This window comes from Streptosporangium sp. NPDC002607 (genome assembly GCF_053592655.1).
This window is the reverse complement of the sequence record NZ_JBSFWD010000065.1, coordinates 1-44680: the sequence shown is the minus strand read 5'-3', so window position 1 is coordinate 44680 and position 44680 is coordinate 1. Positions and strand designations below refer to the sequence as shown.

Sequence of the window (44680 nt, the reverse complement as noted above, 5' to 3'; positions counted from 1 at the left end):
GGCATGCTGCCCATGATGTTCGCTCTGATCGTCCTGCTGTCCATGATCGCCCGCCGTCTCACCGGCTCCCGCCCCGCCGCACTCCTGGCCATCGCAGGCTCGATCTCGGTCGGAGCGGCGAGTCTCTACCTGGGCAGCAGCGACCTGTTCACCTGGGGAGGCATTCCAGACGCTTCATGGACGAGCCCCACCCAGGCATTCGGAGCCCTCCTGTTCGCTCCGGTCGTCCTGCTGCTCATCGACCTTCTCGATCATGGGCGCCGCGGTGCGGGCAGGTGGCCGCTGCTGACGGTCTTCCTCGTCGCGGTCATGGGGGCCAAGGCCGTCTACCTGCCCCTGCTCGCGGTGGGCCTGCTGGCGGTGGTCGCGGTCGAGGTGATCGGACGGCGCCGGATGCCGTGGCCCGCGCTCACCGCGCTCGGGATGACCGCGGCCTGCTTCCTCTTCGCGCAGGCGACGCTGTTCGGTCAGGTGCGACAGGGGCTGATCGTCGACCCCCTCTCGTTCGCACGAACCGCGTGGGGCGAGTTGACCGGTCTGGGCGAGCAGGTGAGCCCCCCGTTGGCCTCGGTGCTGGCCGTCGCGTCGCTCTACCTGTTGTGCTGGGCCGTCGCGTGGTGCGGGATCCTCGGGCTGCTGTGCAGGCCGAGGCTGCTCCTGCGACCGGCGGTGGTCCTCCTGCTCGGCATGGGCGCGGCGGGCATGGGCGCGGCGCTCCTGCTCGGGCACCCTGGCCGGAGCCAGCTCTTCTTCCTCTGGGGCGCCTATCCCTACCTGGTGATCGTCGCGGTCTACGGGATCCTTGTCCTCCTGCGGCACGCACAGGTGTCGCTCGGAGAGGCGATGTGCTCGGCCGGTGCCGGGGCGGTCGCCGCCTATGCGATTCCCGTCCTGTGCGGCGTCAGAATCCCCCTCGGTCCCGGCGAGGGGGACGCCGTCCTCTACCGGCCGTACATCGTGCTGGCGGTGGCCGTCGTCCTGGTGGCCGCCGTCCTGGTCGTCAGGTGCGGCGGCCTTCGCGGATGGGCGCTCGTGACCATCATGCTCGCGGCCATCGGCCTGCCCGCCTACGGGAACGCGCGTGGCCTTTCCGTCATGGACCGCCTCATCGGAAAGGGTTCTCATGCGGTCAGGCCGGTGGCCTCGCCCGTCCCTCTGGGCGCCCTGGAGGCCGGCCGGTGGTTGCGCGCCCACTCGGATCCGGACGACCTGGTGGCCACGGACGCGCACTGCCGCTGGGGATACGAGGATCCGTGCGACACCCGCCAGTCCTGGGTGGCCGCCCTGTCCGAGCGGCGGGTGCTGACCGAGGGCTGGACCTACACCGCCGCGAACATGAGCCACTGGCGCCCCGGTTCCCCGCCCGAACACCTGCCGTTCTGGGACGGTGAGCGGCTCGCCCTCAACGACGCCGCCTTCCGGGCGCCCTCGGCGACCGCGATCCGGCGGCTGCGCGAGCGCTACGGGGTGCGCTGGCTCTTCGTCGACGAGCGCCACACCGGCCAGACCTCCAGGATCGGGGACTTCGCGGAACTCCGGTTCCGCTCCGGCGACTGCGCCGTCTACCGGATCCCGGAGCACGAGGTCTCCTCAAGTGCCGCCGGCGGCCCGCCAGGCGACGACGCGTCGGCCCGGTCGAGCCAGACCGGAAGGACATCGAGCCCATCAGGAAGGTTGACATGAGGATTCTCCACATCGGATACCGGCTTCCACCCGAGCCCGGGGGAAAGGAACGCTATATCGAGCGCCTCAGCCACGAGCAGATGCTGCGTGGACACGAGGTGGTCGTCGCCCACCGGCGGGGCGACATCCCCGGTGGCGCGAAGGCGCTTCCGCTGGCACGGACCGCTGCCAGCCGCGCCGTCTCCAGAAGGTCGGATGTGATCGCCTTCGCCATGGAGTGCGCGCGGACACTCCGCCGGGCACACCGGATCGACATCGTGCACGCGCACGGCGACCACCGCGAGGCGCTCGGCCTCGGCTCCGCCGCACGGCGAGCGGGGATTCCCCTCCTGCTCCATGTCCACGGCGCCCTCACCGTGCGTCACCGGCGGATCATGCCGTGGGCCTTCCGCCACACCGACGGATTCATCGTGGCCGGAGAACGGCCGCGGGAGGACCTGCTGGCGGCCGGCGTACCGGAGCGGCGGATGCGGATCATACCCGGCGGCCTGAACCTCGATCACCTCGCCGGGTTCCGGGAGAGACATCCGGTCGAACCAGGATTGATCGTCAGTGTGGGCTCGCTGGTGGAGGTGAAGAACCACGCGCTGACCGTTCAGGCCTTCCACCGGCTACGGACCGACCACCCCGGCGCGCGCCTCGTCATCGCGGGTGACGGCCCGGAACGCGCCCGGCTTGAGCGGCTCGCCGGGACGGGCCCGGGAATCGAGTTCACCGGGCACATCCCCGCCGACGACGTGTACTCGCTGGTAAGCCGGGCCCAGGTGGTCGTGCATGCCTCCCAGCGGCTTCCCGCCATCGGGGAGGGCATTCCCTTCGCCCTCCTGGAGGCTCTCGCGCTGGGCACCGCCGTCATCGTCTCGTCCGACGCCTCGCTCGGCACGGCCGTAGCGGACGGCTCCGCCTACCGCGTCTTCCAGTCGGGATCCGTGCAGGACCTGGTGACGCACCTGCGATCGGTCCTCGACGACCAGGCGCTGTGCCTCCAGCTGATCGAACGCGGGGTGCGGGCCGTGTCGAACCTCGACTGGCGGATGGTGGGCGACCGCATCGGGGAATGGTACGAGACGCTCATCGCCGACCGGATCCCTGCCCCGGTGAGCGCGTCATGAGCGGCCTGCACGTCTGTGAAGTGATCAAGACGCTGGACGTGGGCGGCGCGGAGGTCCTGCTCGTCGAGAGGCTGCTCGCCGCTCCCCCGACGGACAAGCGCTACACCGTCGTATACCTGTGGGCCTCCACCAACGAGCTGAGCGAACGGCTGCGATCGGCGGGCATCGGAGTCGTCGACCTCACCGAGTGCCCGCGCTGGCTCCGCCTGGCCCGCCTCGCGCTCGTGGTGCGGAGGTTGAGGCCCGACGTCCTCAACATCCACTCCCCCCTTCCCGCGTCACTCCTGCGGCCCGTGTCCCGGTTGCTGAGTCCTCGCCCTGCCCTGGTCTCGACGGTGCACAACGTGCGCTACCGGCTGCCGACGATGTTGCTCGACCGGGCGACGGGCTGGCTGGACACCCGGACGGTGGCGGTCTCTCCGCAGGTCGCCCGTGCTCGTACCAGCAGGTACTCGCGTGGCCTGTCCGTTCGCGTGCACGGCGTCCAGCTCGCGGAACAGCGCCGTTGGGCGGCTCGATCGGCACAGACGAGGCAGGAGTGGGGCGTACCCCCGGACGCCTTCCTGATCGTGCACGTCGCCAACTTCCGCGCGCAGAAGAACCATGAGCTGCTCGTCGAAGCCGCGGCGAGGGTCGCAGAGCGAGACCCCCGCCCGGTGTTCCTTCTCGCCGGATCAGGTCCCCTGCACGAGCGGGTGGCCCGCCAGGTCGAAGGGCTCGGCCTGGGCAACGTGCGCCTGCTCGGTCACGTGCCCGACGCCGGTCGGCTCATCGCCTCCTGTGACCTGCTCGTGCTCAGTTCCTCCTACGAAGGGCTGCCCGTGGTCGTCATGGAGGCTCTCGCCGCGGGCGTGCCGGTCGTGTCCACCGCGGTGGGCGGAGTACCCGATCTGATCGAGGACCGCAGGAACGGCCTCCTGGTCAGGCCCGGGGACCCCGCCGCCCTCGCCGAGGGCATCCTGCGGGCGACGCGCCCGGAGATCCACGCGCGCCTTCGCGAGGGAGCGCGGGAGAGCAGGGAGCTGGTGGACATCAGCCGGGCGGCCGACTGGTTCGACAGGCTGTACGACGAGGTCTGCTCGTAGGACATGGCCAGCACTCTCGGACGCGCCGTCCACCGGATACGCCCGCCTGGCAGGCGCCAGCTGCGAACCTTCGCATCGCTGACCGCCGCCGGCCTGGGCGAGGCGGTTCTTCCCACTCTCAGCCTGATCGCTCTGGTACGCCTGACGGGTAGCGAGACATCCGGTCAGGTGGTCTTCGCCCAGTCCGTCGCGGCCGTCTGGTTCCTGCTGTGCGACCCCTGTCTGGAGAACGCCGCCCAGCGATTCGTCCCCATCGAACAGCAGCGGAGCGGGCGGGGGTCCTCGCTGTTCATGCGCCTGATCCACTGGGACGTGGCGATCGGCGTGGCCGCGACCGCTGCCGGCCTCCTGGCGCTACCGGCCGCGCGCCTGCTCGGCTCCGTCTCCGACGAGTTCGCGCTCATGCTCGCTCTGGCCATCGTCGCCCGTGGGGCCATGGCGTCGTACGGTACGGCGGGCGCGGCCTTCGCGCTGACGGACAGGCTGCGTGCTCTGGGCGTGCTCAGGACGCGGTGCGCCGTCCTGTCGTTCGGACTGTCCCTCGGCGGACTGTTCCTCGGCGGCCCCCTGCTCTACCTGGCGGGCCAGGCCGCGGGCGCGCTGGTGATGGCGGTGGTGTTCTACCTGCTGGCCACCCGGGTGCTCGTCGCGGAGCTGGGACCGGCCGTCGCGCGGGTCCGGCTTCCGCCGGGCATGGTCGCCTTCACCGTGAAGACGTCAGTGGGAACCAGCGTGGCCGGGATCTCCGACTCGGGCATCCTCACCCTGGCGGGCCTGCTGGGCGGCCCGACCCTGGTGACCATCCTCAAGATCGCATCGGCCCCCGGCCGCTTCTACGCCAACCTGGCGATCCCGGTGGCCGCGATGCTCTATCCGCGGATCATCCGGACCGCCACGGCGGGAGCGGGAAGGGCACCCATCATCCGGGACGTCATGCGCACCACCCTGCTGCTCGCCGCGGCCGGGGCGGCGACCATCACCGTCGCGCTCCCGGTGACCGACGCCGTCATCGGCATGGCCTACGGCCCCGGGTACGCCCACATCGGCGTGGTCGCCCTGGTGCTCCTGGGCGCCGCCTGCGTGAAGGGAACGGTCTGCTGGTCCAACGTGCTTCCCCTCGCCCTCGGCAGGCCCGGCTGGCGGCTCGCGTACCTCCTGGCGGAGGGGGTCATGCTCCTGGGCGTACTTCTCGTCGCCGGCCGGACCGCCTCAAGCCCGTTCCAGGCATCGCTCTGTTTCGGGTGGGGAACGCTGGCCGTCGCCGTACTCGGGACGGGTTTCTGGATCGCGTCGTTGCGGCCTATCGCGGACCTCGGCTGTCCGGACTCCAGATGATCTTCCTGTGGCGGAGCACCGGTATCCAGATAAGCGGCAAAAGGATTATTTCTCCATGCTCCCATCACGGCCACCAACGAAGTCGTCAGTCCTGATAGGGATCAAAGGGTGGACTGCGAACACTTGGGGCGTCCCAACTAGATCATGCCTAGGTAGGGAATGGGGAAAACATCGCGCCCACACCGTGATGGCGTCGGCAAACGGCTCGGGAGGAGAACTAGTTTCTCCGACGTGAGCCAGGCCCGTCATCAAGGAGCCGCTATGAAGCCGGATGGTCGGATTCGTGTCATGGAGATCATCGCCCGGATGAACGTCGGCGGCCCCGCCACCCAGATGTCGGGGCTGTCGGAAGGACTGGACTCGGGAGAGTTCGACCACCGCCTCTACACCGGTCACGTCGACGAGCACGAAGGCGACCACCTCCAGCTGCGCAACACGAGGGTACGGGTGCACCGGGTGCCAGGCCTCGGCCGGTCGGTAAAGGCCGGAGACGACTACCAGGCGCTCTTCTGGCTGATCCGCGCGATGCGGGCGTTCCGCCCGCACATCGTGCACACCCACACGGCCAAGGCGGGCGCTCTGGGCCGGACGGCGTCCCGCCTGTCCGGTGTCGGCTCGGCCCGGGCGCACGTCTTCCACGGGCACCTCCTGCACGGCTACTTCTCCCCGCTCAAGCGCGGGCTCTACGTGCGCTCGGAACGGATCCTGGCCTCCATGTCGGACCGGCTGGTGACGGTGGGAGCCCAGGTCAGGGACGATCTGCTCCGGGCCGGGATCGGACGCCCCGCCCAGTACGTGGTGATCCCTCCCGGCGTGCGGCTGGGACCGGTCCCCGACCGCAGGACGGCCCGCGCCGCGCTCGGACTCCCACCGGACGCACCCGTCGTGGCGTACGTGGGCCGCCTCACCCAGGTGAAGCGGCCCGACCGCTTCCTCGCCGTGGCCGACATCGTGTCCAGGCAGATCCCCGGCTGCCGCTTCGTCATATGCGGGGGCGGCGACCTGGAGCGGCAGGTCGCGCGGGACGTCGAGCCCGTCCGCGACTCCTTCCACCTGCTCGGCTGGAGGAAGGACGTGGAGGCCGTCTACGCCGCCGCCGACGTGATCGTGCTGACCTCCGACAACGAGGGCACCCCGCTCTCGCTCATCGAGGCGGGCATGGCGGGCACGCCGGTGGTCTCCACCCGGGTGGGAAGCGTCGCCGAGATCGTCAGGGACGGGCACACCGGACTGCTGTCCTCGACCGACCCGGCCGAACTGGCGGCGCACACGGTCCGCCTGCTCTGCGATCCGGACCTGGCCCGCCGGATGGGTGAGTCGGCCCACGACTGGACGAGGCACGCGTTCGACGTGACGCGCCTCGTCTCCGACACCGAGCACCTCTACCGGTCGCTGTGCGGGAAGGCCGGCCGGCGGCTCCTGGCGGAAGAGAACGCGCGATGAGGGTGCTGGTGACGGGCGGTGCCGGCTTCATCGGCGCGCACCTGTGCCGGGCGCTGGCGGAGCGGCCCGAGGTCGGACACATCACGGTGCTGGACGACCTGAGCAGCGGGGACCTCAGCAACCTCGACGGCGTCGAGGCGGCGGTGGTGACGGGCAGCATCCTGGACCGGGACCTGCTGACGGACCTGGTGGCCGGTGTCACGCACGTGATCCACCTCGCCGCCCGGCCCTCGGTCCCCCGCTCCCTGGCCGATCCGCTGGCCTCGCACGCCGTCAACGCGACCGGCACCCTGCACGTGCTGGAGGCGTGCCGCGCGAGCAGGCCGCACGTGATCCTCGCCTCCTCGTCCTCGGTGTACGGCGACTGTCCCGAACCCCGCAAGCACGAGGACCTGCCCACCAGGCCGCTCAGCCCGTACGGGGCCGGCAAGCTCGCCGGCGAGGCCTACGCGATGGCCTACGCGCACAGCTACGGCCTGCCGGTCATGCCGTTCCGCTTCTTCAACGTCTACGGCCCGCTGCAGACCGCCGGACACGCCTACGCGGCCGTGATCCCGGCGTTCGTCTCCGCGGCGCTGCGGGGCGAGCCGGTGCCGCTCCACGGCGACGGCCTCCAGACGCGGGACTTCACCTACGTGAGGTCGGTGACCCAGGTCCTCGTCGACGCGGCCGCGCGCCGGATGACCAGCACGAAGCCGGTGAACCTGGCGTTCGGCACCACGGTCTCCCTCCGGCACCTGACAGACGTCCTCGCCGAGATCCTCGGCCGCCCGGTCGAGTCGACTCACCTGCCGCCGCGGGCGGGCGACATCCGGCAATCCCAGGCCTCTCCCCAGCTGCTCCGCGAACTGTTCCCCGGTGTGTGTCCCGTCCCGCTTGAGGACGGGCTCCGCGCAACGGTGCGCTGGTTCGAGAGAACCCAGGTTCCAGGCATCGAGTCGACACTCGGCACGTACGCGTGAACCACCGCTTCCTCCCGCTAACAGAGATCTCTCCAAGCACGTGATGAGGAGAACCCGTGAGCACGGCACCAAGAACCAACTATCTGATAACGGGTGGCAGTGGATTCATCGGATCGCACCTGGCCGACGCGCTGCTCGCGCGCGGTGACTCCGTCGTCGTCCTGGACAACCTCTCGACGGGCCGGCTGGAGAACCTGCGGCCCCATCCGGAGCTGCGTTTCGTACACGGTTCGGTCCTGGACGAACTCATGGTCGACGAGCTGGTGCACCGCTGCGACGTCGTCGTCCACATGGCGGCCGCGGTCGGCGTCAAGCTGATCGTCGAGCAACCCCTGCGGTCGCTGACGACCAACATCCGGGGCTCGGAGATCGTCATCGAGGCCGCGCACCGGTACCGGAAGAAGATCCTGATCACCAGCACGAGCGAGATCTACGGCAAGAACTCCTCCGACGCGCTGCGCGAGGACGCCGACCGAATCCTCGGCAGCCCCGCGGTGGTCCGCTGGGCCTACAGCACCGCCAAGGCCGTCGACGAGATCCTCGCCAACGCCTATCACAAGGAACGCGGCCTGCCGACGATCGTCGTCCGGCTGTTCAACACGGTGGGCCCGCGGCAGAGTCCGACCTACGGCATGGTGATCCCGAGCCTCGTCCGGCAGGCCCTGTCGGCCACGCCGCTGACGGTCTTCGGCGACGGGACCCAGACCCGCTGCTTCGCGCACGTCGCGGACGTGGTCGACGCGCTGCTCCGGCTGCTCGACGAGGACGCGGCCATCGGTGAGACCTTCAACATCGGCTCCACCGACGAGGTGAGCATCATGGAACTGGCGAAACTCATCATCGAGTTCACCGGTTCCACCTCCGGAATCGACCTCGTCCCCTACTCCGAGGCCTACGAGCGGGGATTCGAGGACATGACCCGCAGGGTTCCGGACACCGCGAAGCTCCGCGCGCTCACCGGCTGGGCTCCCCGGCGCTCTCTCGACAGGATCCTCACCGAGATCATCAGAGAGTCCGTCGGCGATCCGGCGGCGTGCCCCCGGTGAACGGAACGATCGCCCTCGCCGCGGGCACGGCCTGCCTTCTCAGCGTGGCGACCGCCGTGCCGCTGAGGCGCCTGGCGCTGCGCTGGGATCTCGTCGACCGCCCCGGCGGGCACCGGGCCCACGCTCGCCCGACCCCCTACCTCGGCGGCATCGCGATCGCGGCGGGCACGGTCGTGCCCACCGCGATCGCGCTCGGCTTCGCCGATCTGCAGATCACCGCGATCCTCCTCGCCGCCACCGCGGTGTGCGTCCTCGGCCTGATCGACGACATCGCCCCCCTGCCCGCGGCCACCAGGTTGACCGTGGAGACCGTGGTGGCGATCGGGGTGGTGCTCTCCGGCGTCCAGGCGACCGTGACCGGGACATGGCTGGACGGCGCCCTCACCGTGGTGTGGGTCGTCGTGATGACGAACTCCTTCAACCTGCTGGACAACATGGACGGCGCGCTGGGGACCGTCACCTCCGTGACCGCCGCTCTCCTCGCGGCCACGGCCCTGGTCCAGGGCCATATCGCGCTCGCGGTGCTGCTGGCCGCGCTCACCTGCGCGTGCCTGGGCTTCCTGCCGCACAACTGGGCACCCGCGAGAATGTTCATGGGAGACTCCGGATCGCTGTTCCTCGGATTCACGCTGGCCTGCTCGGCGGCCGTCCTGGTCACGGGACGACCGCCGGAGGCGACGATCGCCGGCCTGCTCCTGCCGACCTTCATCGCGACCGTCGACACCTGCGTGGTCTTCCTCTCCCGGATGCTGGCGAACCGCTCACCGTTGCAGGGCGGCACCGATCACCTGTCTCACCGGCTACGTCACATCGGACTGGGGACCCGAACGGTCTCCGTGACGCTGGGCGCGATCACGGCGATCACCGGCGCCCTCTGCCTGGCCATGGTTCTGGGCCGGCTGTCACCGCTCATCGCACTGGCCGTCGCGGGCATGATCGCCGCCGTTCTCATCGGTCTGCTGCGTGGCGTGAGCGTCCACACACCGGTCCAGCACCCCAGGCCTCCTCAGAAAATCCGTGAAAGGCGGCGTTGACCCCGTGGATCTGCTCTACTACGTACGGCTGGCACGCAGGAGTTGGCTGCTCATCCTCCTCTCGGTGATCCTGGCGGTGGGCGCGGCACTCGCCATCACCGCGAACACACCGCCGAAATACGTCGCGACGATCTCCATGCTGGTGTCGGGCCACGACAAGGAGGGCAGCCTCTCCACCGCCTACCAGGCGGGCATGCTGTCGGCTCAGCGAGTGCACTCCTACGCCAGCCTGCTGTCCAGCCGCCGGGTGGTCGGCCAGATCGTCAAGGGTGAGGACATCGCGCGCCTCCAGGAGAACATCACCACCGAGGCCGTCCCCGGCACCGTGTTCCTGCGTGCCACGGTCACCGACACCGATCCCGCACGGGCCGCCCGGCTGGCCAACGCCCTGGGGGACCGGTTCGCCGAACTGGTCGACCAGATCGAGCGACCCACTCCTCGCAGCCGCCCCGCCGTCAAGATCACGATAGTGGATCAGGCCGACGTCCCCCTGGAGCCCGTCAGTCCCAAGCCACTGGCCAACCTGGTGGTCGCCGTGCTGGTCGCGCTGCTCTGCGCCATGGCCGTGATCGTTCTCCGCGACCGTCTGGACACGACCCTCAAGTCCTCCCAGGCGCTGCAGGAGGCGTCGGGCAGCTCGACCCTCGGGGTCATCGGCTACGAGCGGGACGCCAAGAACCACCCCCTGATCCTGCGCAGCCGCGGCCGTTCCTCCAGATCCGAGGCGTTCCGCGCGCTCCGCACCAATCTGCAGTTCATCGGCGTCGACCGGCAGCCGAAGTCACTCGTGGTCACCAGCTGCCTGCCGGGCGAGGGGAAGTCCTCGACCTCCACCAACCTCGCGATCACGCTGGCCCAGGCCGGCTGGCGGGTCGTCCTGGTGGACGGCGACCTGCGCCGTCCCAGCATTCCCCACTACCTCGGCATCGAGGGGGCGATCGGCCTGACGGACGTGCTGATCGACAGGGCACGTCTGAACGAGGTCATCCAGGTCTGGGGCGAGGCCGGCCTGTCCGTCCTGCCGAGCGGCCAGATCCCGCCCAACCCGAGCGAGCTGCTCGGCTCGGGCGGGATGCGTGAGGTGCTCGCACAGCTCACCGGGGCGTACGACATGGTGATCATCGACGCGCCGCCGCTGCTGCCCATCACCGACGCGGCGGCGATCGCCGCGCTCTGCGACGGCGCGCTACTCGTCGCCCGGTACGGCAGGACCCGCCGGGAGCACATGGCCCGCGCCTCGGAGCTGCTGGCGTCGATCAACGCCCGCGTGGTGGGAACCGTCCTGAACTTCGTCCCCTCAGGTAACGGTGCCTACCAAAGCTACGGATACGGCTATGGCTACGAGCCGGAGGGCAGGAAGCCGGTCAACGCGTGAGCAACCCGAGCGGAACGGCGAGCGACCTCGCGATGCTCCGGCCCACCATCTGGTAGACCAGCCGGGATCGCCGGTACGGGTCCGCGATGTCGGGCTGGTCCACCCGGACCAGCCCGCGCAGCGCCCGCACCTCGTCGGCCAGCACGCGGGCCCGCCGTGCGGGATCCCGGTGCCGGATGATCTCCTCGGGCGACACGGCCCGCACCAGCGTGCCGAACTCGGCGATGGTGAAGGCCCGCGTGGCCGCCGCGAAGTGCATGGCCACCGACTCCGCGCGGTGCCCGCAGGTGGCCGTCAGCACGAGGTCCGCGGCGGCCACCAGCTCGGGGACGAGCGGGCGGGAGCCGAAGCCGGTGGGATCGCCGCCGAGCCGTATCAGGACCCGCCGGGCATGCTCCGTCATCTCCCGTCCCGATTCCGCGTGCGTGCCCGCGCTGATCACCTGGACCGCCGGGCACGGCCCGAGGGCCGCGCGGGTCAGCCGCTCGGCCAGCGGGGAACGGCAGACGTTACCGGTGCACACGTAGAGAATGCGGAAGCGGATACCGTCCCGCGGCCCCCGCTCCTGCCCGACCTCCCGCCAGCAGCGCTGCCCGCAACCCTCGTGTCCGGCCGGGACGCCCTCGCCGTCGCCCGTTGCTCCGGCGCCTTCCACGGTCACGGGGTGCTGTGCGATCCCGCCGGTCCCCGGTGAAGCCTTCATGGCGCGAGGGTAGGCCGCCCGCGATGCGCCACCGCCCGCGGCACGCGCCTCTTTGCTCTTTTCTGCCGATACGGCACGCCGGCACCGCGCGAGGGCAGGTGCCGGGCGGGCCCACCCGCCGTCCCGCCGGGGAGTTCGGCGTCAGAAGGCACAACCCCGCGGGTCCTGGGTGACGCGAGTCCGCTGGGGACGGACCAGCGGCTGCACCGGAACCAGTGGCGGCTCGTCGGAGGCGAGTTCGGTGAAGTCGAACTCCAGCCTCCTGGACTGTCTTGGGGCGAACTCCAGCAGGGCCGAGTAGACGGGGTGGGAGCGTTCGGCCTCCCTGATGACCGACACCCGCTCGCCATCGAGACGGGCCGCGGTCATCCTCGCACCGAGTCCGCCGTACAGCGACACCCACAGCAGGTTGGAACCGGGAGTGTGGCCGCTTCGCGGGGCGTCGAGCCTGCCGGTGACGTAGGAGGGCAGCGTCCCTCCCGGAACGTCGTTGGTGAGCCGGATCCGCACCGTCGAGGAGCGCAGCCCGCCCTGGCAGGGGCCCAGCTCGTAGTCGAGGGAGCGCTCCAGGTAGTAGTCGAGCTTGCCTCCGGCGGAGTTGTTGACCACCAGTCCCGCGAACGGCCCCGGGCGCGACGGCAGCACGCCGCCGACCGGGGTACGCGACAGCCGCCGCTGCTCGGCCTCGTGGCGGCTCCAGATCTGGATCCGCCGCTCGCTCACCATGTCGGACAGCGCGGGCAGCAGCCGGGTGGGGTCGACCAGGGACGTGGGCAGCGCCTCGCTGACGGCACCGGCGATCTCGATGAGGAACCGCTTGCGTGCCGCGGGGTCGGGATAGCGGGCGTAGGCCTCCCGCTCGGTGAGGTCGACGACGTTCTCGGCGGTGACCTCGCTCCCGCCGGGGAGAGAGACCGGCCCGATCACCCTCAGCAGGTGGGCGAGGCCCACCGGGTCGGTGGCGATGGCGCCGTCCAGCCGCCCGCCGGCCTGCCGCTCCCACAGCCCCGTCCAGGTGGCCGCGGCGTACGGGAAGTGCGGGGAGAGGTTGGAGACGGAGAGCATCCTGGTCGCGCTCGTTCCGTAGCGCCCGAGGAAGTCCTGGCCGTGGTCGGCGACGGGGACCGGACTCGCGGCCAGGCCGGTGTTGGCGGAGAGGCGCTCGACGGAGACCCTGCCGCGGTCGGCTCTCAGGATGCCGAAGGCCCCGACCAGCCCCCCGGTGCCTCGCGCCTCGGCGTTGGTCTGGAACGCCAGGAAGTAGCGGCGGGGGCCGTCGCGGCCGAGCATCGGGGGTAGCAGGGCGGCCGCGTCCGCCGCGTCACGGAGCAGGCCACGCAGCCGGCCGATCTCGCCCAGCGCCGTGTCACGCGCCTCGTCCAGCCTGCCCAGGCCGGTGCTGTCCGGGGCGGCCGCCAGGTGGGCGAGCACCCGCCCGAGACGGGTGACGCCGTCGTCCAGGGCCGGCGCCGCGGCGTCGAGCGCGACCAGCTGATGCCGCAGGTCGCCCGGGGAGCGCGTCCTGATCGTCAGGAGCGGGTCGGCTGCCTCCCGCACGCCGGCGAGCACATCGGTCAGCTCGGCGGTGGCCCCGGCGAGGCCGCGCACGGTGGTCGCGGCGTTCCCCACGATCGGGGTGTGCGCGATCACCCACCAGTCCGGGCCCTCGGTGAGCCGCCGGGCCTCGACCGCGTGCCGCCGGACCTCTGCCAGCGCCTCGGTCAGCGGGCGCGGATCGCCCGCGCCCACCACCGCGCGCAACTGGACCAGCGCGCCCCTGGCCGCCTCCAGGTGATCGCGCACGCGCATGCCGAGGTGGACCGACCAGCCCCCCGCCAGCCCCAGGGCTGCGGGGACCAGCAGGCCCACCACGACTATCCGGCGTCGTCGCCTACTCGGCACTGGCAGATCGACGGCGCCGTACCGAGATCAGCGTGCCGGTCGCTCCCACGGCCAGCAGGCCACCGCCGAGCGCGGCCATCGACCCCATGGGTGCTCCCGTGAACGGCAACTGCTTCCCCGCTACCGCGCGCGGCCTGCAGCTTCTCCCACTTCTCCCACAGCCGCCACCGCGGCAGTTCCCCCCGCAGTTACGGCAGCCCTCCGCACAGTTACGATGGTGATGCCTCCTGCGGTTTTCCAGGCGGATCTGGTTTCCCTGCTTCTGGTTCTGGTCGATCGTGTTGACCTGGTCCTGGGCGACCGTGTTGACCTGCTCCGCGGGACGCGGTGGGTACGGCACCGGCTGGACCGCCGACGCGGACAGGCCGGTCACGGTGGTCAAAGTCGCGGCGGAGGCCGCCGTTGATATTCCGAAGGCCAGTACGGCCCCGGCGGTCACCGTCAAGGCGGTGGGTCCCAAACACTTTCCAGCCATTTCAAGCTCCCCGGTGGCGGCATTTCAAGCTGTGGAAACGACACCCGGAGTGCGGGCGACATGTCCCTGGAACCCGTTATATGCAACCTCGTCGGGAACGGGCTCGCCGCCTCGTGACACTTACCGAAAGATCGCCAACTGTTCTCCGCCCTTTGACGATCACCGGTCGACACGGCCACCGGCCGGAAGCCTCGGGACGTTCGCCCGCCCCTCCCCCAGCGTGTCGTCCCTAGACTGCGGGTATGCCAACCGCATTGATCACCGGGGCGACGGCCGGCATCGGCGCCGCCTTCGCCCGCCGTCTGGCCGCCGACGGATTCTCACTCGTCCTGGTCGCCCGCGACGAGAAACGCCTCACCTCGGCCGCCGAGGAGCTACGCCTGCGCTACGGGGTGAGCAGCGAGGTGCTCACCGCCGACCTGGCGACCGAGGAGGGTCTGGAGGCGGTGGAACGACGGCTCCGCGAGGGGGTCGACCTGCTGGTCAACAACGCGGGCTTCGGCCATCGGGGCCACTTTCTCGACGTCCCGGTGGAGGAGGAGGTGCGGATGCTCAAGCTGCACTGCGAGGCGGTGCTGCGGCTGACGCTGGCCGCGCTGCCGGGTATGAGGGAGCGGGACCGAGGCGCGGTGATCAATGTGGCGTCGGTGGCGGCGTTCTTGCCCGGGGGCTCCTACAGCGCCTCCAAGGCGTGGGTGGTCAGCTTCAGCGAGTCCATGGCCGTGGAGCTGACCGGCAGCCGCGTGCGGGTCATGGCCCTGTGCCCGGGTTTCGTGCACACCGAGTTCCACGAGCGCGCCTCGATGGACAAGTCGAGCATCCCCGGCTTCCTGTGGCTGTCGGCGGACAACGTCGCCCGCGAGGCCATGCGCGATCTGGCCCGCGGTGTGCTGGTGAGCGTCCCCGACCTTCGCTACAAGGCCATCGTCGGGGTCGGCAGGTTGCTTCCGGCCAACGTGATCGCCCTGGTCTCCCGCCGTTTCGGCCGCCGCTGACCTGACACCACTGACATGACAACACCGGCCTGACATCGCCGGCAGAAAGGGCCCGCGCCACGGGAGGGGGTCGTGGCGCGGGCCCTTTCCGGCCTGCGGGGGTGGTCGAGGACGGCCCCTGAGGCCCGCCGGGCCGATCAGACGCGGGTGTTGGCCTCGTGTCCGATCGCCAGACCCGAGACCGGGTCGAAGAAGTGCAGGTTGTGCGTGTCGACGACCAGCTCGACGCTCTGACCGGGGCGGACATGGCTGCGGGAGTTGACCCGGGCGGTCCACAGCGACTTGTCGCCCACCAGCGGCAGCGTCGCCTCCTCGTCGCCGTCGGCGTCGGCGGCGGCCACGGTGTCCTGGTGCTGGACGGGCGGGGCGTCGATCAGGAAGAGCACGTTGATCTCGGAGCCCAGCTCCTCGGTGACCTCGGCGCGGACCTGCAGGCGGGTCCAGCCGCCCGAGGCGCCGTTGGCGGCGACCGAGTCCTCGAAGTCGGAGGGGCGGATGCCCAGGATGATCTTCTTGCCGAAGTACTGGTCGAGGCCGCGCTTCTCGGTGAAGGTCTCGTTCGGCACCGGCAGATTGAAGCCCGCGAAGGCGACGGCCGCGCCGCCGTCGCCGCGCACCAGCTCGGCGTTGACGAAGTTCATCGACGGGGAGCCCATGAAGCCGGCGACGAACAGGTTGACCGGCTTGTCGAAGAGGTTCTGCGGGGTGTCGACCTGCTGGAGCAGGCCGTCGCGGAGCACACAGACGCGGTCGCCGAGGGTCATGGCCTCGACCTGGTCGTGGGTGACGTAGACGGTCGTCACGCCCAGGCGCTCGTGCAGGGTGTTGAGGGAGGCCCGCATGGAGACGCGGAGCTTGGCGTCCAGGTTGGAGAGCGGCTCGTCCATGAGGAAGGCCTGCGGCTCACGCACGATGGCGCGGCCCATGGCGACACGCTGGCGCTGGCCACCGGAGAGGGCGGCGGGCTTGCGCTTGAGGTACTGGTCGAGGCCGAGCATCTTGGCGGCCTCGTTGACGCGCTTGGCGATCTCCGCCTTGGGCATCTTGCGGAGCTTCAGACCGAAGGCGAGGTTCTCCTCGACGGTCATGTGCGGGTAGAGCGCGTAGTTCTGGAAGACCATGGCGATGTCGCGGTCCTTCGGAGGCAGGTGGTTGACCACCCGGTCGCCGATGGCGATCTCGCCGCCGCTGATGTCCTCAAGCCCGGCGATCATGCGCAGGGCGGTGGACTTGCCGCAGCCGGACGGCCCGACCAGCACCATGAACTCCCCGTCCTTGATCTCAAGGTCGAGGCCGTTCACGGCTTTGACGCCGCCCGCGTAGATCTTGTCGACTTTGCTGAGAACGATGGATGCCATGGAAGTCCTTAGCGCCTCGGGCAACCCCGTGTTCACCCGATATTGGATACGTTTTCATGCATCTCACCGGAAACGGATACCCCTGTCAAGGGGATGACCGGTTCTGGCCTGTCAACAGGGCAGTCGTTATCGCTTCGCGCTGGATCGAACACGGAAAGCATGATGGAATCGTTTCCATGAACATGCGTCGTACGACGATCAAGGATGTCGCCGAGGCGGCCGGGGTGGGGGTCGCCACGGTGTCCCGGGTTCTGTCCGGCGGATCGGCGAGTCCCGAGACCAGGGAACGGGTGCTGAACGTCGCGGCCCAGCTCGACTACCGGCCCAGCGCGCTCGGGCGCAACCTGCGCCAGCGGCGCTCGGGCGGGATCGGGCTGCTGCTGCCCGACATCACCGACACCTTCTACGGCCGTCTGGCCGACGGCGTGCTCACCTGCGCGCGCTCGGCGGGAGAGCCGGTGATCCTGGGCGCCACCGGCGACGATCCCGAGCGTGAGGCCGAGCTGATCGGCACGCTGCTCGAACAGGGCGTGGACCGGGTGATCGCGGTCCCCTCCGGTGACGGCGACGGCTGGGCGCCGACCCTGCGGGCCGGGCTGACCACCGTGTTCGCGCACCGGCTCTCCCCCGGGCACGACGACATCCCCGCGGTGCTGGCCGACGACCGCGCGGGGATCAGGACCGCGGTCGACTACCTGAAGGGGCTGGGGCACCGCCGTATCGCCTACCTGGGCGGCCCCGGGCAGGAACAGCGCCTGTCCTTCTTCCGGCAGGCGCTCGGACCCCTTGTCGACGAGGAGTTGGTCGTCGTCGCCCGTGGCAGCCGCGACTCCGCGTACGCCGCCGCGGCCGGGCTCTTCCAGCACCGGCCCGACCTGACCGCGGTGCTGGCGGGGGGAAACCTGCTGGGCGAGGCGGCGGTGCTGGCGGCCAGGGAGCTGGACCTGCGCATCCCCAGGGACCTGTCTCTGATCATGTTCGACGACGTGCCCTGGGCGGAGCTGTGCTCACCGCCGCTGACGGTGATCGCCCAGCCGGCCCAGGACATCGGCTACCGCGCCGCCGAACTGGTGCTGCGCGGCGGTACCAGGCGGCCGCGCGGGGTGCTGCTGCCCACCGAACTGATCGTCAGGGGCAGCTGCGCGGCTAGAGGGACCTCTCGATCGCCTCGATGACCGCGGGGTCGTCGGGCAGGACGCGCGGCCGGAACCTGGCGAGCACCTCCCCGTCCTTCGAGACGAGGAACTTCTCGAAGTTCCACTCGACGTCGCCGGCCTTGCCCTCGCCGTCGGGGGTCTGGGTGAGCAGGTCGTAGAGCGGGTGCCGGCCCTCGCCGTTGACCTCGCTCTTGGCGAGGAGCGGGAAGTCGACGCCGTAGGTGGTGGAGCAGAACTCCTGGATCTCCTCCGCGGTGCCCGGCTCCTGTCCGTAGAACTGGTTACAGGGCACTCCCACGACCGTGAAGCCCCGGTCGCCGTAGGTCCGCTGGAGGTCGACGAGAGCGGCGTACTGGGGGGTCAGGCCACATTTGGAAGCGACGTTGACGACGAGGACCGCCCGCTCTCCGGCCAGCTCGGCCAGGGTGGTGGGCACGTCGGAAAGAGTGTGGATGGCGGTATCACGGATTCCCATGCTCCGCACCCTAATCCCCCTGTCACATTTGAGAGTTATGTCGTCCATAAAGTGAAATGTGACAGAGGCCACAGGCGAGACGACGCCCCCCTCACCAAGGCTTTGATCATTTTCTTACCGATCTTTGACATGGCTCCTGACAGACACTGTCGACTGGCCCGGCTGCGGATCGCCGGGCATCGTGGCGGCCGTCCCTCAACCCCAAGGCACAAGGGAGTCCCATGTCGACGCTACGCCGTACCGGTGTGCTGATGATCGCCTCGGCGCTCACCCTCGGCACCACCACCACGGTCGCCCAGGCGTCCTCGGCGAGAACGGGCAACCAGGCCGTCGCCAGGCCGATGGTGGCCGCGCACGGCTGGAGCAGAGCCCAGTTCAACTGCCTCAGCAGGCTCTGGACCAGGGAGAGCAACTGGAACCACCGCGCCCGCAACCGCTACTCGGGGGCTTACGGAATCCCGCAGGCCCTGCCCGCGGGCAAGATGGCCGACGCCGGCCGCGACTGGCGCACCAACCCCAGGACACAGATCAGATGGGGACTCGGATACATCAAGCAGCGCTACGGATCGCCGTGCCGGGCGTGGGCGCACTTCGGCTCGCGGGGCTGGTACTGATCCACTGATCCCGAAGCGGTGATCTGAAACCCCATGACGGGGTGATTTTCACACCGTCTCCACGCATGGGCGATTCGCCGGTCGTAACCGGACCCTCGCCGAATCTCCCGTAGATCAAGAAGATCGGGCAAACACCTTCCCTTCGCGTGTCCCATCCGCCGTCCGACACTCTCTCGCGTACTAGAAAGCCGCCTAGAGAGACCGCCGCGGCGTCTCATGCCGGAAACAGGCCGGCGAGACCGCGCGGACGTTCCCCGCCCGAGCCACGGGCGCCGGATCGCCGACCGTACGAGAAGCACCTACGTGCCCTCCTGCGACTTCCGCACGCGGCCCAAGGACAAGGATCCATGTGAACAGCTACCGCGTTCTGCGCAACACAGTCGTGACCGTTCTCGCCGCCTCGGCGATGGTCGGGTCCTCGACGTCGGGACAGGCCGACAGCACGGCCGAGTCGTCCAGGAAAGGGACGGCGAGAACCGTTCATCGCCTCACCTGGGTCACCCAGGTGAAGCCAAGAGTGAAGGCGGTCGCGAGGACCGCCAAGAGCAGGAACAAGACGATCGCCTATCGTCTCGTCTCCCGCCGCGCGTGGCCGCACAGCCAGTTCCGCTGCCTGGACAGCCTCTGGACCAGGGAGAGCAACTGGAACCACCGCGCATACAACCACTCCTCGGGGGCGTACGGCATCCCGCAGGCACTGCCCGGCTCGAAGATGGGCGGCAGCGGCGGGGACTGGCGGTACAACCCGATCACGCAGATCCACTGGGGTCTGAGCTACATCAAGAGCCGCTACGGGTCACCGTGCGGCGCGTGGGGTCACTTCCGGTCGAGCAACTGGTACTGACCCGCATGGAGAGTGTCCAGGGGAAGGGAACACTCTCCGGCGCCCGGGGCCGCGAGGTCCCGGGCGTCACCTCTTGAGCTGCAGGGCCATCGCCTGGATGAGCAGTTCGAGGCCGAAGGCGAACTCCGCCTCGTGGTCGCACTCGTGGAGTGCCGGAGCCAGCTCACCGACCTGTGGGAACAGCAGGGGGTCGACCTCGCTGACGCGGACGTCGGATCGGTGCACCGGGGCGAACGTCGGGGTCACCCCGACCTCCCTCAGCAGCGAGCCCACGATGTAGGCGATGAACACCCGCAGGGCGCGCACCGCCTCGTCGCCCCCGAAGCCCGCGCCGCGCAGCGTGGCCAGCGCCCGCTCCACCGGGAGCAGGCCGGCGGTGGAACGGAGCTGGCGGCTGACCACCACCATCGTGCACCGCGGGTAGTGATGCGCGATCTGCCGGAAGGCGAGCGCCTGCATGCGCACCCGGTCGGTCCATTCGGCGTCCGGGTCGTCGGTGAACTCGATCTGCGACAGCACGGTCTCGGCCACCGCGTCCAGCAGCGCCTCCTTGTTCGGCACATGGTTGTAGAGCGACATCACGCCCACACCCAGTTCGGCGGCGATCGCGCGCATGGACACCGCGTCGGCGCCCTCTCGCTCGATCAGGTCGATCGCCGTGGCGACGATACGCGCTCGGGACAGTGGCTCGGCAGGCATATGACCATTGTCCCCTCATTGGTTCCATTGACGTACGTACAGTGTACGTGGCACGCTCGTTGCGTACGTACGGTGTACGTCTCTGGAGGCCGCATGTCGACACACGATCTCTACACCATCCCCGCCGAGCTTTCCACGTGGGACGTCGAGGCGGCCGGAGCCGCCCGCTTCACCTGGGAGTACGACAACGGCAGGGACCGTATGCTCGCCCTTTACCAGAAGGGCAAGGACAAGCAGTGGGACTCGGTCAAACGCATCGACTGGGACCCGGAGGTCGACCCGTACAACGTGCTCGGCGTCCCCGACGAGACCATCGCGATCCACGGCACCCCGCTCTGGGAGCGGATGGACGAAAAGCAGCGCAAGGAGGTGCGCCTGCACGGCGCCTCCTGGCAGTTCTCCCAGTTCCTGCACGGGGAACAGGGCGCGATGATCTGCTCGGCCAGGATCGTGGAGTCGGTCCCCGACCTCGACTCCAAGTTCTACGCCGCCACCCAGACCATGGACGAGGCCCGCCACGCCGAGACCTACGCCCGCTTCCTCCAGGAGAAGGTGGGGCTGGCCTACCCCATCAACCCGCACCTGAAGTCGCTGCTCGACAGCACGCTGAGCGACTCCCGCTGGGACATGCCCTACCTCGGCATGCAGGTGCTCATCGAGGGCCTCGCCCTGGCCGCCTTCGGCGTGATGCGCGACATCACCACCAAGCCGCTGCCCAAGCAGATCCTCGCCTACGTGATGCAGGACGAGGCCAGGCACGTGGCCTTCGGCCGGATGGCGCTGCGCGACTACTACCGCCAGCTCAGCGAGTCGGAGCTGCGCGAGCGCGAGGACTTCGTCATCGAGGGCTGTTACCTGATGCGCGACCGGCTGCGCGGCCAGGAGACCTGGGAGAACCTGGGCCTGAACAAGGCCGAGGTCGCCGATGCCATGGAATCCGTTGACAAATCCCAATATCTCAAGCTGTTCCGCTCGCTGCTCTTCAGCCGCATCGTTCCCTGCGTCAAGGACATCGGGCTGTGGAGCCCCCGCCTGCAGCAGGCCTACGCCGACATGGGCGTGCTGGACATGGCGGGCCAGAGCCTGGATGCGCTGATGCGGCAGGACGAGGACATCGCCGAGAAGCTCGACACCGAGCGGTTCGCCGCCGAGGAGGCCGAGCGCCACGCGGAGGTCGCCGAGACCGTCGCCCTCGGCGGCGACCCCCGGCCCTGATCCGGCCCTGATCCGGCCCTGCACCGGACCCTCGACACCGAGCCCGATCCGGTTCACGGGGCGTCTCCGGTGCCGGCCGGGCCGTTTCACGGCCGCACGGCGGGCCGGGGACGCCCCGGCCGGGCAGCAGGGTCCGCCGGTCACGGGTGGTCAGGATCTCGTACGGCCACGCGGCGCGGTGGTTCGTCTCCGCCTCGATCCGGTCGTGCACGGGTCCCGGCGGCAGGCCGAGGAGCCGGTCGGCGCGGACGGCCCGCAGCTCGCGACGAGGTACGCCGAGATCGGCGCCGGGCGGCCGGACGGATCATCCAATCGTGACACGCCGCGAGGTCCCTATTCTCCGAACCTCGCCAGCACGAAGGCGATGGCTCCGGCCGCGGTGGCGAGGGTACCGAGCCAGGCGATGAGGGCGTCGGCCCGGTTGTCGAGGGGACGGCTCTGGTGGAGCGCCTTCTGGACGCGGCGGAAACGGATGCCCGTGTGGGTCAGCAGGAGGCCGGCGCAGAGCAGGGCCGGAACGAAGGGGATGATCGCTATCAGGGGCGTGCCGGCGCGCAGGGCGATGCCCGCACCGGCCAGGGCGGTGACGGCCAGCATGGCGCTGGTACGTATCCAGGCGAGCTGGGTCCGCTCGCTCTGCAGGCCCTCGTCCCAGGGGCTGTTCATCGCGACAGCAGAATGAGGATCAGGGCGAGCACCGCGACCGTCGCCACGCCGTACCCGAACAGGGGTGCGAGGGCGGGAGGCGGCAGCGGGGCGGAGTTGCGCAGGGCGTGCTGGACACGACGCCAGCGGGGGTAGGCCATCGCGGCCGCCAGAGCCGACAACGACACCAGGACCACCGCGAGCAGGGTCCGCATCCAGGGGACGAAGACATCGGCGGAGACCGCGGCCATGGCCACACCGCCCGCGCTCAGCGCGAGCGATGTGCTCAGCCAGGTCAGGTAGGTGCGTTCGTTGGCAAGGGTGAACCGGGGGTCCGGTTCACGCTCCGGAGGCTTCATGAGAACGACGCTATTTCAGCCACATTCCCCATAGAGAACCCGGGTTGACGGAGCCCCGCAGGTGAGGGCTATCCGCAGGCGTTGGTCAGTTGCTCGACCCACCGCACCGAGTCGGTCGCCACCTTCTGCGCGGTGTCGATGGCGCTGTTGGCATCGGGGACGTTGAAGCCCTCCAGGGTGTTGGAGACGCCGTCGGCCGCCTCCTTCAGCGAGGTGTTGGCCGCCTTGTCGGCCAGGTCGCCCAGCTTGGCGCCCCCGTCCTTCAGCGCCTGCTCCATCGCGGCGGGGTCGTTGAGCAGGCCGGAGACCTTCGAGACGGTCTCGGTGACGATGCCCGCGGCCTGCACGCACTGCTGTGCCTTGTCGATACCCTGGCTCACCTCCTGGATCTCTGAGCAACCGGTGGTGATCAGGGCGGCGGCGAGCGCTGAGGCGGCGAGGGCGGGGATTCGTCGCGGAAGGGGTCGCATGCCCAGACCCTACCCAACGAGCCGGTGCGGCAGGCGCCTGTCGGGGCGGCTCGTTACCCGGACTGCGAGGCGTTGGGGACCGCACCGCGGCTCCGGCCGTACGATCATCAGTGTTCGAACGAAGGGGGAGACCATGCAGATCTGTCAACATCTCGCGCAGGCCCAGGACCCGGAGCCACGCACACCGCAGGGGTGCGAGGAGTGCCTCGCGACCGGAGATCGCTGGGTTCACCTGCGCAAGTGCCTGTCCTGCGGGCACATCGGCTGCTGTGACTCCTCTCCCAACAAGCACGCCACCGCCCACGCGACGGTGATCGGCCATCCGGTCATCGCCTCGTTCGAACCGGGCGAGGACTGGCGGTGGTGCTACGTGGACAAAATCATCGGCTGACCGGCGGCAGCGGGGTTCCTCCACCCCGCGGGGATGTCAGCCGCAAGTCTTTTCCAAGCGCGGGGGCCTATCTCTTGACATGTAACGATGCTCAAGAGTTTGGAACCCCTCCATGCGTACCGGTCTTCGTGTCCTGCTCGGCCTGACCACCGCCGCGGCACTCGCTCTCGGCGGTTCGGCCCCGGCGCTGGCCTCCACCGCCGCCCCCACGGTCTGGAAATGGGGCCCCCTGCACTCCACCGACGGGCTCGCCGCGGCCTGGGGCAAGGTCGCCGTCGGCCAGTCGGGCCTCGTCGTGTACGGCACGCTGGAGGACACCCGTGGCTCGGGCTGCGCGTGGGCCCAGATACGTTACCTGAGCGCTCAGAACGGACGGTGGCACACGGCGTCCTACTACAACTGCGTTCCCGGCCCGGGAACGTTCCGCAAGGACGTCGGCGGGGTCCTGCAGATCAAGGCGAGGACCTGCCGGGGCACCTCCGCACGGCCGACCGGGCGGTGCTCGCGGTGGAAGACCGTCTACACCCAGGGCGGCTGACAGAGGCTAGTCGCGCTCCAGAATGGCCTCCTCGAAGTCGATCTCGTGGAGAACCCGGCGGAGCACCTCGTCGTCGATGCGCCGCTCGTCGCGGAGGCGTACGAAAACCTCGCGCTCGACCGCCAGCATCTCACGGCGGAGCCGCCGGTAGACCGTGCTGGGCGTCTCCTCCCCCTGTGGTCCCGTGCCGCTGCCCAGCCGCTCCCAGGCGGCGAGGGTACGGCGCTCGGCGCGTGCCCTGAGCTGGTCGACGACCTCCCGATAGACCTCGTCGACGCCCTCGCCCACCAGCTCGTCCAGCCGGGCCAGCGAGGCGGAGGTGGCCGCCTGCTGGGCGGCCGCCTCGGCCAGGTTGTCGGTGTAGATCTCCCGCTCGTTGGAGATCTTCAACCTGCGGATCAGCGCCGGGAACGTCAGGCCCTGGACCAGGAGGGTGCCGATCACCACCGAGAAGGTGAGAAAGAGCAGCAGGTCGCGGCCCCGCAGGGTCTGCGGAATGGCGAAGGCCGCGGCGAGGGAGACCACTCCGCGCATGCCCGCCCAGCTCACGATGGTCACCTGCTTCCAGGTCGGCGCGTGGGGCTCGCTCTCGCGGATCTTCGCGGACAGCATCCGGGGCAGGTAGAGGCTGGGCACGACCCAGAGCGCCCTGGTGACCACCACGGCGGCGAAGACGACCAGCGCCATCCCGGCGAGCTTCCACGGGTTGGCCCACTCCAGCCCTCTCATGATCGGCCAGAACTGCAGGCCGATCAGCGCGAAGACGATCGTCTCCAGGAAGAACCCGAGGACCCGCCAGACCGCCTCGGACAGCAGCCGGGTACTGAAGCCCGCCCTGGGCAGGCGATGGCCGATGTAGAGCCCGACGATCACCACGACGATCACACCGGAGACGTGCACGCTCTCGGCCGCCAGGTAGACGGCGAACGGGACGAGCAGCATGACGGTGTTCTCGATGAGCGGGTCGCGCAACCGGATCAGCACCCGGGCCAGGATCCAGGCGAGCCCGAGGCCCATCAGCACGCCGCCCACCGCGGACCGGGCGAAGTCGGCGGTGACCTCCGGCCAGGTGATGCCCCCTCCCAGCGCGGCCGCGACCGCCACCCGGTAGGCGGTGAGCGCGGTGGCGTCGTTGAACAGGCTCTCCCCCACCAGGATGGTGACCGTCTTGCGGGGCAGCCCGAGCCTGCGGGCCACGGCGACGGCGGCGACCGCGTCGGGCGGGGCCACGATCGCGCCCAGCGCGAACGCGGCGGCCTGCGGCAGCTCGGGCAGGAGCAGGTGGGTGATCCACCCGATGACCAGCGTGGTGAACAGCACCAGGCCGATCGAGAGCAGCCCGATCGGCCTGCGGAAGTCCTTGAGCCTCAGGTAGGAGCTGTCGACCGCCGCCGAGTAGAGCAGCGGGGGCAGGAAGACCAGCAGGACCAGGTCGGAGTCGAGCTCGTACTCGGGGAAGAGGGGCGACAGCACCAGGCCCGCGAGCACCAGCAGCAGCGGCGCCGGCCACCCCCTGCGCCTGGCGACCGCGGCCACCGCGATGCCGAGGACGGACACGGCCAGCGTCTGCACCACGGTCGACTGGTCCACGCCACCCCGCCCGGTAGGGATCGATCGGCTTCCGTGCCCCCGCGCGCCTCGCGAACCGCCCGGAACAGCGGAGCGCCGGGTTTCACCCCCGGCGGACAGAACGACGCTACCCCGGACGTGGATCTCGCGCCCGGGACACGACGGAACCCGCCTCCGGGGAACTCACATCCCCTGGAGAGTCACCACTCCCGGCGTTCTTCCCGGTCGTCACGGCGCCGTCCCTCGCGGCGCCTGTCGTCGTACTGGTGCTCGTCACGACGGCGGTCGTACCGGTCGTCGTAGCCCTGTTCGGGGCGGAGTCTCTCGCCCGTGGAGTGCGGCGGGTCCTGGAGGTAGGGGCGCGGCAGCCTCTGGTCGGGTGCGGACTGGCCTCCCAGGCCCAGCGGGTCGGACGGATCGACGTCCTGCTGCGGGTAGGCGGGTGGCGAGCCGTACAGGTCTCGGAGGTCGGCGGGGTGACCGGCCTGGTGCGGCTGCGCGGTGCCGAACGCGTAGGGATCCGGCTGCGCGGGGGCCGGGTAGCCGTACGGGTCGGGTTGCTGGGTCCCGTGGCCCCCGGCCTGCTGCTGGGCGGCGAACCCGAAGGGGTCCGTCGAGTTCTGCTGCCCCTGCCCGTAGGGGTCGGGATCCGGCCGGCGGGCGGGGTTGGGGAACTGGTCGGCGTGCGACGCGAACGGATCGACGGGCCGCTGCTGGGGCGGCACGCCGTACGGATCGGGCTGCTGGGCGCCGAACCGGTCGGCGGGCTGCTGCGCGGGCGTGCCGTAGGGGTCCGGCTGCTGGGCGCCGTACGGAGCGGGCTGCTGCGCGGACGGGTAGCGGTCGCCCGGCATCTGGTAGGCGGCCTCGCCGGGCACCGGGCCCGTACCGAGCGGATCGAAGGACTGCGGCTGCCCGTAGGGCAGGGCGTCGTTCACGATCATGTTCTCGCGCGGCACGGCGTCGGCGGAGCCGTGCCCCGGCGCCATCCGATCCTGAGACCAGTCGGGTCGATCCGGCGCAGGCATCACTCCCCGCGCGACGAGCACGTCGTTCGGCCCGAGCGCGGCGGCCTGGCGGGGCTCGTCCGGCACGGGGACGTGACCGGCCGGGTCGGGATACTGCTGGGGCTGGGCGTAGTCCTCGGGCCGAGGTCTGGCGTACTGACCGGTGCCGGGATACTCACTGTGGATCTGCTGTTCGGCGTGGGGGCGCTGCTCGGTGTGAACGGGCTCGCCCACCTCGTCGGGGTACTGCCCACCGGCTTGGACGAAGCCCTCGTCAAGGGTGTCGACCAGCCGCCCCACGTCGTTCATGGGCATGCGGAAACTCGCGGTGCACATCTCGCCACGCCACAGGCTCAGCACCAGCGTGCCTTCGTGCCAGGTGACCCGGAGCACCCGCTCCTGGCCACGCTCGTCAAAGAACACCTCGCCGAACGACGGCAACGGGACAACTTCCGACATGGAGGACATAATGTACTCAAACGCCCCAAACATCCAGTTCGAGCAGGGACTTTGCAGGGCAATCGCACCTCACGCGGTGCAATCGCGGTGCAATCGCGGCGGACACCGTCACGCCGACCATCACTCTCGGTCACCGCCTAACGAGCAAAGGGTACGCAATAGAACACCTAAAGGGGACTATATCCGAGCGTAAGCTCAAGAGCGGGGGAACCTGCTTCAGGGCCCAGATGTCCCCCCAGGCTTGACCCTCACAAGGGGAAGGCCATACGCCCAGGTCAGCTTCTCGGCCCTGAGGGCCGAGCCCGCAGTTTCTCGCCGTCGATGGATTCGACGGTTCAGGCCGCGTCGCCGGCAGCATGACGCACTGCCCGGCGACCGATATTGATCGCCGCGAAGTAATCCGCCAGGCCGGCGAGCCCGTACGAAACACCACGAAAGTCATCCCGGGTAGGACGATTCCGTTTGTCGATGTGGCCGCCCCCCGGGCAGGTGCGGGAGGTGTTACGCGAATCCACCGGCCACACCGCCACCCCGGCCGAAACCGCTTTGTACGTCACGAACGTCCTCAGTCGATGGAAACCCCACGAGTGCAGGTCGGCACGCTGCCCCTGCCCCTGCTCCTGCTCAGGCGAGGGCGCGAGCTTGAGCATTTCCGTCACCAGCACGCACCGAGTCTGTCACTCACCGCCACCGGACGGCACCGTTTTCCGCGTTTCCTCCCCGCCGTGAACGACAGGGCCTCCACCCGGCGATTCCGATGACCGAGCGCGAAAGCACCCCGGAGGAGATCCGGCAGGGTCCGGCGGGTCGTCTTTCCGAACCGGGAGCGGGACCTGTGACACGTGGATCACCAACTGGAGGTATCGGCCTCCCGGAGTCGGCCCGGTGGATCACGACAGGACCGAGGAGGCGGGGCGCACCGCTCCCGCCGGAGCCGCCACGCTTGTCGGAGCGAGCCGGTACGGTTGGCTGTCGTGCCGACCGACTCCATCACCGCTCCCGAAGACGTCTCCTCAAAGGTGGACATTCCCCCGGTTGAGGACCTGCTGAGCACCGCCGTCGAGGCGGTGGGCGGGGTCGAACGCCCCGGACAGATCACCATGGTGAGGGCGGTGCAGCACGCGATCGAGTCGGGCGACCACCTGGCCGTCCAGGCGGGCACCGGCACCGGCAAGTCGCTGGCCTACCTGATCCCCTCGATCAGGCACGCGATGACCTCCAAGGGAGCCGTGGTCGTCTCCACCGCCACCATCGCGCTCCAGCGCCAGCTCGTCGACCGCGACCTGCCCCGCCTCGCCAAGGCCCTCGCCCCGCAGCTGCCGCACGAGCCCACGTTCGCGATCCTCAAGGGCCGCCGCAACTACCTGTGCCGCTACAAGGCGAGCGCGGGGTGGCCCGACGAGGAGCAGGACCAGCTCTTCGACCCCCGGGAGGTCAACGCGACGGGCCGGATGGTCCAGCGCATCCAGGAGTGGTCGAACGAGACCGAGACCGGTGACCGCGACGAGCTGGTCCCCGGCGTCAACGAGCAGGCCTGGCGCCAGTTCTCGGTCAGCGCCAGGGAGTGCCTGGGAGCCACGCGCTGCCCGAGTGGCATGGAGTGCTTCGCCGAACTGGCCCGCGCCCGCGCCGGCGAGTCCGACGTGGTCGTGACCAACCACGCGCTGCTCGCCATCGACGCGATGGAGGACTTCCCGCTCCTGCCCGAGCACGAGGTGGTCGTGGTCGACGAGGCTCACGAGCTGGTCGACCGCGTCACCTCGGTGGTCAGCGGCGAGCTGTCGGAGACCATGGTCACGGTGGCCGTGCGGCGGGTCGGCAAGCTCATCGAGCAGCACCTGGCCGACCGGCTCATGGAGGCCGGAGAGGACCTCAGGGCCCTCCTCGCCGCCGCCCCCGCCGGGCGCCTCGACGAGCTTCCCGACGTGCTCGGGCTGACGCTCGCCCTGATCCGCGACTCGGCGTGGGCGTGCATCACCGCCCTTGGCCCGCGCACCGGCGACAAGGACGACCCGGAGGGTGCGGGACTGCGCAAGGCGGCCTTCACCTCCCTGGACGAGGTGCACGACACCGCGCAGCGCATGCTCGACGCCTTCGGCCACGCCGAGGAGATCGACCGGGCCGAGGTGGTCTGGCTGGAGGCGGGCACCGACCGGCGGCCGCCCCTGCTGCGGGTGGCGCCGCTGACCGTGGCGGGCATGCTCCGCGACAGGCTCTTCGGCGACCGTACGGTCATCCTGACCTCGGCCACGCTCGCCCTCGGCGGCGCCTTCGACGGGCTGGCCCGCCAGTGGGGCCTTGGCGCCGAGGGCGGCGGGAAGCCCGCCGAGGAGGACGAGACAGGCGAGGAGCGCGCCGCCCCCAAGTCCGGGAAGAAGGCCGGCAAGAGCCGGGCCGGCTGGAACGGCATCGACGTCGGCTCCCCCTTCGACCACCCCCGCAGCGGCATCCTCTACGTCGCCAAGCACCTGCCCCAGCCGGGCCGTGACGGCCTGCCCGAGGCCTACATCGACGAGATCACCGAGCTGATCGAAGCCGCGGGGGGCCGCACTCTCGGCCTGTTCTCCTCGATGCGGGCCGCCAAGGCGGCCACCGAGGCCCTGCGCGACCGGCTGAGCGTGCCGCTGCTCTGCCAGGGCGACGACTCCACGATGCTGCTGGTCAAGCAGTTCGCCGAGGACGAGCCGACCTGCCTGTTCGGCACGCTCTCCCTCTGGCAGGGCGTCGACGTCCCCGGCCCCTCGCTGCGCCTGGTCATCATCGACCGCATCCCCTTCCCCCGTCCGGACGACCCGCTCAGCTCCGCTCGCCAGCGCCATGTGGCCGCCAAGGGCGGCAACGGGTTCATGTCGGTCGCCGCCACCCACGCCGCGCTGCTCCTCGCACAGGGCGCGGGCCGCCTGCTCCGCAGCCAGCACGACAAGGGTGTGGTCGCGGTGCTGGACCCGCGGCTGGCGACGGCCCGCTACGCCGGGTTCCTGCGCGACTCCCTGCCGCCCTTCTGGCCCACGAACGACCCGGCGAAGGTCCGCAGCGCCCTCAAACGCCTCAGCGCCTCCTGAAACCGCCTCGGCCCCCGGCGACCCCGGCACCGGGATCGCCGGGGGCCGGGTGCGGCCGCCGGAGCGCGGGAAGTTCCGAGTCGCCCGTATTCAGGAGGTGCTCTCGGCGACGGCGTGCAGGGCCGGCGCGTACGACCTCAGGCCGAGGCCCGCGATACCCGCCGGGAGCACCGGTGTCGTGAAGCTCACCGGGCGATCTCCCGGTAGGCGGCTTCGAGAAGCTCCTCCGAGGGGTCGGACAGCGGGGACACCTTCGCCAGGTCGTCCAGGAGGACGAAGCGCAGCGTGGCACCGCGGCTCTTCTTGTCGAGGCGCATGTGGTCGCGGAGCTCGGGCCAGGCCTCGCGGCGGTAGGCGGTGGGCAGCCCGACCGAGGTCAGGATGGACCTGGTCCGCTCCACGAGGTCGGTACCGATCCTGCCGTCCAGATGAGACAGCTCGGCCGCGTAGACCATGCCGATCGCAACGGCCTCGCCGTGGCGCATCCGGTACCGCTCGACGCGCTCGATGGCGTGGGCCAGGGTGTGGCCGTAGTTGAGGATCTCCCGCAGGCCGCCCTCGCGCAGGTCGGCGCCGACGACGTCGGCCTTGACCTGGATCTTGCGCTCGATCAGCTCGCGGGTGTGCCGCCCCTCGGGGAGCCTGGCCCCCTCGGGGTCGTCCTCGATGAGCGAGAGGATCTTCGGGTCCGCGATGAAACCACCCTTGATGATCTCCGCGAGGCCGCCCACGTAGTCGTCGCGGGGCACCGAGACCAGGGTGGCCAGGTCGCACAGGACCCCCGCCGGCGGGTGGAAGGACCCGACCAGGTTCTTGCCCTCGGGGGTGTTGATACCGGTCTTGCCACCCACGGCCGCGTCGACCATGCCGAGCAGTGTCGTCGGCACCTGCACCACCTTGACACCGCGCAACCAGGTGGCGGCGGCGAACCCCGCCAGGTCGGTGGTCGCCCCCCCGCCGACGCCGACCACGGCGTCGGACCGGGTGATGCCCGCGCGGCCGAAGGCCGACCAGAGCTCCGCGGCCACCTCGACGGTCTTGGCGCGCTCGGCGTCGGGCACCGGCAACGGGACCACCTCGTACCCGGCCGCCTCGATCGCGCCGCAGACCGGGCGGGCGATCTCCGGCAGGCTCCCGGGGTGGATCACGGCGACGGTGCGGACCTTCGGCCCGAGCAGGCCGGGCAGCTCGCCGAGCACTCCGGTGCCGACCACCACGTCGTACGGGCTCTCGCCGGCGACCTTGATCCTGGAGATCGTCATGGCTTCAGGCCTCTCACGATCTCGTCGACGATCTGGCCGGGCTCGCGCTCGTCGGTCACCACGACGATCCTGGCCAGCTTCTCGTAGATGGGGCGACGGGCGTCCATCAGCTTCTTCAGCCGGCTGCGCGGGTTCAGCACGAGCAACGGCCGCGCCGAGGCCAGGCCCACCCGCTGGACGGCGTTGGAGAGACCGACCTCCAGGTAGACCACCGGATGCTCGGCCAGCAGCTCGCAGGTGGCCTCGGCGAGGATCGCGCCGCCACCGAGAGAGAGCACGCCGTCGTGCTCGGCCAGCGCCCGCCGTACGGCGTCGGCTTCCAGCTCGCGGAAGATCTCCTCGCCGTCCTCGATGAAGATGTCGCTCACCGGCTTGCCCGCCGTAAGCTCGACGTCGGTGTCGGTGTCGCGGAAGGCGACCCCGAGCCGGTCGGCCAGGAGCTGTCCGATGGTCGACTTGCCCGACCCCGGAGGGCCGATCAGTACTGCACGGGGACTCATCCGGCCTCCTTGGACCGCGGCTCGCCGGCCTGGCGCCCGCTCACTTGATCACCAACGAGGAGAGGTAGCCGGACAGGTTGCGGGCGACCTCCTCGACGGAGTCTCCGCCGAACTTCTCGATCGCGGCGTCGGCCAGGATCAGCGCCACCATGGCCTCGGCGACGATCGCGGCGGCCGGAACCGCGCACACGTCCGAGCGCTCGTGGTGGGCCTTGGCCGCCTCACCGGTCAGCACGTCGACGGTGGCCAGCGCCCTGGGGACCGTGGAGATCGGCTTCATCGCCGCGCTGACGCGCAGCGGCTCGCCGTTGGTCATGCCGCCCTCGACGCCACCGGCCCGGTTGGTGATCCGGCGGATGCCGTCCGCGGTGTTCTCGATCTCGTCGTGGGCCAGGGAGCCGGGGCGGCGGGCCGTCTCGAAGCCGTCGCCGACGGCGACACCCTTGATCGCCTGGATGCCCATCAGGCCGGCCGCGAGGCGGGCGTCGAGCCGGCGGTCCCAGTGGGTGTAGCTGCCCAGGCCCGGCGGCAGGCCGTAGGCGACCACCTCGACGACGCCGCCGAGGGTGTCGCCGTCCTTGTGCGCCCTGTCGATCTCGGCGACCATCGCCGCGCTGCCCTCCGGATCGGCGCAGCGCACCGGGTCGGCGTCGATCGCCGCCAGGTCACCGGGGCCGGGGATGACTCCAGGGGTGGTCACCGCCCCGCCGATCGAGACGACGTGGCTGACGATGTCGACGCCGAGGGCCTGCTTGAGGAAGCTCCGCGCCACCTGGCCGAGCGCGACACGGGCCGCGGTCTCCCGGGCGCTGGCCCGGTCGAGCACCGGGCGGGCGTCGTCGAAGCCGTACTTCTGCATGCCCGCGAGGTCGGCGTGGCCGGGGCGGGGGCGGGAGCGCGGCGCGTTGCGCGCCTGCCCCTCCAGCACGGCCGGGTCGACGGGGTCGGCCGCCATGACCGTCTCCCATTTGGGCCACTCGGTGTTGCCCACCCGGATGGCGACGGGACTGCCGAGCGTGCGGCCGTGGCGGACCCCGCCCACGATGGTGACGACGTCCTGCTCGAACTTCATCCGTGCCCCGCGGCCATAACCGAGGCGGCGACGGCGCAGCGCCTCGTCCAGCCGGGCGGTGGTCACCTCCACCCCCGCGGGCAGGCCTTCCAGGATCGCGACGAGTTCGGGGCCGTGAGACTCTCCGGCGGTCAACCAACGCAACATGCTGACAAGTCTTCCACGTGTCGCCCACTGGAATGGCCCCGGTTCACGGAGTGAGACATCCGCCGGCGGTCAGAGCGCGGTGAGGACCGCGGCGAGGGCGCCAATGGCCATGAAGGGGCCGAAGGGGATCTCGCTCTTGCGGCCCGCGCGGCGCAGGACCATCAGGGCGGCCCCGTAGACGCCCCCGGCCACCAGGCCGAGGAAGGTCCCGGCGACCAGGGTGTCCCAGCCCAGCCAGCCGAGGGCGGTGCCCAGGCTCGCCGCGAACTTGACGTCGCCCAGCCCCATTCCCGCCGGATTGATCAGGAGCAGCACCAGGTAGAAGCCCGCCAGGGCGAGACCGCCGAGACCCGCGCCGAGCAGATCGCCGAGGCGGCCGTCGACGAGGGCCGACGCGGCGAGCGGTACGGCGGTTCCCAGGTAGGCGGCCAGGGTGAGACGGTCGGGCAGCCGGTGGACGGCGGCGTCGACGAAGGACAGGGCGACGGCGACCACCGCCAGCCCGCCGAAGGCGAGCAGTTCTCCGGCTCTCCCGGCCGGGGTGGTCACCGCCTGGGCCGGTACGCCGGGCCAGAGCGCCCGCAGCGCGAGAGCGGCCAGCACCACCGCGGTGGTCACCTCCACGACCCCCGCCACCGGCCGGAGCCGCCCGGACCACTCCCCGTCGGGCACCGAGTGGCGGGCCACCACGCGCCGCGTCCACAGCCCGATCACCGCCCCCGACGCGGCCGCCACCAGGACCGGGAGGAGCGGCGCCGCCACGAGGCTCACGAGACCACCACCGCCCCGAAGACCCGGGGACGCCTGAAAGTACGAGGCGGGCTGGGGGGCCGGTGTGCCGGCTCGGCGTACTCGCTCACGGAGCGACCATAATCCGCGAACCCCGGCCCCGCCGGGGATCTGAGGGCTCGAATTGACATCCTCCCCTGCCTGAAGGGCAGGGGATTCCTGGCTCACGCTGCCCGACGGACCGGCGGCCCGTCGGGTCTTCCGCGATCAGCACCAGCCGGGTTGAGACCAGCCCGGACGAGCATCACACGCGCGGAGTTCTTGTCTCTGGGACAGACGGCTCCGCACGCGGTGCAGGTGTACGTGCGCTCTGACAGCGGCAGTGCGTGCTTGGTTCTCGCTCCGCACCCTCCGCAGTCCATGGTGGTGTACGCGGGATGCACCAGATGAACGGTGCGGTGGTGTTTGCGCGCCATAGCGATCAGTTCGCGCTTGGTGGCCGAGATCGCCGCATCGGCCGCCTTGCGGGCCATGGTGGACCTGGACAGAAACCTCGGGCTGAAGTCCTCGACCGCGAGCCGGTCGAAGTCCGCCGTCACCTGCTTGGCCCATTTGCGGGCGGTGTCCTGCCGCTGCCGGGCGATCTTCTTGTGCACCCTCGCGGCCTGGCGCCTGGCCTGCCGGTACCCCTTCGAGGTGGCCTGCCCGCGCTTGGGTTGACGCCGGGCCATCATCTTCTGGTAGTGGGCCAGCCGGGCGGCTGCCTTCCTCGATACTCTGCCTGCTGGAGGATGCCCTGGTCGCCGATTCCGGCGGATCAGCGATCCCTGCCCCGCTACGCGAGAAGCCGGATCCCTCTCCGGCCTGAAGGCCAGAACATCTTTTGACGACCCGGTGACGATCATCCTGGCCGTCTACCCGGCGGCGCTGGTCAGCGGCTCGGGAGGGGGCGGCCTGTCGGCCTCGTACTTCGCCGACCTGGGGTTGAACGCGCTGTTCGCGGCCGGGATCTACCTGCTCTGGCGGCTGATCAGGAACGCCCCGCCAGTGCTGACCTACCTGACGGCGGCCGGGGCCGTCGTGTCGGCCGCGTGGAGTTCCCTCATGCTCGGCCTGGCGACCGCCGGGCTCTACCTGCGCATGCCCGACGCGCGCTGGCTGGGGCGGGCGGTGAGCGTGGCGTTCGCGCTGTCGGCGTTCCTGATGGGCCTGCTGCTCGTCGGCGGGACGAACATGGGCATGGGGGTGCTGCTCGGGCTGGCCGCGTACGCCGCGCAGATGGTCGCCGCGCCGGTGCTCACCCACGGCCTGCCGCTGATCGACCGGGTGCACCTGGGGCTCGCCCAGCAGAACGGCGTGACCGCGGTGATCCTCGCCCTGGTCTTCGAGCGCGACTTCGGCGGGTTCGTCGCCGTGATCGCCCCGGCGATTCTGACGGTCAACCTCGTCCACGCGGTGGCCAACCGAACCGCCGACGCCTGGGAGGCTCGGCGATCTCTTCCATCCGTGCCACTGTGACCTCGGGGCCCAGCTCGTCAAGGGTGCCCGACTCGACCGCGGCGAGTGCCCGCAGCAGAGCACCCTCGATCACGAAGGGCACCGGGCCCGCGACGTCGATCACCACCGCGGCGGTGTTCTCGTGCACCGCCGCCTGGCAGACCTGAAGGATGGTGGCCTGGATGGGCCTGGCGTCCCGGCGCCACCGCCGCAGCGGCTCCATCCCGGTGAAGGAGAGCACCGCCTCGCGCCCGTCCGCGCCGACGAGCTTCGGCAGGGCCATCTCGCTCTCCTTCTCCTGCCGCAACCCGTGCTCGCCGATCTCCGACTCCTTCAACAGGGCGACCACGGGAACGAGCAGCCGTGTCCCGCTCAGCGCGGCGACGACCGCACCGGCCTCCGCCTCCCCCGCGGCGAAGGCGGCGAGCGCGGATGTCACGGTGGCGTCGGCGGCGCCGTCGTCGCCGGGGACCAGGGGCTGCGGAATACTCGGCACGAACCGGGAGCCTACCCGCGGTGGCGCTCGGGGAGGATTTCCGCCCCGCCCGAGCGCGTACCCGTCAGCCGAGGTCGGCGATGGCGGCCACCGGGCCGCCGCCGCTCGGGCCCTGGTGGACCGCGGCGACCGAGACGAACACGGCCGGGTCACCGGTGACGCTGGCCGCGACGCCGCCCACGGTGGCCTTGATCTGGCGGTGCCAGTGCACGTCTGAGTCGTCGAGCATGATGTTGCGGCGGCCCCGCACGCTGCCCGACGGGTCGGCCTCGCACTTCATGAAGACGTTGACCAGCCGGTCACCCAGGTCGGACGGGTGGGGGCGGTCGGGCAGCTCGATGCCACTGGAGCGGATGGCCTCCCAGATGCCGTCGGCGTCCAGCGCGTCCCTCATGACCGAGTGGCCGATCCGGTAGCGGCCACCGATGCCCCGTACGTTGCCGACGACCACGATCTGGGCCCGGTCCAGCTCGACGCCGGAGGAGCACGAGGCGACGGAGGAGTAGAGCGACAGGTCGCGGTGGATCTGGTCGGCGGCGGGCATCTCGATCTCACCGAGCGCGACGGCGATGCCGAGCGCGGTGGTGGAGTTGGAGATGTCCATCGACGGGCCGGTGTCCTCGATCACCACGTCCTTGCCGCGCGACTTGGCGTCGTTGATCGTGGACAGGGTGAGCAGCGGGGTCTTGGTCTGGACGTAGTGCACGTCGGCGGGATCGTCGATCCCGGCGAGCTTCATGGCCTCACGCACTCCGGCGGCCACCTTCTCCACCATCGCGGGCCGGCCGATGTCCTCGGGCAGGATCACATCGCTCATCGCGATGCCGACGCTCACCCGCGGCTCGTCACTCGGCTCGGCGTTCGCCGTGGTGGCGAAGATCGTGGCATGCGGGCTGAGCACGCCGTCGGTGCCTCCCGACCACACCAGCGGCACGCTCTCGGGGGAAGGATGTCCCTTGGCCTCCAGCACCTCGCGAAAGGCCCTGTCGGCCAGGATCCGGGTGTAGTCGTTCACCCCGCCGTTGCCCTCGGTCTTGCCGATCACCGCGAGCACCCGGTGCGCCTCGATCACCCCGTCGTCGATGAGCCGGGCCAGCCCGGAGGCGTCGGTCACGCTCTCGATGGGCACCTTGCGCACTTCAATGGGTTCCGGCATCCCTGCCACCTTTCAATCGCGTCGTGTTCACTTTCGCACCACGGTGCCGCTCTCGCCGGTGAGCGCCGCCCCGATGTTCTCCAAGGAGGTGATCACCGACCGGTCGCCGCCCTGCTCGACGAAGCGCAGCGCGGCCTCGACCTTCGGCCCCATGCTGCCGCCGGCGAAGTGCCCGGCGGCGTGTAGTACGCGCAACTCGGCCGCGGTGACGGCGCCCAGGGGTCTGGCCTGGGCCGTGCCGAACCCGACGACGGCCCCGGGGACGTCCGTCGCGATGACCAGGACCGTGGCCCGCACGTCCCGGGCGAGCACCGCCGCCGCCAGATCCTTGTCGATCACGGCCTCGACCCCGCCCAGCCGCCCTCCGGCGTCGCGGGCCACCGGCACGCCGCCACCACCCGCGGCCACGACGGTGAAGCCCGCGGCCACCAGCGCGGCGATCGCGGGGGCGTCGAGGATCTCCAGCGGCTCGGGGGAGGCCACCACGCGGCGCCAGCCCCGGTCGAAGCGGCGCCAGGTCTGCCCGAGCTCCTCGAAGCGACGGGCCTCCGCCTCGCTGAAGTAGCGGCCGATCGGCTTGACCGGGTCCTGGAAGGCCGGGTCGGCGGGGTCGACGAGCGTGCGGGTGACCACGACGGCCGCGCGGCCGTCGAGCGCGTTGAGGACGAGGGTGCCTATGGTGGCCTGCGTCTGTGCCCCGCACCAGTCGAGCGGCACCGGGGGCACGACGTGCGCGGCGAGCTGGTTCTTCAGGATCAGGTTGCCGACCTGGGGGCCGTTGCCATGGGTGAGGGTCACCTGGTGGCCGTCCGCGATGAGCGCGGCGACATGGCGGACGGCCTGCTCGACCGCGCGGCGCTGGTCACCAGGTGAGGCCCCGCCGTCGGGCCCCGTCATCGCGTTGCCACCGAGCGCGATCAGTACTCGTTCACCCACAGGCTGACGCTAACGGCCCCCACGCCTCGTCTCATGGGCACTCACTGCCCAAGGAAGGCCAACTCTTCGACACAATCCGCCAGCCGAGCGGTCTCCGGAGGCGTAGACGCCCCCGGCTGTGGCGGCGGGAGAGGGCGTTCCCCGGCCCCGCTTGTTGCGAGAGTGCCAACTTTGCGGCGGCAACAGGCGCGGGCAGGGCATAGCTCCGGTGCGGGGTGGCGAGAAAGGCTCTTGTCCGGCGTTCTTTCTGAGGAGAGATCGAGTGGGGCAGCTCCGTCTCGGCCACATCATCGTGATCGTCCTGTGTGTCGTGACGGGGTTCGCGATGCTCACCGTCGCGGCCGGCACGCTCACCGGCGGGCGGTCCGCGTCTCCGCCGCCCAAGGTGGACATGGTCGCCGAGGCCGGACGGCTGGCCTCGGAAGGACTGTCGAAGGCCAACGACTTCGACTGCCGGCCCCGCCAGGACGCGCCGTACCCGGTGGTGCTCGTCCACGGCGCGCGAAGCACGGGGGCGGCGACCTGGCCCGTCGCGGCCCCCTACCTGAGCAAGCAGGGCTACTGCGTCTTCGCCCTCGACTACGGCTGGAGCAACTCGATCAGGCGCTCGGCCCGGACGCTGGGAAACTTCGTGGACGGGGTGCTCCAGGCCACCGGGGCCGAGAAGGTGGCGATCGTCGGGCACAGCCTCGGAGGGATCGTCCCCCGGGCGTACATGCGCTCGGAGGGCGGGGCGGGCAAGGTGTCCGAGCTGGTCACCCTGGGGGCGCCGCACCACGAGCTGACCGGGGAGCTGCGCAGGAGCTGCGGCGGGGAGACGGTCTGCGACGAGCTCCACTCGGACTCGGCCCTGATGAAGGAGCTCAACACCCCCTCCATGGTCGAGCCCGGCGTCGACTACACCGCGCTCGGGCTGAAGGCCGAGCAGGAGGCCGCCTCGACCTTCGTCGAGGGGCCGCCCGAGCAGGTGACCAACCGGATGCTCCAGGACGACTGCCCGCTCAAGGGGATCATCGAGGGTGCCATCGGGCACAACCTGGAGGCGCTCGATCCGGTGATGCTCTCCTATGTCAACAAGGCGCTGGAGACTCCCGGGCCGATGCCTCGCGACTACCGGCCGGACTGCTTCGCGCTCATCCTCTGATCGGCTCGTTCATCCCCCGAGCAGCCGGGTGATCTCCCCGACCACCGGCGCGCGCTGCGGCTGCAGGTAGAAGTGGTCGCCGGGAAAGACCGTGAGGGAGAAGTCGGAGATCGTGCGGGCCTCCCACGACTTGGCCTGGGCCGGGGTGACCTCCGGGTCCGCGTCGCCGACGAGAGCGGAGATCGGGGTGTGCAGCGGGGGTCCCGGGCGATGGCGGTAGGCCTCGACCAGCCGGAAGTCGGCGCGGATGTAGGGCAGGACGATCTCGCGCATCGCCCGGTGGGCGAGGATCTCCACCTCGGTACCGCCGAGCTTGGCCAGCTCGGCGACGAGGCGGTCGTCGTCGTAATCCGAGATCGCGTTCCTCTCCCGGGGATCGTGCGGTGCCCTCACCCCGGACACCAGCAGCCGCGCCGGGGCGAGTCCCCTGGCCTCCAGGCGGCGGGTGACCTCGTAGGCGAGCATCGCTCCCATGCTGTGCCCGAACAGCGCGAAACGCCGGTCCAGCAGCGGCAACATCGCCTCGGTCACCAGGTCGGCCAGCGTGTCCATGTCCTGGGGCGACGGTTCTCCGAACCGGTCCGCCCTGCCCGGCAGCTGCGTCGCGTGGAGCTCGACGGAGTCGGGTAGCAGCGCGGGCCAGTCCCGGTAGGCGGTGGCCGACCCGCCCGCGTGCGTGAAGCAGAACAGCCGCGTGGTCGCCCCCGGGCGGGGGGAGGCGCAGCGCAGCCAGGTCATGCGATTCCCCCGTGCACTCGGCCGCTCACTGTTCCATCGCCCTGATCAGGCTGTTGGGCCGCATGTCGGTCCAGTTGGCCTCGATGTGGTCCAGGCAGGCCTGCCTGGAGTCCTCACCGAAGGCGACGGTCCAGCCAGCCGGGATCTCCGACCAGGCGGGCCAGAGAGAATACTGGCCCTCGTCGTTGATCAACGCCAGATAGACGCCCTCGGGGTCCTCGAATGGGTTGCTGCTCACTCTGTGTCCTCTCTGAGAAGGGCGGCGATCTCCGCAATAGGCCCGGGACTCAACATGTTCGCATGGTCGCAGGCGACCTGGTGATCATGGATGGCGCCGGTGACGTAAGGCTTCCAGTCGGCGGCCGTGGGACCGCCCTCCTCGTGGCCGTGAGCCGCGGTCACGAAGAGCACATCCCCCTCGAACATCCTCGGCGCGTACTCCTCGGAAATCTTCACACCGTTCCGGTAGTTCCGGTAGACCGCCGTCAGCGTCCGCTCGTCCAGCGTGGCGTACGGGCCGCCCTGCTCGCGCAGGAACTCCACGACGTCGCCGATCTCGCCCGGCCCGTCGTAGTCGATGGCCGAGAGCAACTCGACCAGCACGTCACGCTCGCCCGGGTTGATCTCCTGGCCCGGGTAGGAGTCGAGCAGCGCCAGCAGCGCGACCTCCTCCCCTCGTTCGCGCAACTCCACGGCCATGGCGTGGGCGATCAGACCGCCCATGGACCAGCCCGCCAGCCGGTACGGCCCGTGCGGCCGGACCTGGAGCAGGCGCTCCAGGTAGTCCAGGGCCATCGCCTCGATCGACGGGGCCACGTAGTCGGGCTCGGCCAGCACCCTGGCCTGGAAGGCGTAAAGGGGCTGGTCAGGGCCGAGGTGGCGGAGCAGTCCCGCGTACGGCCAGCCGAGCCCGGCACCGGGGTGCACGCAGAACAGCGGCGGCCGGGAGCCCGAGGCACGCAGCGGGAGCAGCATCTCCAGGCCTCCCTCTCCCAGGTCCCGCGTGCTCTTCCCCTGCGCGCGGGCGAGCGCCTCGGCCGTCTGGTGGGCGAACACCTCGCGCGGGCTGATCACCAGCCCCTCCCGCGCCGCGAGGGAGACCAGCCGGATCACCCCGATGCTGTCACCCCCCAGGTCGAAGAATCCGTCGTCGGCGCCGACCCGCTCCAGGCCGAGCACCTGGGCGAACAGCCGGCAGAGCGACTCCTCCTCAGGGGTGCCAGGGTCGCGCCCCGCGGTGGGGGCGGACCCCGAGGGCAGGGCGGCGCGGTCCACCTTCCCGTTCGGGGTGAGCGGCAGCGCGTCCAGGCCGATCACCGACGACGGCACCATGTACTCGGGGAGCGTCCGCCCGGCGAACCGCCGCAGTTCCTCGGGCGCCACGGTGCCGACCACGTAGGCGAGCAGGCGGCGGTCGCGGACGGTCACGGCCACCTGGACGACACCCGGGTGCCCTGCCAGGGCCGCCTCGATCTCCGCCGGCTCGATGCGGAACCCCCGGATCTTGACCTGGCGGTCGGCACGGGCCAGGTACTCCAGCACGCCGTCCGCCGACCACCTGACCACGTCCCCGGTCCGGTACATCCGCCCGCCGTACGGGCAGGCGACGAACCGTTTCGCGGTCAGCGCCGGGCGGCCGAGATAACCGCGGGCCAGCCCGGCGCCCGCCAGGTACAGCTCGCCCGGCACCCCCGGCGGGACCGGCCGCAGGAAGCCGTCCAGCACGTAGGCGCGCATGCCGTCCATGGCCCGCCCGATGGGCGGCGTGCCGACGCGGGAGACAGCGGAGACAGGGTGGTGGGTGGCGTACGTCGTGGTCTCGGTGGGCCCGTAGACATGGCCGAGCAGGGTCCGCGGGCAGGCCGCCAGTACCCGGCGCATGGCCGCGGCCGAGGCGGCCTCACCGCCGGTGAGGACCTCGGCGAGCGGCGCGAACGTGCCCGGCGCCTCCTCCGCGACCAGGTTGAACAGTGCCGTCGTGATGAACAGCGCGGTCAGGCGGTGCCTGGCGACGAGGCCGGCGAACGCGTCGGGCCCGAGGTCGCCCGGCGGCGCGACGACGACGGTACCGCCACGGAGCAGCGGCACCCAGATCTCGTAGGTGGAGGCGTCGAAGGCGTGCGGCGAGTGCATCAGCACCCGCCGGTGCCGCTCCCACCTGCGATCCGCGGCCAGGGCCACGACGTCGCGCTGCCGCACCGCGACCCCCTTCGGCGTTCCCGTCGAACCCGAGGTGTAGATGACGTACGCGAGATGCTCGGGGTGAACCTCGACCCGCGGCTCCGGCGGTGCCGGATCGGCCGGGACGGGCTCGTCCACCCGGACCACCTCGGCGGCGTGCTCGAATCCGGGAGTGCGGTCGGTGACCAGTACCGGAGCGCCGGTGTCGGCCATCACCCAGCTCATCCGGTCCGGTGGGTGGCCGTGGTGGATCGGGACGTAGGCTCCCCCCGCCTTGGCGATGGCCAGGGTCGTCACGACCACGTCGGCGGACCTGTCGAGCAGGACCGCGACCGGCGTCTCAGCGCGGACGCCCAGCCCGACCAGCCGGCGAGCCAGCCGGTCGGCCCGGCCGTCCAGCTCGGCGTAGCTGAGGGAGAAACCGTCGCCGACGACGGCCTCGGCGTCCGGTGCCCGCCGCACCCGCTCGGCGAAGGCACCCGCGATCGTCGTCGCGGCCCCGGGCACGGGCGGGGGTTCGGGGCCGTTCCACTCGTCAAGGATCCGGACGCGCTCGTCGGCGGAGAGCGGGTCGAGCCGGGCGAGCGGCAGCTCGGGGTCGGTGGCGACGGCCTTGAGGAGAAGGACGAGCCTGTCCAGGAGCCTGACGGCCTCGGCGTGGGGGACGACGTCGGGGCGGTGGTCGAGTCGCAGGGAGAGCCGCTCACCGGGGACGACCGCCAGGGCCAGCGGGTAGTGGGTCGCGTCGCTGCCCGAGGCACCCGCGAGCCGCGGTCCCGCTTCCACGCCCGCTTCCACGGAACGGCCGTTCAGGGTCGCGGTGTCGAGAGGGTAGTTCTCCAGGACCGTCATGGTGTCGAAGAGCTGCCCCAGCCCGCAGGCGCGCTGGATGTCGGACAGGCCGAGGTGGTGATGGGCGAACAGCTCGGACTGCTCCGCCTGGAGGCGTTCGAGCAGCCCGGCCAGGGTCTCGGCGGGGTGCAGCCGGACCCGGACCGGCAGGGTGTTGATGAACAGTCCGATCATGCGTTCGGCGCCGGGCAGCTCGGGTGGGCGGCCGGAGACCGTACCGCCGAAGACGACGTCGTCGCGGCCGGTCAGCTGGGCCAGCAGCAGAGCCCAGAGCCCCTGGACCGCCGTGTTGAGGGTGAGCGATCGGGCGCGCAGGACGGAGCTGAGGCGGCCGGTGAGATCCTCGTCGAGCTGGGCTCGGACGCATCCGGGATTCACCGGCGTCCGGGCGGCGAGGTCCGCGGCGACGAGGGTCGGCCCGGCGACCCCGTCCAGGGCACGGCACCACGCCTCCCGCGCGGCGGCCCGGTCCTGGCGTGCCAGCCAGGCCAGATGGTCGCGGTACGGCGGCGCGGGGGCGGGTTCCCGGCCCGAGTACAGCGCGAACAGCTCGGCCGCCAGCAGCGGTGTCGACCAGCCGTCCAGCAGGATGTGATGGTTGGTGAAAATCAGCCGGTATCTCTGGGGACCACTCCGTACCAGCACGAACCGCATCAACGGCGGCCGGGACAGGTCGAACCGCCGGGCCCGCTCCTCGGCGGCCACCGTCTCGGCGTCGGTCCCCGCCACCTCCCGCCACGGCACCTCCACCCGCCGGTGCACCAGCTGCACGGGATCGCCCCCCGCCCGCTGCCGGAACGAGGCCCGCAGGTTGGCGTGACGGTGCACCAGCCGACAGGCCGCGTCCCGCAGCGCGGGGACGTCGAGGGCGCCCTCCAGCTCCAGCACGAGCTGCGCGGTGTAGACGTCGGGCGCCGCCTCGTCGAACAGGGCGTGGAAGAACAGGCCCTGTTGCAGCGGCGACAACGGCAGGATGTCCTCAAGCTGGCTCACCGTGCGCTCCACTCCGCGTCGAGTTCCGCCGCGAACGCGTCGATCTCTTCCTGGCCGATGGAGATCAGCAGGTCCGACGGGGTCAGACCGTCTCCGGTGTGTCGGGACAGGCCGGTGAGGGCGGTGAACCACGCCTCGGCCAGCTCCCTGACCTGCTCCTCGCCGTACAGGCGCCCGGCCCACGACCAGGTCGCCGAGAGGCGCGGCCCGTCCGGCAGGTCCCTGGTGAGGGCGTTGACCTCCAGCGCGTGCGGGAGCGCGAGGTCGGCCGCGTGCCCTCCGCCCACCGCCTCCGACTCGGGCGCCGGGGACCAGTCCGCACCTGTGGCGGCCTCGACGCGGCCGAGGTAGTTGAAAGCCAGCTCCGGTACGGGACAGCGGGCCAGTTCCCGCGCGGTGACGGGGTTGAGGTGGCGGAGCAGGCCGTAACCGATGCCTTCGCCGGGAGTCGCACGGAGCTGCTCCTTGACCCGTTTTATCGCCCGCGCGGCGGTGGGACCCGAAAGGTCGGTCCAGTCGGCGGGGCCCGCGCCGATCCTGACGGGGTGGATGGTGGTGAACCAGCCCACGGTCCTGGACAGGTCGACGTCGGGGAAGATCTCCGCACGGCCGTGCCCCTCCAGGTCGAGCAGCACCTCCCGCTGCCCGGTGCAGCGGGTCACCGCCAGCGCGAGCCCGGCGAGCAGCACGTCGTTGACCCGGCCGCGGAACGCCGCCGGGAGCCGGGTGAGCAGCGGAACGGTGACATCGGCGGGAAGTTCGAGCGTGAGGTGGCGCTGGGTGGCGAAGGTGTCCGTGGACGGGTCCAGCCGCCCGGTGCCGCCACCGAGCGTGCGGGTCCAGTGATCGAGCTCGCCGGTCCTGCGGGCCGCCTCGTCGTGCAGGCGGTGTGCCCAGGTACGGAAGGAGGTGGGCACCGGCTCCAGCACCGGGACTCTCACCTGAGCGACCGCTCCCTGAAGGAG

43 protein-coding genes are annotated in these 44680 nt (G+C 70.8%); 19 read left to right on the top strand and 24 right to left on the bottom strand.

The window, feature by feature from the left end:
• The 9 genes from ACWD3H_RS41620 to ACWD3H_RS41580 form a co-directional block, all read left to right on the top strand.
• Positions 1-1683, top strand: a 1683-nt coding sequence (locus ACWD3H_RS41620) for a hypothetical protein (RefSeq protein WP_451958930.1), incomplete at its 5' end; no start/stop codon positions are given.
• A complete protein-coding gene (locus ACWD3H_RS41615; RefSeq protein ID WP_451958929.1) occupies positions 1680-2795 on the top strand; it encodes a glycosyltransferase family 4 protein in 1116 nt (371 codons plus the stop codon). The genes ACWD3H_RS41620 and ACWD3H_RS41615, both read left to right, overlap by 4 nt.
• The gene (locus tag ACWD3H_RS41610; RefSeq protein ID WP_451958928.1) at positions 2792-3880 is read left to right on the top strand and encodes a glycosyltransferase; all 1089 of its coding nucleotides are present in this window, start codon (positions 2792-2794) and stop codon (positions 3878-3880) included. The genes ACWD3H_RS41615 and ACWD3H_RS41610 overlap by 4 nt, the downstream gene beginning before the upstream one ends.
• A 3-nt stretch (positions 3881-3883) precedes the next feature.
• On the top strand, positions 3884-5215 hold the full coding sequence (locus ACWD3H_RS41605) for a hypothetical protein (protein WP_451958927.1): 1332 nt from the start codon (positions 3884-3886) through the stop codon (positions 5213-5215).
• Positions 5216-5476: 261 nt separating this feature from the next.
• A complete protein-coding gene (locus ACWD3H_RS41600; protein WP_451958926.1) occupies positions 5477-6658 on the top strand; it encodes a glycosyltransferase in 1182 nt (393 codons plus the stop codon).
• Positions 6655-7620: an NAD-dependent epimerase/dehydratase family protein gene (locus ACWD3H_RS41595; RefSeq protein ID WP_451958925.1), complete on the top strand. Its 966-nt coding sequence runs from the start codon at positions 6655-6657 to the stop codon at positions 7618-7620. Before ACWD3H_RS41600 ends, ACWD3H_RS41595 begins: the two co-directional genes overlap by 4 nt.
• A gap of 56 nt (positions 7621-7676) precedes the next feature.
• Positions 7677-8666, top strand: coding sequence for an NAD-dependent epimerase/dehydratase family protein (locus tag ACWD3H_RS41590; RefSeq protein ID WP_355568383.1), 990 nt, complete (start codon positions 7677-7679; stop codon positions 8664-8666).
• Positions 8663-9700: a glycosyltransferase family 4 protein gene (locus tag ACWD3H_RS41585; protein WP_451958924.1), complete on the top strand. Its 1038-nt coding sequence runs from the start codon at positions 8663-8665 to the stop codon at positions 9698-9700. The genes ACWD3H_RS41590 and ACWD3H_RS41585 overlap by 4 nt, the downstream gene beginning before the upstream one ends.
• A gap of 4 nt (positions 9701-9704) precedes the next feature.
• Positions 9705-11075 (top strand): polysaccharide biosynthesis tyrosine autokinase, encoded by a 1371-nt coding sequence (locus tag ACWD3H_RS41580; RefSeq protein ID WP_451958923.1) that lies wholly within the window; start codon positions 9705-9707, stop codon positions 11073-11075.
• On the opposite strand, the gene ACWD3H_RS41575 is transcribed toward ACWD3H_RS41580, so the two are convergent.
• From ACWD3H_RS41575 to ACWD3H_RS41565, 3 genes are all read right to left on the bottom strand, one after another.
• The gene (locus ACWD3H_RS41575) at positions 11065-11778 is read right to left on the bottom strand and encodes an arsenate reductase/protein-tyrosine-phosphatase family protein (RefSeq protein WP_451958922.1); all 714 of its coding nucleotides are present in this window, start codon (positions 11776-11778) and stop codon (positions 11065-11067) included. The genes ACWD3H_RS41580 and ACWD3H_RS41575 overlap by 11 nt on opposite strands.
• Positions 11779-11919: 141 nt before the next feature.
• A complete protein-coding gene (locus ACWD3H_RS41570; RefSeq protein WP_451958921.1) occupies positions 11920-13647 on the bottom strand; it encodes a DUF4012 domain-containing protein in 1728 nt (575 codons plus the stop codon).
• Between the two features lie 22 nt (positions 13648-13669).
• Entirely contained in the window at positions 13670-14155 is a 486-nt protein-coding gene (locus ACWD3H_RS41565) for a hypothetical protein (protein ID WP_451958920.1), read from the bottom strand.
• Between the two features lie 242 nt (positions 14156-14397).
• Between ACWD3H_RS41565 and ACWD3H_RS41560 the strand changes: the two genes are divergently transcribed.
• Entirely contained in the window at positions 14398-15150 is a 753-nt protein-coding gene (locus ACWD3H_RS41560) for an SDR family NAD(P)-dependent oxidoreductase (protein WP_451958919.1), read from the top strand.
• A 137-nt stretch (positions 15151-15287) separates the two neighbouring features.
• On the opposite strand, the gene ACWD3H_RS41555 is transcribed toward ACWD3H_RS41560, so the two are convergent.
• Positions 15288-16508: an ABC transporter ATP-binding protein gene (locus tag ACWD3H_RS41555; RefSeq protein WP_350916213.1), complete on the bottom strand. Its 1221-nt coding sequence runs from the start codon at positions 16506-16508 to the stop codon at positions 15288-15290.
• Between the two features lie 176 nt (positions 16509-16684).
• Between ACWD3H_RS41555 and ACWD3H_RS41550 the strand changes: the two genes are divergently transcribed.
• Positions 16685-17683 carry a LacI family DNA-binding transcriptional regulator gene (locus ACWD3H_RS41550; RefSeq protein WP_350916211.1) on the top strand — a complete coding sequence of 333 codons (999 nt, stop codon included), beginning with the start codon at positions 16685-16687 and terminating at the stop codon, positions 17681-17683.
• Here the strand turns inward: ACWD3H_RS41550 and ACWD3H_RS41545 are convergent.
• On the bottom strand, positions 17655-18140 hold the full coding sequence (locus tag ACWD3H_RS41545) for a glutathione peroxidase (RefSeq protein WP_350916209.1): 486 nt from the start codon (positions 18138-18140) through the stop codon (positions 17655-17657). The two genes, ACWD3H_RS41550 and ACWD3H_RS41545, sit on opposite strands and share 29 nt — an antisense overlap.
• A gap of 221 nt (positions 18141-18361) precedes the next feature.
• Here ACWD3H_RS41545 and ACWD3H_RS41540 point away from each other — a divergent pair, with 221 nt between their 5' ends.
• Positions 18362-18754 carry an aggregation-promoting factor C-terminal-like domain-containing protein gene (locus ACWD3H_RS41540; RefSeq protein ID WP_355564874.1) on the top strand — a complete coding sequence of 131 codons (393 nt, stop codon included), beginning with the start codon at positions 18362-18364 and terminating at the stop codon, positions 18752-18754.
• A gap of 349 nt (positions 18755-19103) precedes the next feature.
• Positions 19104-19598, top strand: coding sequence for an aggregation-promoting factor C-terminal-like domain-containing protein (locus tag ACWD3H_RS41535; protein ID WP_030923427.1), 495 nt, complete (start codon positions 19104-19106; stop codon positions 19596-19598).
• 66 nt (positions 19599-19664) lie between these two features.
• Here ACWD3H_RS41535 and ACWD3H_RS41530 read toward each other — a convergent pair whose 3' ends face one another.
• Entirely contained in the window at positions 19665-20297 is a 633-nt protein-coding gene (locus ACWD3H_RS41530) for a TetR/AcrR family transcriptional regulator C-terminal domain-containing protein (RefSeq protein WP_355564868.1), read from the bottom strand.
• A 93-nt stretch (positions 20298-20390) separates the two neighbouring features.
• On the opposite strand from ACWD3H_RS41530, the gene ACWD3H_RS41525 reads away from it, so the two are divergent.
• Entirely contained in the window at positions 20391-21512 is a 1122-nt protein-coding gene (locus ACWD3H_RS41525) for a ferritin-like domain-containing protein (protein ID WP_451958918.1), read from the top strand.
• Positions 21513-21845: 333 nt separating this feature from the next.
• On the opposite strand, the gene ACWD3H_RS41520 is transcribed toward ACWD3H_RS41525, so the two are convergent.
• From ACWD3H_RS41520 to ACWD3H_RS41510, 3 genes are all read right to left on the bottom strand, one after another.
• Complete coding sequence (locus ACWD3H_RS41520) at positions 21846-22178, bottom strand: DUF202 domain-containing protein (RefSeq protein ID WP_451958917.1); 333 nt, start codon at positions 22176-22178, stop codon at positions 21846-21848.
• Positions 22175-22516 carry a YidH family protein gene (locus ACWD3H_RS41515; protein WP_350916199.1) on the bottom strand — a complete coding sequence of 114 codons (342 nt, stop codon included), beginning with the start codon at positions 22514-22516 and terminating at the stop codon, positions 22175-22177. Before ACWD3H_RS41515 ends, ACWD3H_RS41520 begins: the two co-directional genes overlap by 4 nt.
• Before the next feature lie 68 nt (positions 22517-22584).
• Complete coding sequence (locus tag ACWD3H_RS41510) at positions 22585-22986, bottom strand: hypothetical protein (protein ID WP_355564858.1); 402 nt, start codon at positions 22984-22986, stop codon at positions 22585-22587.
• Positions 22987-23119: 133 nt separating this feature from the next.
• Here ACWD3H_RS41510 and ACWD3H_RS41505 point away from each other — a divergent pair, with 133 nt between their 5' ends.
• On the top strand, positions 23120-23377 hold the full coding sequence (locus tag ACWD3H_RS41505; protein ID WP_355564855.1) for a ubiquitin carboxyl-terminal hydrolase 14: 258 nt from the start codon (positions 23120-23122) through the stop codon (positions 23375-23377).
• Between the two features lie 112 nt (positions 23378-23489).
• A complete protein-coding gene (locus ACWD3H_RS41500; protein WP_451958916.1) occupies positions 23490-23915 on the top strand; it encodes a hypothetical protein in 426 nt (141 codons plus the stop codon).
• Positions 23916-23921: 6 nt separating this feature from the next.
• On the opposite strand, the gene ACWD3H_RS41495 is transcribed toward ACWD3H_RS41500, so the two are convergent.
• From ACWD3H_RS41495 to ACWD3H_RS41485, 3 genes are all read right to left on the bottom strand, one after another.
• On the bottom strand, positions 23922-25505 hold the full coding sequence (locus tag ACWD3H_RS41495; RefSeq protein WP_451958915.1) for a Na+/H+ antiporter: 1584 nt from the start codon (positions 25503-25505) through the stop codon (positions 23922-23924).
• A gap of 179 nt (positions 25506-25684) precedes the next feature.
• Positions 25685-26950 (bottom strand): hypothetical protein, encoded by a 1266-nt coding sequence (locus ACWD3H_RS41490; protein WP_451958914.1) that lies wholly within the window; start codon positions 26948-26950, stop codon positions 25685-25687.
• A 335-nt stretch (positions 26951-27285) separates the two neighbouring features.
• A complete protein-coding gene (locus ACWD3H_RS41485; protein ID WP_451958913.1) occupies positions 27286-27615 on the bottom strand; it encodes a zinc ribbon domain-containing protein in 330 nt (109 codons plus the stop codon).
• Positions 27616-27924: 309 nt separating this feature from the next.
• Between ACWD3H_RS41485 and ACWD3H_RS41480 the strand changes: the two genes are divergently transcribed.
• Positions 27925-30012, top strand: coding sequence for an ATP-dependent DNA helicase (locus tag ACWD3H_RS41480; RefSeq protein ID WP_350916186.1), 2088 nt, complete (start codon positions 27925-27927; stop codon positions 30010-30012).
• A 185-nt stretch (positions 30013-30197) separates the two neighbouring features.
• Here ACWD3H_RS41480 and aroB read toward each other — a convergent pair whose 3' ends face one another.
• The 5 genes from aroB to ACWD3H_RS41455 all read right to left on the bottom strand — a co-directional run bounded on the left by aroB (position 30198) and on the right by ACWD3H_RS41455 (position 34627).
• On the bottom strand, positions 30198-31274 hold the full coding sequence (gene aroB, locus ACWD3H_RS41475; RefSeq protein WP_355565940.1) for a 3-dehydroquinate synthase: 1077 nt from the start codon (positions 31272-31274) through the stop codon (positions 30198-30200).
• Positions 31271-31774: a shikimate kinase gene (locus tag ACWD3H_RS41470; RefSeq protein WP_451958912.1), complete on the bottom strand. Its 504-nt coding sequence runs from the start codon at positions 31772-31774 to the stop codon at positions 31271-31273. Before ACWD3H_RS41470 ends, aroB begins: the two co-directional genes overlap by 4 nt.
• A gap of 40 nt (positions 31775-31814) precedes the next feature.
• Positions 31815-32993 carry a chorismate synthase gene (gene aroC, locus ACWD3H_RS41465; RefSeq protein ID WP_451958911.1) on the bottom strand — a complete coding sequence of 393 codons (1179 nt, stop codon included), beginning with the start codon at positions 32991-32993 and terminating at the stop codon, positions 31815-31817.
• Between the two features lie 69 nt (positions 32994-33062).
• Positions 33063-33764 carry a prepilin peptidase gene (locus ACWD3H_RS41460; protein ID WP_451958910.1) on the bottom strand — a complete coding sequence of 234 codons (702 nt, stop codon included), beginning with the start codon at positions 33762-33764 and terminating at the stop codon, positions 33063-33065.
• Between the two features lie 182 nt (positions 33765-33946).
• Entirely contained in the window at positions 33947-34627 is a 681-nt protein-coding gene (locus ACWD3H_RS41455; RefSeq protein ID WP_451958909.1) for an RNA-guided endonuclease InsQ/TnpB family protein, read from the bottom strand.
• On the opposite strand from ACWD3H_RS41455, the gene ACWD3H_RS41450 reads away from it, so the two are divergent.
• On the top strand, positions 34617-35240 hold the full coding sequence (locus ACWD3H_RS41450) for a hypothetical protein (protein ID WP_451958908.1): 624 nt from the start codon (positions 34617-34619) through the stop codon (positions 35238-35240). The genes ACWD3H_RS41455 and ACWD3H_RS41450 overlap by 11 nt on opposite strands.
• Here ACWD3H_RS41450 and ACWD3H_RS41445 read toward each other — a convergent pair.
• From ACWD3H_RS41445 to ACWD3H_RS41435, 3 genes are all read right to left on the bottom strand, one after another.
• Positions 35161-35715, bottom strand: a complete 555-nt coding sequence (locus ACWD3H_RS41445; protein WP_350916173.1) for an SseB family protein — start codon at positions 35713-35715, stop codon at positions 35161-35163. The two genes, ACWD3H_RS41450 and ACWD3H_RS41445, sit on opposite strands and share 80 nt — an antisense overlap.
• A gap of 64 nt (positions 35716-35779) precedes the next feature.
• A complete protein-coding gene (locus tag ACWD3H_RS41440; protein WP_350916171.1) occupies positions 35780-36871 on the bottom strand; it encodes a barbiturase in 1092 nt (363 codons plus the stop codon).
• Positions 36872-36898: 27 nt separating this feature from the next.
• Entirely contained in the window at positions 36899-37807 is a 909-nt protein-coding gene (locus tag ACWD3H_RS41435; RefSeq protein ID WP_355565961.1) for a carbamate kinase, read from the bottom strand.
• A gap of 262 nt (positions 37808-38069) precedes the next feature.
• Here ACWD3H_RS41435 and ACWD3H_RS41430 point away from each other — a divergent pair, with 262 nt between their 5' ends.
• Positions 38070-38951 (top strand): esterase/lipase family protein, encoded by an 882-nt coding sequence (locus tag ACWD3H_RS41430; protein WP_451958907.1) that lies wholly within the window; start codon positions 38070-38072, stop codon positions 38949-38951.
• A gap of 9 nt (positions 38952-38960) precedes the next feature.
• On the opposite strand, the gene ACWD3H_RS41425 is transcribed toward ACWD3H_RS41430, so the two are convergent.
• The 4 genes from ACWD3H_RS41425 to ACWD3H_RS41410 all read right to left on the bottom strand — a co-directional run.
• Positions 38961-39689 (bottom strand): thioesterase II family protein, encoded by a 729-nt coding sequence (locus tag ACWD3H_RS41425; RefSeq protein WP_451958906.1) that lies wholly within the window; start codon positions 39687-39689, stop codon positions 38961-38963.
• 25 nt (positions 39690-39714) lie between these two features.
• Positions 39715-39927: an MbtH family protein gene (locus ACWD3H_RS41420; protein ID WP_355565970.1), complete on the bottom strand. Its 213-nt coding sequence runs from the start codon at positions 39925-39927 to the stop codon at positions 39715-39717.
• Positions 39924-43715, bottom strand: coding sequence for an amino acid adenylation domain-containing protein (locus ACWD3H_RS41415; RefSeq protein ID WP_451958905.1), 3792 nt, complete (start codon positions 43713-43715; stop codon positions 39924-39926). Before ACWD3H_RS41415 ends, ACWD3H_RS41420 begins: the two co-directional genes overlap by 4 nt.
• A partial coding sequence (locus ACWD3H_RS41410) for a condensation domain-containing protein (RefSeq protein ID WP_451958904.1) occupies positions 43712-44680 on the bottom strand: 969 nt, incomplete at its 5' end. The genes ACWD3H_RS41415 and ACWD3H_RS41410, both read right to left, overlap by 4 nt.

Coding starts and splice junctions, on each gene's coding strand:
- ACWD3H_RS41470 (WP_451958912.1), bottom strand. CDS start 31,774: ATGAGTCCCCGTGCAGTACTGATCGGCCCTCCGGGGTCGGGCAAGTCG.
- ACWD3H_RS41440 (WP_350916171.1), bottom strand. CDS start 36,871: ATGCCGGAACCCATTGAAGTGCGCAAGGTGCCCATCGAGAGCGTGACC.
- ACWD3H_RS41520 (WP_451958917.1), bottom strand. CDS start 22,178: ATGAACAGCCCCTGGGACGAGGGCCTGCAGAGCGAGCGGACCCAGCTC.
- ACWD3H_RS41540 (WP_355564874.1), top strand. CDS start 18,362: ATGTCGACGCTACGCCGTACCGGTGTGCTGATGATCGCCTCGGCGCTC.
- ACWD3H_RS41515 (WP_350916199.1), bottom strand. CDS start 22,516: ATGAAGCCTCCGGAGCGTGAACCGGACCCCCGGTTCACCCTTGCCAAC.
- ACWD3H_RS41455 (WP_451958909.1), bottom strand. CDS start 34,627: ATGATCGTCACCGGGTCGTCAAAAGATGTTCTGGCCTTCAGGCCGGAG.
- ACWD3H_RS41525 (WP_451958918.1), top strand. CDS start 20,391: ATGTCGACACACGATCTCTACACCATCCCCGCCGAGCTTTCCACGTGG.
- ACWD3H_RS41610 (WP_451958928.1), top strand. CDS start 2,792: ATGAGCGGCCTGCACGTCTGTGAAGTGATCAAGACGCTGGACGTGGGC.
- ACWD3H_RS41545 (WP_350916209.1), bottom strand. CDS start 18,140: ATGGGAATCCGTGATACCGCCATCCACACTCTTTCCGACGTGCCCACC.
- ACWD3H_RS41605 (WP_451958927.1), top strand. CDS start 3,884: ATGGCCAGCACTCTCGGACGCGCCGTCCACCGGATACGCCCGCCTGGC.
- ACWD3H_RS41500 (WP_451958916.1), top strand. CDS start 23,490: ATGCGTACCGGTCTTCGTGTCCTGCTCGGCCTGACCACCGCCGCGGCA.
- ACWD3H_RS41575 (WP_451958922.1), bottom strand. CDS start 11,778: ATGAAGGCTTCACCGGGGACCGGCGGGATCGCACAGCACCCCGTGACC.
- aroB (WP_355565940.1), bottom strand. CDS start 31,274: ATGACGATCTCCAGGATCAAGGTCGCCGGCGAGAGCCCGTACGACGTG.
- ACWD3H_RS41600 (WP_451958926.1), top strand. CDS start 5,477: ATGAAGCCGGATGGTCGGATTCGTGTCATGGAGATCATCGCCCGGATG.
- ACWD3H_RS41565 (WP_451958920.1), bottom strand. CDS start 14,155: ATGGCTGGAAAGTGTTTGGGACCCACCGCCTTGACGGTGACCGCCGGG.
- ACWD3H_RS41555 (WP_350916213.1), bottom strand. CDS start 16,508: ATGGCATCCATCGTTCTCAGCAAAGTCGACAAGATCTACGCGGGCGGC.
- ACWD3H_RS41560 (WP_451958919.1), top strand. CDS start 14,398: ATGCCAACCGCATTGATCACCGGGGCGACGGCCGGCATCGGCGCCGCC.
- ACWD3H_RS41550 (WP_350916211.1), top strand. CDS start 16,685: ATGAACATGCGTCGTACGACGATCAAGGATGTCGCCGAGGCGGCCGGG.
- ACWD3H_RS41615 (WP_451958929.1), top strand. CDS start 1,680: ATGAGGATTCTCCACATCGGATACCGGCTTCCACCCGAGCCCGGGGGA.
- ACWD3H_RS41595 (WP_451958925.1), top strand. CDS start 6,655: ATGAGGGTGCTGGTGACGGGCGGTGCCGGCTTCATCGGCGCGCACCTG.
- ACWD3H_RS41425 (WP_451958906.1), bottom strand. CDS start 39,689: ATGACCTGGCTGCGCTGCGCCTCCCCCCGCCCGGGGGCGACCACGCGG.
- ACWD3H_RS41510 (WP_355564858.1), bottom strand. CDS start 22,986: ATGCGACCCCTTCCGCGACGAATCCCCGCCCTCGCCGCCTCAGCGCTC.
- ACWD3H_RS41530 (WP_355564868.1), bottom strand. CDS start 20,297: ATGCCTGCCGAGCCACTGTCCCGAGCGCGTATCGTCGCCACGGCGATC.
- ACWD3H_RS41490 (WP_451958914.1), bottom strand. CDS start 26,950: ATGTCGGAAGTTGTCCCGTTGCCGTCGTTCGGCGAGGTGTTCTTTGAC.
- aroC (WP_451958911.1), bottom strand. CDS start 32,993: ATGTTGCGTTGGTTGACCGCCGGAGAGTCTCACGGCCCCGAACTCGTC.
- ACWD3H_RS41505 (WP_355564855.1), top strand. CDS start 23,120: ATGCAGATCTGTCAACATCTCGCGCAGGCCCAGGACCCGGAGCCACGC.